Origin of the sequence: Nonomuraea sp. NPDC003560 (assembly GCF_042878785.1) — a bacterium.
In the GTDB taxonomy this organism is placed as follows: domain Bacteria; phylum Actinomycetota; class Actinomycetes; order Streptosporangiales; family Streptosporangiaceae; genus Nonomuraea.
Map to the genome: position 1 here is coordinate 338961 of NZ_JBIAOF010000006.1, position 53198 is coordinate 392158.

Below are 53198 nucleotides of genomic sequence, written 5' to 3' on the forward strand. Positions count from 1 at the left end.
GGACGGGCTGGAGCTGCCCGTTCTTCATGTGCGGCTTCCACCAGTCGGAGACCTGGCGGAAGAACGCGCGCCTGGCCTCGGCCACCTCGGCGCCGCCCGGCTCGTGCTTGCGCGGCGGGCGCTCGCTGACCAGGATCCTGGCCCGCTCGGGGTGCTCGCCGGCCCAGCGCATGTGGAAGGCGACGACGGCCTCGATGCCGGCGCGGGCGTCGTCGTGCCGGACCAGCTCGGCGAGGAACTCCTGCTGGTAGGCGTCGAGGATCTCGGCGTACAGGACGCCGTAGACGTGCTCTTTGCTGGCGAAGTGGTGGTAGAAGCTGCCGACGCTTACACCGCTCTCCTCGCGCAGACTGGCCAGCGTGGTGGCCGAGACACCGTCCTGGCTGAAGCGGCGGAGGGCGCCCTCGATGATGCGGGTGCGGCCGTCGCGTCCGTTCTTGACACTCTTCACACTGTCAATGGTGTGCTACCAGAACGTTGTTCCGCAAATACTCCGGCCAGATCGATCATAGCGGTCACCTCGACCGTGCCGGACTCGACCTTCATCTCGGCGTCCGGCCACAGCCTGCGGACCAGCCTGAGCACCCGCCGGTTCTCGCCCAGCACGTCCATCCCGACCGTGCGCGCCCCCCGCACGGCGGCCCTGAGCAGCAAGGTGTCGACGAGCCGCGGACCGAGCCCGTTGCCCTGCCAGCGGTCGGCCACGACGACGGCCACCTCGACGTCGGCGCAGCCGCCCCGGTAGCTCATGGCGTGCCCGACGATCTCGTCCCCGGCGGTGACGACGAGCGCGTCGCGGCGTTCGTCCAGGGTCAGCAGAGTGCGCACGAGGTGGGCGGCCGGGACGGTCACGCCGGTGAAGAAGCGCAGCGTCTGGGTGTGCAGCGACAACCCCGCCAGGAAGCGTCTGATCCGTTCCTCGTCGTCCGGGCGGACCGGGCGGATCTGGGTTCCTTGCATAGACTCAGCCTGCTCCTCGGAGCTGAGTCTGTCAATTGAACTCAGATATAATGCCGAGATGAACGTGCCGTTCCGATTGGGCTTCCGGGTGGACAACTGCTCGATCGAGCGCACCCTGGACATCGTCGGGGAGAAGTGGACCTTCCTGGTGCTGCGCGAGGCGTTCAGCGGCGTGCGCAGGTTCGCCGACATGCAGGCGGTCACCGGCGCGCCCCGCCAGGTGCTCAGCGCGCGCCTGGCCCGGCTGGTCGACGAGGGCCTGCTGCGCAAGGAGCCCTACCGCGAGCCCGGCCAGCGCCAGCGCGACGAATACCGGCTGACCGACAAGGGCCGCGACCTCTATCCGCTGCTCGTCGCGCTCATGCACTGGGGTGACAAATACCTGGCCGACGAGGAGGGCCCGCCGGTGCTGCTCACCCACCGCGACTGCGGCGCCCCCATCGAGCTGCACTTCCGCTGCGCCGAGGGCCACGAGGTGGCCGGGCCGCGCGAGGTCACGCCGGTCCCCGGCCCGGGCCCCGGGGTGCGGAGCGTCTAGCGGGCGAGCCGCGTGAGGGAGCACCCGCCCCGGTGCCTAACCTTGAAGGCGTGTACCGGTTCCTGCTGACGCCCCGGTGGCTGGCGCTCCACGTCGTGGTGCTGCTGGTCATCCCCGCCTTCGTGTTCCTGGGCAGGTGGCAGTTCGGGCGTTTCGAGGAGCGGTCCGACAACAAGGACAGAGTGACCGCCAACATCGAGGCCGCCGCCGTCCCGCTCGACCGGCTCGCGGCTCCCGGCCGGCAGGTCGGCGAGGGCGACCGTTACCGCACGGTCGTCGCGTCCGGCACGTACGACACCTCCCATGGCCTGCTCGTCCGCCGCCGCCCGCAGGAGGGCCGCAACGGCTTCTACGTCCTGACCCCGCTCGTCACCGGCGACGGCAGCGCCGTCATCGTCAACCGCGGCTGGATCCCGGCCGCCGCCAGCGCCGACGCGGCTCCCGAGGTACCCCCTCCGCCCACCGGACAGGTAACTGTCACCGGGCGTCTACGTCAGAGCGAGACCGAAGACTCCACCGGCATCCGCGAGCGGTCCGGGCTGCCGGACGGCCAGGTGCTGCTGATCGACGTGGCCAAGATCGGGCAGCGCATGCCGTACCGGCTGGTGGGCGGCTATGTCGAGCTCACCGGGCAGCAACCGCAGGCCGCCGCCGCGCCCGCTCTGGTGCCCGCCCCCGACGTCGGCTCCGGCGGCGGCCTCAACCTGGCCTACGGGGTCCAGTGGTGGCTGTTCATCGGCATCGCGATCGGCGGCTGGATCCTGCTGATCCGGCGCGAGGTGGCCGAGCAGAAGTCCGGGAAACCCACCGGTGAGACGGTGACGACCCAGGAAGCGGAAACCGCCGCCAACTAAGGTGTGAAGGGTGATCCGCCACATTGAGTTCACCAATCTCCGCAACTTTCGTGACGTAGGTGGATATGCCACCGAGGACGGGCGCATCGTCCGGTGGCAGCGGCTCTACCGGGCCGACTCCCTGGGCTGGCTGGCCGGCGACGACCTGCGGGCCTTCCACGCGCTGCGCGTGCGCACCGTGATCGACCTGAGGCATCCCGCCGAGGTCGAACGGGCCGGACGGGTGCCGGAGACCGAGGGGCTGCGCTACCGCAACCTGCCGATCGAGGGCCGTCCCTGGGACATCGCCCAGTTCAGCGAGGAGATCGGCGTCGAGCGCTACCTCGCCGACCGCTACCTGGAGGTGACCGAGGACGGCGTGGAGAACCTGCGCGCCGCCGTGGAGACGGTCGCCGTCGCGGACAACGCACCGGTCGTCATCCACTGCGCGGTGGGCAAGGACCGCACCGGCCTGCTCACCGCGCTGATCCTCTCGCTCGTCGGCGTCGCCGAGGACGACATCGTCGCCGACTACGCCCTGACCGGCCTGGCGACCGAGCGCTTCATCGCCGACCAGCGCACCAGGCACCCGGACGCCCTGCTGTGGCCGGGGTTCGGCCGGGCCCCCGCCCAGGCCATGCGCCTGTTCCTGGACGACCTGATCGACCGGCACGGCTCCGTCGAGGGCTACGTCACCGGCGTGCTCCAGGTCGACCGGGCCACCATCGCCGAACTTCGCGAAAATCTCCTGACTGATTCGATCTCCCGCGGGTAGAAGGCGCCGGGGTCCGCAAGGGGCAGCATCCTCAAGGACCCCACAAGCCCGGGATCGCCCCCATCCCCCTCCAGGCGGTCCCGGGTACGAATGCATGGATACCCAACGGATACGTCGCAGCTTGTTCGACGTTATGCCGCCGTCGTACGGTTACCTGCGTGACTACGCCGCTGCTCCCCGACCCTGACCCCCGGCGGCGCGACTATGTGATCATCTCTGCCGACGATCACCTGATCGAGCCTCCTGACCTCTTCGAGGACAGGCTCCCGGAGAAATACGCCGACGTCGCGCCCAAGGTCGTGGAGACGGACGCCGGTCACCAGGTCTGGCGCTACGGCGGGGCCACGTACCCGTGCGCGGGCATCGACGTGGGCGCCGGGCTGCCGCGCGAGCAGTGGACCCTGGATCCGGTCAGGTTCGAGCAGATGCGTCCCGGCTGCCACGACATCGAGGCCCGCGTCCAGGACATGGACGTCGCCGGCATCTGGGCCGCGCTGTGCTTCCCCGGCATGCTGGCCGGCCAGGCGGGCATGCCGTTCGCCCGCACCCGCGACCAGGAGCTCGGCCTCGCCCTGGTCAAGGCGTGGAACGACTGGCACATCGACGTCTGGGCCGGCACCTACCCCGAGCGGATCATCGGCCTGCAACTGCCCTGGCTGCCCGATCCCGACATCGCCGCCAAGGAGATCAGGGCCAACGCCGCCCGCGGTTTCAAGGCCGTGGTCTTCCCCGAGTTCCCGACCAGGCTCAGGCTGCCGTCGATCCACACCGGCCACTGGGACCCGTTCTTCGCCGCCTGCGAGGAGACCGGCACGGTCGTGGCCCTGCACACCGGCGACTCCTCCTGGTCGCCCGTGCCCTCCCCCGACACGCCCATCGAGGCCATCACCACGCTGATGCCCACCAGCGCCATGTTCGCCTGCGCCGACTGGCTCTGGTCGGGCCTGCCGCTGCGTTTCCCCGGGCTGCGCATCCTCATCGTCGAGGGCGGCGTCGGCTGGCTGCCGATGCTGGCCGAGCGCGCCGACTACGCGCTCGACCACCCGGTCGCGGGCGAGGCCGCCTGGGACGGCGGCCTCAAGCCCAGCGAGGTGCTGCGCCGCAACTTCTTCTTCGGCACGCTCGACGACCACGCGCTGTCCGGCGTGCGGCTCGCGGTCGGCCTCGACCACGTGCTCCAGGAGAGCGGTTACCCGCACTCCGACTCGACCTGGCCCGACACCCAGAAGGCCGTGGCCGCGAACCTCGGCGCGCTGCCGCCCGCCGACATCGCCAGGGTCGCCTACGGCAACGCCGCCCGCCTGTTCGGGCACCCGCTGCCCTCGCGCGCCTGGTTGCGGATGGAGGAGATCTAACCCTCGTCCTCGACCAGCCTGGCCTGGATGACCTTGCGCTCGTGCTCGACGTAGCGACCGCTCTCGCCGAGCAGCGAGGCGATCAGCCACAGGAACACGCCGAAGTCGTCGGCCACCCCGACGAGCACCAGGAAGTCGGGGATGACGTCTACCGGCGACAGGATGTAGACCACGCCGAGCGCCATCAGGGCGAGCTTGCCCTTGCCCATGCCGTCGTAGCGGCCGCGGGTGACCGCGCCGATCATGCGCGGGATCGCCCGCACCCTGGCCAACATCCCCGGCGTGCCAGGCTTGGTCACCTCACGGTACGTCCGCCACGCCGCCGCTGCCCGTGCTGCCTTCGCCATCATGAGGATCCTCCTACCCCCGGCTTCTCACGACATAACGCGTCAGCCGGGTGAGGGGTTCCTGACGATCAGCGCATGGCGGCGTGCTCGAACGGCCTGACCTGCTCGATCTGCGCGGCCACCCGGATCAGCAGATCCTCCCGTCCGGCCGCCGCCACGAGCTGCACGCCGACCGGCATGCCCGCCGCGTCCCTGTGCAGCGGCAGCGAGACGGCGGGCTGGCCGGTCGCGTTGATCGGCGAGGTGTAGGCCACCACCTGCGCGGTCCTGCCGAAGGCGGTGCTGAGATCGGCGGGCGGGATCCAGCCGAGCCGGAACGGCGCCGCCCCCGACGACGGCATCAGCAGCAGGTCGTTGCCCCCCGCCCACCAGGAGGCCATGCGGCGGCGGAAGCCGTCCACCCACTGGGTGGCCAGGATGTGGTCGGCCGCGCTGTTGGCACGGGCGGCGGTGACCATGGCCGCGTTGCGCGGTTCGAGCTCGTGCAGCTCCACCGGCCTGCCACGGGCCGCGCCCAGGCTCACGACGTGCGCGGCGAGGTTGTTGGCGACGATGGCGCCGAAGTGCCGGGCGAACTCCGGCTCGGCGAGCGCCGGCGGGCCGCCGGGGGTCACGTCGTGACCGAGGCTCTCCAGCAGCGCCGCCGCCCGGGTGACGGCCTCGGCCAGGCCGGGGTCGGCGGGCACGTCCGGCCGCGGGTGGGTGGTCAGGAAGCCGATGCGCAGCCGTCCCGGGTCGGCGTGCAGTTCGGCGGTCAGGGGGCCGGGCAGCGCCGGCGCGTCGTAGGGGTCGCCCGGCTCGTAGCCGGAGACCGCGTCGAGCGCGGCCGCCGTGTCGCGCACGGTCCTGCTCACGAAGCCGGGGCAGGAGAAGCCGCTCCAGCCCTCGCCCATGGACGGGCCCATGCTCAGCCGCCCGCGCGTCGGCTTGAGCCCCACCAGGCCGCACAACGAGGCCGGGACGCGGATCGAGCCGCCGCCGTCGCTCGCCGTGGCCAGCGCGACCATGCCCGCGGCCACCGCCGCCGCCGAACCGCCGCTCGACCCGCCCGCCGAGTACGCCGGGTCGTAGGGGTTGCGGGTGGGGCCGTACGCCACCGGCTCGGTCGTGACCGTGCTGCCGAACTCGGGGGTGTTCGTCCGGCCCAGCAGCACGAAACCGGCCCGGCGCAGGCGCACGACGCCGTGACCGTCCTCGGCGGTGTCCAGGTCGTCGCGCACGCGCGAGCCCGCGGCGTACGGCTCGCCGGCCTGCCGCCAGCCCAGGTCCTTCAGCAGGATCGGCACGCCGCGGAAGGGCGCGTCCGCCGGGAGGCCGTCGATCTCGGCCAGCGCCCGCTCGAACCGCCGGTGCACGACGGCGTTGAGCTCGCCGTCGTGCGCCTCGACGGCGGCGATGGCGGCCTCGGCCAGCTCGCGGGCCGACACCTGCCCGTCCCTGACCGCCTGGGCCTGGCCGACGGCGTCGAGCCGCAGCACGTCGTCCATCAGCCCTCCCGGACCGGGGCCAGGTCGCGCACGGCCTGCTCGATCGGCACCTCGCCGCCGGGGATGGGCGCGAGCACCGGCGTGTCGAGCCCGTTGTCGACGTACTGGCGGATCCTGGCCCGGCAGGTGGCGGCGTCGCCGTACACGACGAGGGCGTCGACCACCTCGTCGGGGATGGCCTTGAGCGCGGCCTGGCGGTCGCCCGCCGCCCACGCCTCGTGCATGGGACGCAGCACCTCGCCCCGGCCCAGCCAGTCGTGGAAGGCGGCGTAGGCGGGCACGGTCAGGTAGCCCGCCAGCATCCACCTGGCCATCTCGCGCACCTTGTCGGCGTCCTCGCTCACGCAGACGAACAGGCGGGCGATCAGCTCGGTGTCCGGGCCGATCTCGGCGCGCACCTTGGGCACGTCCTCGGGGGCGAGCCAGTTGGTGATCGCGCCGTCGGCCTCCTCGGCGGCCAGGCGCAACATCCGGGGCCGCAGGGCGGCCAGCACGATCTTGGGGGCGGTCTTCGGCGCCCGTTCCAGCTTGAAGCCCTTGATCTCGAACGTCTCGTACCGCTCGGAGACCTTCTCCCCCGCCAGCGCCCTCCGCAGGAAGCGCAGCGTGTCACGGGTGCGGGCGTACGGCTTGGCGAACTCCACGGCGTTCCACCGCTCGACGATCGCCGGCGAGGAGGAGCCGATGCCGAGCACGAACCGGCCGGGGGCCAGGTCGGCCAGGGTGGCCGCGGACATGGCCAGCAGCCCCGGCCCCCGCGTGGAGACCGGGACGATCGCGCTCCCGAGCCGCATCCCCGGCGCCCACTGCGTGGCCATCGCCAGCGGGACGAACCCGTCGTTCCCGTTGACCTCGGCCGACCAGGCGTCGGTGTAGCCGAGGCCCGGCAGCTCCGCGATCAGCTCCTGCGACCTGGCCAGGGAACGGTCGTAGAAGGGGATGGTCATGCCCCAGTTCGGCGTCATTCATGGCCTCCGGTTCGGCGACGGTGAGCCGACCATACCAAGCGGTATGTCACCGCAAGGAGCCCCCTAGGCCCGCAATTCGTGCACCGCGGCGATGAAGTCCTTCGTGATCCCCTGCAACCCGGGCAGATGCGACAGCCCCACCAGCCGGTCCACCAGCGGCACCGTGACCTCGATCAGCCGGTACGTCCGCGCGCACCCCGGCGAGGTGTCGTGCACCCAGAACAGCACCATGCCCATCGACAACAACCACAGCAGCTCCGGCAGCTCCGCCCGCAGCTCGGCGTTCATCCGGTCCTTCGACCCCTCGACCACCTCGCGGTAGATCCCGATGGACGCCTCCCGCGCCGGCGACGACTGCGCGCTGAACGGGCTCAGCGGGTTCGTCGGCTCGGCCGCGTGCTTGAAGAACTTCACCGCGAACTCGTGGTACGGCTCCGACACGCGCACCCACTCGCGCAGCACCCCGCTCAGCCGCGCGGCGAACGACCTCTCCGTGGCCAGGAACTCCCGGCAGGCCTGCTCGTGCTCGGCCTGCGCACGGTCGTAGTAGGCCTGGATCAGCGCCTCCTTGCTCTCGAAGTAGTAGTAGGCGTTGCCCACTGACACCCCTGCCTCGGCGGCGATGGCGCGCATGGTCGTCGCGTCGAAGCCACGCTCACGGAACAGTCGCAAGGCCGTCTCGACGATGACCTCTCGGGTGCTCTCCGATCCTCTGTTTCGGGCTTCGGACACGTTCGTCACTTTACGTCTTGAAAGCGCGGTGGGTCATGGAGTGGCACGGTGATCGCCGCCACAGGGCAAAGATGACTATGAGACATGAGTTATCTCCTGGGAATGGTGGGATTGTCGTTTCAGGCGGAAGGGCTCTTTTCCGCGAAAAGGCATCGACATGTGGATACGTGGAACAGCGCGCACCTTCGTGGTGGCGCTCCTCGGCATTCAGATCACCATAATCGCGCTGGCGTCGGCCGCTTCCGCCGCCTCCCACCCATCAGGTGGAGAGCGGGTTCAGGCGCCAACACCGTTCAACCGTCCTGACGAGACCGGGGGGATGCTCGACCTGTCCCTGTGGTTCCCGGAGGGGATCGACGGACCGTGGACGAACATCCGGCAGGCCGCCGTCGAGGCGGCCGTGGCGGAGACATACCAGGTCGAGCAGCACCAGGCGGACCCCGCGTCCGCCAAGTCACAGCTGTCGAAGGAGGACTCCGAGGAGACGGAGGACGCCTGGGCCGAGGCCGAGGACGCGTTCGCCGCGCAGTCGGACATGCAGGACCGCGCCGAGCGCTCAGAAGCCGTCACGAGGCCCGCGAGCGTCGAGGAGGCGGTGGCGCCTCAGAGCCGGCCACAGAGGTCGCAGAAGCGATCTCAGCTTGATCTGGCGCGTGTGCTGCCCAGGCAGGCCGCCATGCACATGACCCACGCCCTGGCCGCCCGCTGGCTCAAGAGCTCGGGCCTGCGCACGAAGTCGTCGGGCCACTGTACGAGCCGCCACATGCACCACTGCACCTCGCTCGACTCCGTAAGGGCCGGCACGATCGCCCGGATCATCGACCTCAAGCATGACAGCGGCTGCCCGGTCATGGTGACCGGCGGCACCGAGGCGGGTCACGCGCCCGGCCAGTACAGCCACGGAAACGGCTACAAGCTCGACATCACGCACAACGCGTGCATCGACCGCTACATCACCAGGCACCACCGCAAGACGGGGGTCCGCGGCGACGGCGCCGCGCTCTACCGCTCCGCCACCGGAACCGTCTTCGCCAACGAGAGCAGCCACTGGGACATCCTCTTCCGGTGACAGGCCCCGCCCGCGGGAGAACACGCCCCGCCGGGAAAGCACGAATCGCCGGAAGACGCGACCCCTCGGAGAAGGCGACAGAACCCTCCGGGAAAACGCGAAGGACGCCGCACACCCGCACGGCGTCCCCACGGAGTCGGGCCGGGCTACAGCTCGGAGGCCACCAGCTCGGCGATCTCAGCCGCGTTGAGCGCGGCGCCCTTGCGCAGGTTGTCGCCGCAGACGAACAGGTCGAGCGTGTTCGGGAAGTCGATCGCCTGGCGGACGCGGCCCACGTAGGTCGGGTCGTTGCCGACCACTTCGAGCGGCGTCGGGAAGACGCCGTTGGCCGGGTCGTCCATCAGCACCACCGTCGGCGCCGCCGAGAGCACGCGGTGGGCGTCCTCGACCGTGATCTCACGCTCGAAGCGGGCGTGCACGGCCAGCGAGTGGGTGGTGATCACCGGCACGCGGACGCAGGTCGCCGAGACCTTCAGGTCGGGGATGCCGAGGATCTTGCGCGACTCGTTGCGCAGCTTGAGCTCCTCGGACGCCCAGCCGCCGTCCTTGTACGAGCCCGCCCACGGCACCACGTTGAACGCGATCGGCGCCGGGAACGGCGACTCGTCGGGCAGCTTGCCGGCCAGCGCCTTACGCACGTCGCCGGCCGTCTGGCCGAGCGAACGGTCGCCGGCCAGGGCCTCGACCTCGTCGTAGAGCCGGGCCGAGCCGGCCACGCCCGCGCCCGACACCGCCTGGTAGGAGGCGACGACGAGCTCCTTGAGCACGTACTCGGCGTGCAGCGCGCCCATGGCCGCCATCATCGACAGCGTGGTGCAGTTGGGGGTCGAGATGATGTTCCTGGGCCGCTGCCGCGCGTCGAGCGGGTTGACCTCGGGCACCACCAGCGGCACGTCGGGCTCCATGCGGAACGTGCCGGACTTGTCGATCGCGATCGCGCCGCGCTCGGCCGCGATCGGCACCCACACGGCCGACACCTCGTCGGGCACGTCGAAGATGGCGATGTCGATGCCGTCGAAGACCTCGGGCGCGAGCGCCTGGACCACGACGTCCTCGCCGCGCACGCTCAGCACCTTGCCCGCCGAGCGCGGGGAGGCGACGAGACGGATCTCGCCCCAGATGTCCTGCCGGCTGGACACGATGTCCCGCATGACGGTGCCCACGGCGCCGGTGGCGCCGATCAGGGCGAGATTGGGCCTGCTCATCGTCCGCTACCTCCGTAAACCACAGCTTCGACCTGGTCGGCGTCGAGATCGAAGGCACGGTGGGCGGCCGCCACGGCCGCGTCGACACCGTCCTGCTCGACGATCACCGAGATGCGGATCTCCGAGGTGGAGATCATCTCGATGTTGACCCCCGCGTCGGCGAGGGCCGCGAAGAACGTCGCCGTGACGCCGGGGTGCGAGCGCATGCCCGCGCCGATCAGCGACACCTTCCCGATCTGGTCGTCGAAGAGCAGCGACTCGTAGCCGATGCGGCCCTGGATCTTCTTCAGCGCGGTCAGCGCCACCTGGCTGTCGGCCGTGGGCAGCGTGAAGGAGATGTCCGTGCGGCCCGTGGCCGCGGCCGAGACGTTCTGGACGATCATGTCGATGTTGATCTCGGCGTCGGCCAGCGTTTTGAAGATCGAGGCAGCCTCGCCGACCTTGTCGGGGACCCCGACAACAGTGATCTTGGCCTCGCTCCGGTCGTGCGCGACGCCGGAGATGATCGGCTGCTCCATCTCGGTTCCTTCGGTGTAAGGGTCGGAGACGACCCACGTGCCTTCCGTGGTGCTGAACGAACTGCGTACGTGGATCGGCAGGTCGAACCGCCGAGCGTACTCGACGCAGCGCAGATGCAGGATCTTCGCGCCGCAGGCCGCCATCTCCATCATCTCGTCGTACGAGATCTTGGGGATCTTGCGGGCGACGGGCACGATGCGGGGGTCGGCCGTGAAGATGCCGTCGACGTCGGTGTAGATCTCGCAGACGTCGGCCTCCAGGGCCGCCGCGAGCGCGACCGCGGTGGTGTCGGAGCCGCCGCGGCCCAGCGTGGTGATGTCCTTGGTGTCCTGCGAGACGCCCTGGAACCCGGCCACGATCGCGATGTGGCCCTGGTCGAGCGCCTCACGGATGCGGCCCGGCGTCACGTCGATGATGCGCGCCTTGCCGTGGGTGGAGTCGGTGATCACGCCGGCCTGCGAGCCGGTGAACGAGCGCGCCTCGTGACCGAGGTTGGCGATCGCCATGGCCAGCAGAGCCATCGAGATGCGCTCTCCGGAGGTCAGCAACATGTCGAGCTCGCGGCCCGGAGGCAGCGGCGACACCTGCTCGGCCAGGTCGAGCAGCTCATCCGTCGTGTCGCCCATCGCGGAGACGATCACGACCACGTCGTTGCCGGTTTTTTTCGTCGCGACGATCCGCTGCGCGACCCGCTTGATGCAGGACGCGTCGGCGACGGACGAACCACCGTACTTTTGCACAACGAGCGCCACGAGAGTCTCCCGGTCTGGACTGTGAACTGCCAGTCTACTGGGGGCCTCTTATGGGCCTGATGGTTCATACCACTATGTGGATGATCATCACACGGTGGTGGCTTCCTCCGCCACGTCGAGCCGCGAGTGCGCGGCGAGGGCCTGCAGCGCGCGCATCGCCGCGCCCGCGTGGTTGCCCCAGGTGTTGAAGTAGGAGTACTGCCACCACCACAGCGCCTCGTGCGGACGGCCCGCGTGGAAGTGACGCAGCCCGTGGATGAGGTCGGCGGCCACCGCGGTCAGGTCGTCCGACAGCCGGTACGGCGTGACCGACGTGTCCTTGTACGGGTCGAACACCTCGGCGTAGTCGTCGACCGCCTCCAGCCGCTCGGCCAGCGCCGTGCGCACGCCGTCGATGTCGGGGTCCTCGCTCATCGGCGGCTCGTAGTTGCCCGACAGGATCACGTCGCGGTTGGCGCCGAGCTTGGCGCCGGCCAGGCTCACCTGCGCGACCTCCACCAGGAGCAGCGACCAGATCGCGTCGCCGCCCTCGCCGCCGGCGACCCTGGTCAGGCCGTCGACGTAGTTCTGCGCGTGCGCGGCGATCTCTTCGGCCAGCACATCCCACATATCAGACATCCAGGAGCCTCCGTCCTTCGAAAGCACGGCCCAGGGTCACCTCGTCGGCGTACTCGAGGTCACCGCCCACCGGCAGGCCGCTGGCGAGTCGTGTCACTTTGATGCCCATCGGCTTGACCAGACGGGCGAGGTAGGTAGCGGTCGCCTCGCCTTCGAGGTTGGGGTCGGTGGCGAGGATGAGCTCGGTGACCCGCCCGTCGGCCAGGCGCGTCATGAGCTCGCGGATGCGCAGGTCGTCGGGGCCGATGCCGTCGATCGGGCTGATCGCGCCGCCGAGCACGTGGTACGTGCCGCGGTACTCGCGCGTCTTCTCGATCGCCACGACGTCCTTCGACTCCTCGACCACGCAGATGACGTGCGTGTCGCGCCGCGGGTCGCGGCAGATGCGGCACTCCTCCTCGGAGGCCACGTTGCCGCACACCCGGCAGAAGCGCACCTTGTCCTTGACTTCGAGCAGCGCGTGCGCCAGCCGCTTGACGTCGGCCGGGTCGGCCGCCAGCAGGTGGAACGCGATGCGCTGCGCGCTCTTGGGACCGACCCCGGGCAGCATGCCGAGCTCGTCGATCAGGTTCTGGACGACCCCTTCGTACATGCCTAGAACCCTGGCAGCTGTCCGAGTCCGCCGCCGCCCAGACCTTGGGCGAGCGGGCCGAGCTTCTCCTGCTGCAGGTCGGCGGCGGCGCGCACCGCGTCGCGGACGGCCGCGATCACCAGGTCGGCGATCGTGTCGGCGGTGTCCTGCGGGTCGGCCGCGTCGATCACGCTCGGGTCGATCTTGAGTTCGAGCAGCTCACCTGAGCCGTTGACGACGGCAGTGACCATGCCGCCGCCCGACGAGCCCTCGATCTGCGCGTCGTTGAGCTCCTGCTGGGCGCTCACAAGCTGCTGCTGCATGAGCTGAGCCTGCTCCAGCAGCTGCTGCAGGTTGACATCCCCTGGGTTCACCGTCGTGCGCTCCTCGTGGCTCCGGTTCTTGACTGCCACGAGCCTACGGTGTTTGGGCGGCGTCATGTACTGGGAGGGCTCCCCATGTTTCCCTCCAGGCCATTCGTCACGGACCTTTGTCATGGCCGGATCTCGGCCCCCCTCCAGTGTCCGAGACCCGGCCATCACGTCGGACGGAGCGGCCGCACCACGCCGACGCGTGTTTCGGAACGGTAGTGCGCCCAACGTTGCACACACGTTGCGTTCATTCAATCACCCTACGCAATCCCCCTGAACAGCTTGCGCATATCGCCGCCAGGACGGATGCTCGTTGTTGACTACTTGGAGTGACCGATGAGTTACGGCCATCTCGATGCGTACTCCCGTCTTCTACGCGGAGCACACGAAGCGGCGGCTACCGGGCAGAGCTCGCCCGATTCGCCCCGCACCCTGATCACGGCCTCGTGGCGGCGATCGCTCGCGGCGGGGATCGACCCGGATGGCCGGAGCGCCCCTTTGGTCTGCGAGTCCTCCGACGTCGTCGAGATCCGCGAGGCTCATCCGCTGCGGCCGCTGCTGCCCCTGCTCGCCCAGACGCTCGCCGGCCTGGCCGACGAGGCCGAGCACGTCATGATCGTCACAGACCGTGACGGGCGAGTGCTCTGGCGTGAGGGCAAAGGCGGCATCCTGCGCGATGCGGACCAGGTGGGCCTGGCCGACGGCCATCACTGGGGCGAGTGCATGGCCGGCACCAACGGCATCGGCACCGCGCTCGCCACCGGCCGGCCGGTGCACGTCTACTCCGAGGAACACCTGATGCGGGTGCTGCACGTCTGGTCGTGCAGCGCGGCGCCGATCAGCGATCCGGAGTCGGGGGACGTCATCGGCTGCGTCGACGTCAGCGGCATCGCTCGGTCCCTGCATCCGGCGACGGTCGCCCTGGTCGGCGCGACGGCCAGGCTCGCCGAGTCGCAGCTCGCCGTACGGATGCACGAGCGCGACGAACGCCTGCGCCGCCGCTACGAGTCGCTGCGCAACCGCGGCGGCATCCTGCTGTCGCCCACGGGCCGGGTCATCTCGGGCGACCCCATGGGCCGCCTCGGCGCCCGCCTCCCCCTGTCCGGCCAGCGCATGATCCTGCGTGACGGCAGCGTCGCCTTCCTCGAACCCTTCTGCGACGGCTACCTCCTGCGCGACACGCCGTCCGCGACGCCGCCCACCCTGCGCCTGACCTGCCTGGGCGAGGGCACCCCGACGGCCGACCTGGGCGAGCGCCCGCGTCAGCTCTCGCTGCGCCACGCCGAGATCCTCGCCCTGCTCGCCCTGCACCCGCAGGGCCTGTCGGCCGACCAGCTCTCCTTCCACCTCTACGGCGACGACGGCAACCCGGTGACCATCCGGGCCGAGATCCACCGGCTGCGCGGCCAGCTCGGGGAGGTGCTGGCGGCGAAGCCGTACCGGCTGGTCTGCCCGGTCGAGGCGGACTTCCTCGGCGTGCGCCGGCTGCTCGACTCGGGCGACACCGCCGCGCTGGCCCGCGCCTACCCCGGGCCGCTCCTGCCGCGCTCGGAGTCGCCGGACATCCGGCGCGAACGCGAGGAGCTCGAAGCCCAGGTACGCGCGTGCCTTCTGCGCCACGGCTCGCCCGACGACCTGTGGACCTACGCCCAGACGCCCAACGGCCGCGACGACTACCAGATCCTGGAACGCCTGTCGGCCCTTCCGCCGACGGACCCCCGCTCGGCCGCCGCCCGCGCCCGCCTCTTCCCCTGACAGCCGTCCAGAGGGAGCTTGCGGTCAGGTGTGGTCGATCTCGCCGATGACCTGGGCGCCGAGCTCGCGTTGCAGCAGGGCCATGCCGGAGACGGCGTCGACGTCGGCGTCCGCGTCGTTCAGCGGGTCGACGTCGTCGGCGTCGGCGGCCTTGTCACGGCCCGGGATCGCGCTCGGCCACGCCGCCGTGCCACCCGCGCGGGACGCCGGGGTGCGCGGACCCGCCTGAGCGGCCGCCTTGGCGGCCGACCGCGCGGCGGCCAGCCCCGCTCCGACCGGCGCGGCGGCGGGCTGCCGGGCGGTCACGGTCTGGGTGGGGTCGGGGCTCGGCGGGGAACCGGGGCTGAGGTCGTCGGGCGCGTCGGGCCACGACTCGTCGGTGGTCGGGCGCGCGGACTCGGTGGTCGGGCGTGCTGACACGGCGGCCGGAGGTTGGCCCGGGTCCTGGGAGCCCTGGTCGTCCTGGGAACCGCCGTGCGAGCCGGACCGCCCCTGGGAGGTCGCCTGGACGCCCGTCCCGCCCTGCGGGCTGGTCGTCGCCTGGCTCGCGGCCGGGGCCGCCTGGGGAGCGGGGGCGCCGTGGCCGCCCGACGGCGGCTGCTGGCGTGCGGGGCCGCGGGTGGCCTGGGGCGCCGGAGAGCCGCCGACCACCGCCTCGACCCGCCAGGTGCCGCCGAGCACGTCGCCGAGCGCGGTCGCCACGACGGCGTCCTTGCCGCCGCCGGTGAAGTTCTTCATCGCGCCGACCTGGCTGAACCCGAGCGTGACCAGGTTGCCTTCGACGCCCACGACCTGGGCGTTCGTACTGACGTTGGCCCAGACCACGATGCTGCGCTGCTTGAGCGCGGCCAGCACGGCGGGCCACTGCTGCTGCATGCCGCCCGCCCCGCCCGCGACCGGGCCCGCCGCCGCGGGCGCCTGAGCGACAGGCGCCTGAGCGACGGGTGCGGGCGCGTCGGAGGCCGGAGCCGCCGCCGCCGAACCGGGACGTACGGGCTCGGGCCAGTCGTCGGCCCCGCCGCCCACCGGCCCCTGCCCACCGGCGGAACCGTTGCTCCCCGCGGGCGTCGCAGGCTCCGGAACCGCCGCGTCGCCGCCGACCGGCGCCGCCGTACCGACGGAGACAGCCGGGGGCGCGACGGGAACGTGCACGTCGTGGCCGCCGCCCGGGGCGGCCGGACGCGGGATCGTCACCGCGCCCGCCCTGGAGGCCATCTGGGCGACCGTGCCGCCGCGCTCCAGACGTTCGAGCCGGGCGAGCAGGGACGCCTCGCCCTGCGAGGCGCCCGGCAGCAGCACGCGCGCGCACATCAGTTCGAGCAGCAGCCGCGGCGAGGTGGCGCCGCGCATCTCGGTGAGCCCCGCGTTGAAGATCTCGGCCGCACGGGTGAGCTCGGCCGGCCCCATCGAGGACGCCTGCCCCACCAGCCGCTCCAGCTCGTCGGCGGGACGGTCGAGCAGCCCGCTGGACGCCGCCTCGGGCACGTTGGCCAGGATCACCAGGTCGCGGAAGCGCTCCAGCAGGTCGGAGGCGAAGCGGCGCGGGTCGTGGCCGCCCTCGATCACCCGGTTGACCGCCTGGAACACCTGGCCGCCGTCGCGCGCGGCGAACGCGTTGACGACCTCGTCGAGCAGGTCGCCGTCGGTGTAGCCGAGCAGGGAGACGGCCTTGGCGTAGGTGATGCCGTCGTCCTCGGCCCCGGCGAGGAGCTGGTCGAGGATGGAGAGCGAGTCACGGGCCGAGCCGGCGCCCGCGCGGACGACCAGCGGCAGGGCGGGCGGCTCGAAGGGCACGCTCTCGGAGGTGAGGATCTCCTCCATCAGCGTCTTGAGCGTCGCCGGCGGCATCAGCCTGAACGGGTAGTGGTGCGTACGCGACTTGATGGTGCCGATGACCTTTTCCGGCTCGGTCGTCGCGAAGATGAACTTCAGGTGCGGCGGAGGCTCCTCGACGAGCTTGAGCAGCGCGTTGAAACCCTCGCGGGTCACCATGTGCGCCTCGTCGATGATGTAGATCTTGTAGCGCGCCGACACGGGCGCGAAGAAGGCACGTTCGCGCAGGTCACGCGCGTCGTCGACGCCACCGTGGGAGGCCGCGTCGATCTCGATGACGTCGAGGTGGCCGGGGCCGGTCGGGGCGAGCGCCACACACGACTCGCAGGTGCCGCAGGGGTCGGGCGTCGGGCCCTGCTCGCAGTTGAGGGAGCGGGCGAGAATGCGCGCGCTGGAGGTCTTGCCACATCCGCGGGGGCCGCTGAACAGGTACGCGTGGTTGATGCGGCCCGTACGCAACGCCTGTCGCAGCGGATCTGTGACGTGTTCCTGACCCTTGACCTCGGCGAAGGTCCCGGGTCGGTACTTGCGGTAAAGCGCAAGGCTCATGCGACCATCCCGCCTGCGAGGGGGCTCTCAACGAAGAGACCCCCCGCACACCCGCCAGAGCCCGCTTATCCTTGCTGCCTTCCGGCCCTGGGGAGGTTCACAGGATGACGCCGCGCGAGGGGTCCCTGGACAGTCTAACCGGCCTCAGCAGTGCTCGCTCCACGGTTCGGGTTGAGCATGTCCTGAAAAAATCGCGGTCACCGCAGTGCCGGAAGTCCGGTAAGCTCGTCGGCGGAGGATTCGCCTAGTGGCCGAGGGCGCACGCTTGGAAAGCGTGTATAGGGCAACCTATCAGGGGTTCAAATCCCCTATCCTCCGCCAGTCCAGAAGGGTCATGCCAGGTCAACGGCATGGCCCTTCTGGCGTTGTGTCGTCCTTCGGACGCCTCGACCGGCCGGTCTTCTATGGTCCGGTTCATGGACGATGTGTTCGGCAGTGCCGCGCCGTACTACGCCAGGTACCGTCCAGGCCACGGGCAGGCGACGACTGAGCACCTGGCGAAGACGTTCGGCGCGGGCAGCCGGGTGCTGGATCTCGGCTGTGGCCCCGGGACGATCGCGATCCCCCTGGCGCGGCGGGTCGGGGCCGTGCTCGCCGTGGATCCGGCGCGGGAGATGCTGGCGGAGGGCAGGCGGCTGGCCGGGGACGTCGCGAACATCGTCTGGCTGCGTGGCGACTCGACCGGTCTGGGGGCGTTGCCGCCGTTCGATCACGTGGTGATGGGACGGTCGTTCCACTGGATGGACCGCCGGTCCGTGCTGGTGGAGCTGGACGCGCTGCTGCCGCCCGGCGGCGTGGTGGCACTGGTCGGCCCCGCGAGGCGGCGGGGTGAGCCGTGGCAGCCGGACGCGCAACCGTGGCAGCCGATCGAGAGACGGGTGTGTGAGGAGTTCGGCCTCGACATCCACACCGCCGCCAGTTCGTTCCACGCCACCGGCGAGCACCACAGCGGCGTGCTCGCCGCCTCGCCCTTCAGCAGCCTGGAGTCCCGGGTGTTCAGCCGACGGCTGACGTGGGACGTGGACGGACTGATCGGGCTCCAGCTCTCCTACTCCTACAGCTCACCCGCCAGGCTCGGCGACCGGCTGCCCGCCTTCGTGGAAGCACTGCGACGGGCGCTGCTCGCCGGCAATCCCGCGGGCCGGTGGGAGCAGCGGCTGACCACCGAGGTGCTGGTCGCCAGGCGCCCGGGGCGCTGAGCCGGTCGGGTCAGGCCGTCAGGGAGCCGTGCAGGGCGTCGAGGCCGTCACGGAAGATGGTGGTGAACAGGGCGACCGCCTCGCTCTCGCTCACCCCCACCGGGCTCGCGGCGCGCCGGCTGCCGCCGCTGGTGTCCGTGCTGATCCTGGACGTCATCCTCTTGGCGCTGGTCCTCGCCCTCACCCGGGTGCACCGCCAGGTGGCCGAGACGCTGAACCCCGATGACGGTGCCTGATGGCCGTCACGGGTGGCGGGAGCTGAAATCGTCAGGATATCTTGACGGTTATGACTCTGAGCACACCCGAGCTTCCCGGGCACGAGGGTTTCGTCGCGCCCGTCCTGCCCGACGGGGAGCTGGCCTCGTCGTCCAGCGCCTTCACCAGGACGTTCGTCGGGTATCAGGCCGCCTGTTCGTGCGGGTGGACCGATCGGCGGCGGTATCCGGCGACGCCGGAGGGGGCCAAGGAGGCGGAGTACCGGTGGTGGAGCAGGCACACGCCGCCGCTGCTCGCCGCCGCCCCGCCCAACTGGCTGGTGATCAAGTCGAACCTGCTGTGCGAGCAGGTCGTCAAGCTCGCGGCCGATCGGCCGCTGGCCGCGCTCACCCTGCTGTCGCAGGTGGAGAGCTGGCAGCGGACGCTGCTCGACCAGGCCGTCGCCGGAGCGCGGGACAACGGCGCCTCCTGGGCGGAGATCGGGGAGGCCATGGGGATCTCCAAGCAGGCCGCCCACGAGCGCTTCAGGGCCCAGGTGAGCCAGTAGAGCCCGGTCAGGCCGGCACGAGCGCCTTGGAGCGGTCGGCGACCATCCGTACGGCGAAGACGCCGAGCACGGTCCCCATCGCGTACCGCTGCACCCGCAGCCACACCGGATGCCGGGCCAGGAAGGCGGCGAGGCCGCCGGCCGAGATCGCGATCAGCGCGTTGACCAGCGTGCCGATCGCGATCTGCACCGAGCCGAGCGCGAGGCTCTGCAGCAGCACGGGCCCCATGGCGGGGTCGATGAACTGCGGCAGCAGCGACAGGTACAGGATCGCGATCTTGGGATTGAGCAGGCAGGTGAACAACCCCATGGCGAACAGTTTCCGCGGCCTCTCGACCGCCAGCTCGCGAGGCTGGAAGACCGAGGCGCCGCCCGGCCTGACCGCGTTCCAGGCCATCCAGAGCAGGTACGCGGCCCCGGCCAGCTTGAGCGCCGTGTAGGCCACCGGCACGTACGCGAACACGGCCGTCAGCCCGAGGCACGTCGCCGTCAGGTACGCCATGAACCCGAGCGCGACGCCGACGAGCGAGATCAGCCCGGCACGACGCCCCTGGCTGATCGAGCGGGAGACCAGATAGATCATGTTCGGTCCGGGCGTCAGAACCATGCCCAGGGACACCAGCGCGATCCCCACCAACCCACCCGTCATGGCGGCAGATTAGCTGACAAATGGCAGGAAATCACAGTCCCACACATTGCCTTGCGTAATCGACCGACTACGGGGGATGACACAGGGCATGCAGTTCGACGACGACGCGCCACTCGACCCCTCACAGGTCGAGGACGTCCGGGCCTCCGGCTCCCAGCCCGGCCGGGGTGGCGGCGGCTGGGGCGGGATGCCGGGCGGCGGCTGCATGTTGCCCATCGGCGGCCGTGGCGGCGGCTGCCTGCTGCTGGTCCTGGCGGTGGCCGGGCTGTTCCTGTTCAAGCTGGCCCCCACGCCGTTCAGCGGCGACGAGGGCGGCGAGCAGGGCGGCGCACGCTACCCGAGCGCCCCCGGCCAGCTCTCCCCCAGCGGCAACCTGGCCGAGCGCTGCCGTACGGGCGCCGACGCCGACCAGTCGGAGGACTGCCGGATCGTCGGCACGGTGAACAGCATCCAGTCCTACTGGCGGCAGGAGTTCAAGGAACGCGACCAGCAGTACACGCCGGCCAAGACCGTGCTGTTCTCGCGGGCGGTGAACACCGGCTGCGGCCCCGCCGACTCGGCCGTGGGCCCGTTCTACTGCCCGCGCGACCGCAAGGTCTACCTGGACCTGGCCTTCTTCGACACGCTCCAGCGCGACTTCGGCGCCGAGGGCGGCCCGTTCGCCCAGGCGTACGTGGTCGCCCACGAGTACGGCCACCACGTCCAGAACCTGCTCGGCACCATGGACAAGGTCGGCAACAACAGCCGGCCGGGCGCCGGCAGCGCGTCCGTGCGCCTGGAGCTGCAGGCCGACTGCTACGCCGGCGTCTGGGCGCACAACGCGGTCAAGACGGGCTTCTACCGCGAGCCGTTCTCGCAGGCCGACATCAACCAGGCCCTCGACGCCGCCGCGGCGGTCGGCGACGACAGCATCCAGCGCCGCTCGCAGGGCCGCGTCACGCCCGACGCGTTCACCCACGGCACCTCCCAGCAACGCGAGAAGTGGTTCAGCGTCGGATACGACAGCGGCCTCCCGGACAGATGTGACACCTTCTCGGATGGCATCTAGGCGCCCTCCCGGGGAAGCTCTCTAGCGGGCAGCACCCAGAAGGGACGTCAGATATGGATTTCAAGGACGACGTCAACCTCGACTCGTCGCAGGTCGAGGACGTCGGCGGTCGCGGTGGCGGCGGTTTCTCGGGCGGCGGCTTCCCCGGCGGCATGGTCCTCGGGGGCGGCGGCATCGTCGGCCTGATCGCCTTAGTGCTGGTGTTCGTGCTCAACAACCTCGGCGGCGGGGGCGGCGACGCCGAGCCGGCGCAGAAGCAACCCCCGGCCAAACTCGCCGAGGAGTGCAAGACGGGCAAGGACGCCGACCAGTCGGAGAAGTGCCGCGTCGTCGGCGTGGTCAACAGCATCCAGGACTACTGGAAGCAGGAGATCCCCGACTACCGGACGTCGAAGACGATCCTGTACTCCGGCAGCCTCCGCACCGGCTGCGGCGCGGCCAGTTCCGCCGTCGGGCCGTTCTACTGCCCGAGCGACCAGCGCGTCTACCTCGACCTGAGCTTCTTCGACCAGCTCCACAGCCAGTTCGGCGCCAAGGGCGGCCCCTTCGCCCAGGCGTACGTGATCGCCCACGAATACGGCCATCACGTCCAGGACCTGCGTGGGGCCCTCCAGTCGGACACCGGCAGCTCGGTCCCCGTCGAGCTCCAGGCCGACTGCTACGCGGGCGTGTGGGCGCACAACGCCGTCCGCACCGGCTTCTACGAAAAGGCCTTCACCCAGACGGAAATCGCCGAGGCACTGGACGCCGCGGCCGCCGTGGGCGACGACAGAATCCAGCAACGCACGAGCGGCAGAATCGATCCCGAATCGTTTACGCACGGCTCGTCCGAGCAACGCGTCAACGCCTTCCAGCGCGGCTACCAAAACGGCCGGCCGGGCGAGTGTGAACAGTCTGAGCTGGGCCGATAGCCCTGGACAACGCAGCAGGTCGAATTCTCTCCTAAAATGAGGTGGGTGATCTTCAAGCTCGTCGGCGACGGACGCCCTTATCCCGAACACGGTCTGACGAACCGAGAGTGGGCGCAGATCCCTCCCAGGCAGGTCCGGCTCGACTCGTTGATCACCACGAAGGCCATGCTGGACCTGCACTCGCTGCTCGCCGCGGACTCCACTTTCTACGGCGACCTGTTCCCGCACGTCGTGCAGTGGCAGGGCGAGCTCTACCTGGAGGACGGCCTCCACCGGGCCCTGCGCGCGGCCCTGCACCAACGGTCGATCCTGCACGCCAGGGTCCTCGATCTGCCCAACTGAAACGCGCCGGAAAAGGGAGCCGCCATTCGCGGCTCCCTTTTTCATGTGTCAACCTGATCGACGTGCCGTGTGTCACGTCCGCGTCTTTCAACATCATTCGGAGAATGCCGTGTCGTATCCACCGCCACACGGGTCGTGGCCGCCACCCGGATACGGCCCGCCGTCCTACTACTCGCAGCCGCCGGCGCACGAGTACGTCGAGGAGCCCGGGCCGCTCGACAATCGCAACCTGATCGTGCTGCTGGCCATCGGACTGCCGCTGCTGCTCCTGAGCGCCTGCGGCGCGCTGTTCTTCGTCCTGACCGACGACGGCCGTCCGGAGACCCGCGGCGGCGGGACGGTCCAGACGCAGGTCGTCGAGGACAGCCCGCCGGACGTCCAGCTCAACCTGAATCCGCCGGCCGACGGGCCCACCCAGCAGCCCTGAGGGCAAAAGAAAAGGGCCTCCGAGGTCGTCGGAGGCCCGCTGGCGGTGGTGGTGGGATTTGAACCCACGGATGAGTTGCCCCATCACACGCTTTCGAGGCGTGCGCCCTCGGCCACTAGGCGACACCACCGCGGACGAGCTTACCGGATTCTCCGAGTAGCGAAGAACGTCTTGAGGACGGCAGAGCATTCTTCGGCCAGGACGCCCATGACGACCTCGGGCCGATGGTTGAGCCTGCGGTCGCGTACGACGTCCCAGAGCGAGCCCACGGCGCCGGCCTTGGCGTCGACGGCGCCGTACACGATCCGGTCGACCCGGGCGAGCACGGACGCGCCCGCGCACATCGTGCACGGCTCCAGCGTGACCACCAGCGTGCAGCCGCTCAGCCGCCACTCCCCGCGCAGCGCGGCGGCCCGCCTGAGCGCCAGCACCTCGGCGTGCGCGGTGGGATCCGCGGCGGACTCGCGGTCGTTGCCGGCCGCGGCCAGCACCTCGCCCACCGGGCCGAGCACGACGGCGCCGACGGGGATCTCGCCCCTGCCGCCGGCCGCGACGGCCTCGGCCAGGGCCAGGCGCATCGCTTCCTCGTGGGTCAACGCAACCGGTCGAGCTCGTCGGCGAACGACAGCCGTTCGGCGATCACCGAGAGGACGTCGGCGGGCAGCAGCCCCTCCTCCATGCTCAGCTCCAGCAGCTCCTCGGCGCTCACGCCGAGGTCGCTGAGCAGCTCGAAGTCACCGGCGGGACGCACGCCGAGCCCGTTGCCCTCCTTGTCGGGGGCCACGCCGGCGAACTCGGCGAACAGCTCGCCCATGCTGTTGGAGGTGATCGCGTGCACGTCCGACAGGAACACCCGGGGCTCGTCCTCGCCGCGGTAGCGGGCGATGGCGAACCATTCGTCCTCGACCTCGACGCAGAGCAGGGCCAGCTCGTCGCCCGTCAGGCCCAGGGTCTCGATGACGGCGTCACCGAAGTCGTCGACGATCTCCGCGTGGCGCAGATCGACCTCTGCGCCGGTCCAGCCGTCGGAAGTCCTGACAAAAGCCGCAGAGAAGGTGTTGGACGCCATGCCCGCACTCCAGGGGGGTTCAGCCGAAGACCGATTCGATGGCACGCTCGAACGGCTCGGAGAAGCCGAGTCGCGCGGCGATGCTGGACAGCACATCTTCGGGGAGGAGATCGATGTCGCCGGAGAGGATGCCCAGCTCCATCTCGTCCAATCCGAGATCGGCGAAGATCGACAGATCTCCCGCCGGCAGCACGGTCTCCTCGTCCTGGAGGATCTCGTCGAGCTCCTCCTCGTCGGGGACCGGCACGTCGAGGTAGTGCAGCACCTGGCGGGCGAGCGGGAAGTCCCAGGAGGCGGCGATGTCGGACAGGAAGACGTCGACCCGCTCGCCGAGCACGCGCAGCGCCACGAAGAACTCGTCGCCGACGGCGATCAGGCCGATGGTGCCGCTCTCGCTCGGCTGCTGCCTGAGGGCCTGGATCAGGCCCTGGAGGTCGGACGTGAGCGTGACGGGCAACAGCTCAGCGTGCCACCGCTCGTCCTCGCGGTAAATCACTATGGCGAAGTCGAGCGCATCTTCGTCTGTCATCGCCATCCCCACCCGAGCCTCTGACACGACAGGTTCGCACCAGACCCCAATCGTTCCAGAACAGGCCACGCGGCGTGTGCTTCTCCGACCAAATTGTGATCAAAACCAAAGGCCCGGGATGCCACCACTCCGTCCACCGGATACCGTTGGGCGCTATGGAAACCCTCGTCGTCGACCATCCGCTCGTGGCCCACAAGCTCACCACGCTGCGCGATGTCCGCACCGACTCCCCGACCTTCCGCAGGCTCGCGGACGAGTTGGTGACGCTGCTGGCGTACGAGGCGACGCGCGACGTCCGGGTCACCGACGTCACCGTCCAGACCCCGGTCTCCCCCGCCCACGGTGTGCGCCTGGCCAAGCCCCAGCCGCTCGTCGTGCCCATCCTGCGCGCCGGGCTCGGCATGCTCGACGGCATGACCCGGCTGCTGCCCACCGCCGAGGTCGGCTTCCTCGGCATGATCCGCAACGAGTCCACCCTCCAGGCCGAGACGTACGCCACCCGCCTGCCCGACGACCTGTCCGGGCGTCAGTGCTTCGTCGTCGACCCGATGCTCGCCACCGGCGGCACGCTCGCCGCGGCCGTGCAGTTCCTGTTCGACCGGGGCGCGGTCGACGTCACGGCCATCTGCCTGCTGGCCGCCCCCGAGGGCCTGGCGTACATGGACAAGGCGTTCGCCGGCTCCGGCAAGCCCATCCGCGTGGTCACCGCCGCCCTCGACGAGCGGCTCAACGAGAACGGCTACATCGTCCCCGGCCTCGGCGACGCCGGCGACCGCCTCTACGGCGTGGTCTGACCCTTCCATCGGCTCCCCTTCTCCTTACGCTGGGTCGTCACTTCGTTACATACTGTGGTTGGGTGGGTACGAAGAGACAGGAAGGGAACTTCCGCATGCGCGTGGGGGAAGCACGATGAGCGACATGCCCGGTGTCGAGGAGTCCTCGTGAACGAGCGACCGACCGGCAACAGCAGTGCCCCGTCTCATGCGACCAGCACAGGAGGGCGCATGAGCGAGCACACCGAGGCCGACCCGACCCCGTACGCGGAGGTCGAGGCCGCGCTGCGCGACGAGTTCGCCGGCGTGCATTCCTCCACCACCGTAACCCGCTGTGTGGAAGCAGCGCACTACGGCGCGCTGGAGGTCACCGGCTATGCGCATCCGAGCCTTGTGGAGCGCATCGCCCGGAAGCACCTTCACGTCCTGGCGCTGGTCGCCAGCGAACGTGGCTAAGCAAGATCAAAACTAACCCGCCAAGTTACCTTTACCCCGGCTACCGGGTGGGTAATGTATACGGCGGGTGGAGTGGGTTAGTGGCACGGAGGCGACAGTGCAGGTCAAAAAAGTCCTCACATACAGTGGGATCGCATTTGTGGCGTACTACCTGTTCGCACGACCAGCTGATGCCGCAGACGCGGTGAAGGGGGCGTTCGACACGGTGTTCAACGCGGCCGACTCTCTGGCCCAATTTGTGAACAACCTCGCATGAGACTGGTGACCCACGGGGACTCTGCTCCGTCGTCGGTCAACCGCTACCTCCTCCCCAACGAACAACAGGTCATCATGGTGCGGCGTCATCCCGCCGTGCTGCTGCGCCCGGTCGCCGAGGTCTTCGGCGGCCTGGTCATCGCCGGGCTCCTCAGCAAGTTCTTCGGTGGAGGGGAGTCCGGCGGCACGGCGCTCGTCGTGGTGTGGTGGCTGTGGCTGCTGCTGCTCGTGCGTTTCGTGTGGAAAGTCGCGGAGTGGTCGGTCGATTACTTTGTGGTGACGTCCAAGCGGATGTTGCTCACCACCGGGTTGATCACGCGCAAGGTCGCGATGATGCCGCTCGGCAAGGTCACCGACATGAGCTTCCAGCGATCTCTCCTGGGCCGCATGCTCGGTTACGGCGAGTTCATCCTCGAGTCCGCTGGTCAGGACCAGGCTCTGTCAACGGTCGAGTACATTCCGTATCCGGAGACCCTCTACCTGGAGGTCTGCCAGATGCTTTTCCCCAGCAAGGACGACAGCGACGATTAATCTCCGCGCGGCAAATTCTTCACGCGGGGATACCAGATTCGGCTACTTCATGCAATCATTGCGTGTTGTTGACCCTTCCCCGCCTTGAGAGATGAGATGCCGAGTCAGGGAACCATCGGTGACCGCGTCCGTGGACTGCGGCTGAACAGGCGGATGTCTCAGGCCCAGCTGGCCGGACCCGACCTGTCTGACAGTTATGTCTCGCTCATCGAGTCGGGCAAGCGTACGCCGACTCCTGTCGTGGCCCGCCTCCTCGCCGAGCGGCTGGGATGCACCACCGAGTTCCTCCTGCACGGCATCGAGCCGCGGCAGCGCATCGACACCGAGCTGGGTCTTCGCCATGCCGAGCTGGAGCTTCAGCACGGCGACCCCGCGGTGGCGGCCGACCGCTTCACGGAGATCGTGAAGGCGGCCGACGAGGAGAACGCCATGCTCACCGCGCACGCCCGCTTCGGCCGGGCCCGTGCGCTGGAGGTCCAGGGGCGTCTCGGCCAGGCCGTCGAGGCGTTCGAACGGCTGCGCAGGGAGGCCGCCGCGCATCCCGAGCGGCTGGCCGACCTGCCGCTCACGATCGCGCTGAGCCGCTGCTACCAGCGGGCCGGCGACCGGCTGAGGGCCCGCGACCTGGCCGCGGCCGCGCTGGAGCAGGCCGAGCGGCTGTCCATCTCGCAGGGCGAGATCGCGGTCGACCTGGCCACCGCTCTGGTCGAGGCGCGCAGCGAGCGTCAGGGCGACTCCCCCGAGCTCGAGTACGTCAAGCGGGTGCTGGACAACAGCGGCGTTCCTGAAGTTATGGACCGTTCCGAGGAGATCCACGCCCTGTGGCAGGCGAGCTCCGCCGCCGCCGCCGGTGAGGACTCCGCGCTGGCCGTGCGCCTGGCCGACGACGCCATCATGGCCGGTCGTCAGTCCCGGCTCGCGCTGCAGCTCGCGCGGGCGGCCATGCACTGGTCCAGGCTGGTCACCGCGCCGCTCGACGAGGCCGAGCGACTGGCCGCCGCCGCGTCGCGGGCGTTCGCGTCCTCCCCCGGCAGTGTCCGCGAGCACGGCGAGAGCCTGGTCGCGCACGCTCGGGTGCGGCTGCGGGCGGGCGACCAGGCGGGTGCCGCCGAGCTGGCCACCACGGCGCTGGGGCTGGCCCACGACGGTTCGGGCACCACGCCGGCCGAGGCGAACCTCGTGCTCGCCACCGTCGCGCTCGACCTCGACGGCAGTGCCACGACGCAGCTCCGTACCGCGCACGAACTGCTCGACTCGCTCGACCGCCCGGTGTTCGGGTCCGACAGGCAGGCCGCCCGCTGCTGGCGCGAGCTGGGCGACCTTTACGGGAGGGTCGGGGCAAGAGCACAGCAGACCGCCGCATATCGTAAAGCCCTTGAAGCTGCCGGAGTTCGCTCCGCGTTGGCAGGGGTGACGGTCGAGGCCACGGTCGCGCACTGAACCTCCGGGAGCTCCAGATTTGGACTTTTGAGTCTGGAATAATTAGGGTCGACCAGTCATTGACTCATAGGATGATTGGTTTCCCCGGAGGAGGCGGACTGTGAGTCTGCGTACGGCGCAGCGGGCTTCGCTCGTCGACCAGGTGATCGATCAGCTCAAGGAGCAGATCACCTCAGGGTCGTGGCAGATGAACGGCAAGATCCCCACCGAGACCGTGCTCGCCGAGCAGCTCGGAGTGGGACGCAACACCGTTCGCGAGGCCGTGCGCGCGTTGACGCACGCCGGGCTGCTCGAGTGCCGTCAGGGGGACGGCACTTACGTCCGGGCGACCAGTGAGCTGTCCGGGGCGATGCTGCGCCGGCTGCGCCAGGCCGAGCAGCTGGAGATCCTTGAGGTGCGGCGCGCGCTGGAGGTCGAGTCCGCCCGGCTGGCCGCGACCCGCCGCACCGACGAGGACATCCGCCGCATCGAGGCCGCGCTGGCCGAACGCGACCGCGCCTGGGAGCTGGACGACCCCGACTTCTTCGTCGAGGCCGACCTCGCCTTCCACATGGCGGTCGCGCACGCCACCCACAATCTCGTGCTCATCGACCTCTACGAGGACTTCTCGGCGGCTCTGCGGGCCAGCATCACGGCCGCGGGCACGTCGTTCAACAAGAGCTACATCCCGCACGACGCCATCGCCCGCGCCATCGCCGCCGGCGACGCCACCGCGGCCGAGCGGGCCGGGCACGCGTGCATGGAGCACATCCTCATCGCCCTCACCGACTCCTGACCGGCCCTCATGCGGCGGGGCGCAGCTCGGCCGCATGGTCCTTGGCGAACTCGGTGAAGCTGCGGCCCGGGCGGCCGGTCACGTCGGTGAAGGCCGTCGTCGTGAGGTCGCCCCAGTTCGCGGCGTACGCCGTGAGGTATTCCCTGGTGACGGCCGCGTCCCATTCGCGCAGGCCGGCGTCGAGCATCGAGCGGTAGGCGTCGTCGGGTGCGACGGGCTGGTAGGCGATCGGCGTGCCGTAGACCTCGGTCAGGGCGGTGGCCGCCTCCCCCATCGAGATGCTGGCCGGGCCCGTGAGGGTGTAGGTGCGGCCCTTGTGCGGCGCCGGGTCGCGCAGCACCGCGGCGGCGAAGTCACCGATGTCGCGGACGTCGATCAGCCCGATCCGGCCTTCGCCCGTGCCGCCGTAGAGGGTGTCGCCGGCCACCGAGCCGAGCAGGTTCTGCATGAAGAAGGCCGGGCGGATGACGGTCCAGTCGAGGCCCGAGGCGGCCAGCTCGACGTCGGAGAGCGCGTGCAGGCGGCCGTTGCGCGTGGGGGCGTCGTGCGCGGCTCCGATGGCCGACAGGCGCACGACGTGACGCACCCCCGCCTTCCGGGCCGCCCAGAGGGCGTTCATGCTCGCATGGGGCGCCTGGGGGCCCATGGCGGTCAACAGCCACAGGGTGTCGATCCCCTCGAAGGCGGCGTCGAGCGTGGCAGGCTGGTCGAGGTCGCCGACGGCCACCTCGACGCCCTCGGGGGCCTTGGCCGCGTCACGCACCAGGACGCGCACGTCGCTCAGGTCGCCCAGCGACTTCAGCACGGCCCCGGAGACGGTGCCGGTGGCACCGGTGATCAGGATGGTCATCGCAATGTCCCCTCTTCTGCAGAGATCAACTCGTCGATCAGGTCGAAGAACTGCTGGATGCCGGGCAGGTTCGCGCCCTTGGCACGGGAGGCGGCGAAGTCGTCGCCCGAGCGCCAGTCGACGATGTCCAGCCACTCGTCGTCGGACAGGCGGACCAGCCGGGCGCCGAGGAATCCGGCGCGGTCGGCCGCGAAGTCGGCGAGCATGCCCGGACGGGCCGCCAGCAACTGGCCGGCGCGTTCCGGGGACACTCTGAATCTGGTGAGTTCCACCGTCGTGGTCATGGCATGACGATATAGTAAGAATCAGTGACAGTCAAAATCAGTGACTAATTGGAGGGCCGCACGTGCGCAGGAGTCATCGCAAGCAGGACGAACCAGATCTCGGGGTCCTGGCGGGGCGCACGCTCTTCGCCCTGCAGCGCGACCTGTTCGCCAAGCTGGCCGAGCAGGGCCATCCGGGGCTGCGGCCGCGGCACGGCGCCGTGCTGGCCTACCTGGACGAGGAGGGCAGCAGGGCGACCGACCTGGCCGCGCAGTCGGGGCAGCACAAGCAGGTGATCGGCACGCTGGTGGACGAGCTGGTCGCGCTCGGCTACGTGGAGCGGCAGCCCGACCCGGCCGACCGGCGGGCCAAGCTGATCGTGCCGACGGACAAGGCGCTGGACCACATGGTGAAGTCGGACGCGATCATCGCCGAGATGGAGGCCGCGCACGCACGGGCCGTGGGCGAGCAGGCGTACGCGGAGTTCAAGAGGGTCTTCAAGCTGGTCGCCGAGCGGCAGACGCGCGCGGCGGAGTGACGGCCGCTCAGGTCAGGCGCAACGACATGACGAGGTAGCGGAAGGCGGGCTGGGCGTCGCCCGGCACGTCCTGGATGAGGGCGGGCCTGGTGGGCGACTCCATGTTGATCCTGGCCAGCTCGCCCTCGATGCCGGTCAGGCCGTCGAGCAGGAACTGCGACTGGAAGGCGATCTGGATGTCGTCGCCGCGCAGCTCGCAGGGGACCACCTCGGTGCCGCGCCCGATGTCGCCGCCGCCCGCCTGGATCAGCACCTGGCCCTGCGTGAACGACAGCCGGATCGCGGTGTTGCGCTCGGCGACCAGGGCCACCCGCTTGATCGCGTTGACGAACGGAGTCACCGCGACGTCGGCCCTGATCGACCAGTCGGAGGTCAGCCTGGCCCGGTAGTCGATGAACTGCTCGTCGAGCAGGCGCACGGTGGTGCTGCGGCCGACGCTCTCGAACCCGGCCACGCCGTCGCCCATCGCGACCGACACCTCGCCGCCGCGCAGCGACTTGGCCACCTCGACCAGCACCTTCGCCGGCACCATGGCCGAGACGGCGACGTCGGGCGTGGCCGGACGCCAGGTGAAGTCGCGGGCGGCGATGCGGTAGCGGTCGGTGGAGGCCATCGCCACGGACTCGCCCTCGATGTCGACCCGGATGCCGGTGAGCATCGGCAGCGTGTCGTCGCGGCTGGCGGCGGGCGCGACCTGGTTCACCGCGGAGGCGAACACGCCGCCGCCGATCGCGCCGATGCTCGGGGGCATCGTCGGCAGGGCCGGGAAGTCCTCGACCGGCATCGTGATCAGCCCGAACTCGGCGCTTCCGCAGGTCAGCACGGCCTCGGCGCCTTCGGTGACGATCTCGACGTCTTCGGCCGGCAGGCTGCGGCTGATCTCGGCGAGCAGCCGGCCGGGGATGAGCACGCTCCCGGACTCGACGATGTCGGCGTCGACCAGGGCGCGCGCGGAGACGTCGTAGTCGAAGGCGGACAGGCTCAGCTCGTCGCCCGCCTCCAGCAGCAACCCGGAGAGCACGGGCACCACCGGGCGGCTGGGCAGGACTCTGGCGGCCCATGCCACCGCATCTGCCAGTACATCGCGGTTAACCCGGATCTTCACGAGGATCCACCCTTTCGTCGCGCCGTGCCTCTATGAAAATAGCCGCTCCCACCGACAACTCCGGCTGTGTCCGGGCACGGCTGGGCGCCCTGTGCACAATGGGCCTGGTGGGACCGGAAGGGCGTCAGGCGCGGCTGTTCAGGTAGGCGAGCACGGCGAGGACGCGGCGGTTGTCGTCGTCGGAGGGGGCCAGGCCGAGCTTGGCGAAGATGCCGGCCGTGTGCTTGGCGACGGCGCTCTCGCTGAGGAAGAGCCGCTGGGAGATCGCGGCGTTGGAGCGGCCCTCCGCCATGGCCTCCAGCACCTCGCGCTCGCGGGGCGTGAGCGCGGCCAGCGGCTCGTTCCTGGCGTTGCTGGCCAGCAGCTTGGCGATCACCTCGGGGTCCATCGCGGTGCCGCCTTCGGCCACCCTGCGCACGGCGTCGACGAACTGCTCCGCGTTGAACACCCGGTCCTTCAGCAGGTAGCCGATGCCGCCCGAGCCGTCGGCCAGCAGCTCGCGGGCGTAGAGCTGCTCGACGTGCTGCGACAGCACCAGAACGGGCAGCCCTGGAATCTGCGCGCGGGCGGCCAGCGCGGCCTGCAGGCCCTCGTCGGTGAACGTGGGCGGCAGCCGTACGTCGACGACCGAGACGTCGGGACGCAGCTCCAGCAGGCCCTTCAGCAGCTCCGGCCCGCTCTCGACGGCGGCGACGACCGTGAAGCCGTGCGCCTGCAGCAGGTGGACCAGGCCGTCTCTGAGCAGGTACAGGTCTTCAGCGACGAGCACCCGCTTCATCAGCAGGGCCCCAGACCGCCGACGCGGCCGAGTACGAGGCTTCTGTTGTGGACGAGCCGGATGCGCATGGCCGCAATGTACATGAGCGTGCCGAGGGCGATGTTGGCCACGATCACCGGCCACTGCAGGGCCTCGGGCAGGTAGAGGGCCAGGAACCAGCTCCGCTCGTCGATGTGGAACGCCTTGAAGACGGCCGTGACGAGGCCCTGGGGGAAGAGCGGGCACCAGGCCGTGCCGTACAGGACGGCGATGGTGGCGGCCTTCTTGGGAGGCAGCTTCGCCTGGTCGGCCTGCTCGGGCAGGACGTGCGGGATGTCCAGGGTGACGGTGGTGGGGCCGCCCGGCGGGCTGTGCAGGGCCAGCACGCCGTCGAAGGCGGCCAGGCGGCGTTCGATGCCGGTCAGGCCGCTGCCCTTGGCCGGGTCGGCGCCGCCCATGCCGTCGTCGCTGACGGTGACGCGCAGGGCCGCGCCGTTGACGCTGATGTCGATGGCCACCGACTCGGCGCCGCTGTGCCGGGCCGCGTTGGCGAGCAGTTCGCTGATCGCGAAGTAGGCCGCCGCCTCCACCGGGGGTTCCAGGCGGTGGGGCAGCTCGACGTCCACCTTGACGCGCAGCGGGCTGTCCATGGCCAGGGCGCGTACGGCGTCGGCGAGGCCGCGTTCGGCCAGCACCGGCGGGTGGATGCCGCGGATGACGGTGCGCAGCTCGGTCAGGGTCTCGGCGGAGGCGTCCCTGGTCTTGGCCAGCAGGGCCTTGGCGGCGGCCGGGTTGTCGTCGATGAGCTGCTCGACCGCGCCCAGCGTCATGCCGATGGCCACCAGGCGGGCCTGGGTGCCGTCGTGCAGGTCGCGTTCGATCCTGCGCATCTCGGCGGCCTGGGAGTCGGCGGCGAGGTTGCGCACCTGCCGCAGATGGGTGACCTGGACGGCCAGGCGGCTGGCGGAGGTGGCGCCGAGCAGCAGGCGGACGGTGAGGGCGTACAGACGCAGGCCGCGCGCCGGGAGCAGGACGAACAGCGGCAGCAGGCCGATCTTGACGATCGGGTCGAGCGTCAGCCAGAGCGTGTCGCGCCAGGTCGCCGGGTCGGTGAGCAGCCACTTGAACCGGTCGTTCCAGGCCGGCATGCGCGGCGACTTGTACAGCGTGCGGTCGACGCGGTAGAGGCCGTCGGCCATGGGGACCGGCGGCGGCGGCTCGGGCAGGTAGGGCGCCTCGATCTCGACGCCGGTCCAGGCGCGCAGCAGGCGCCGGTGCTGCTCGGCCGCCCGCCTGACCAGCCTGGCCTGCCACGGGAAGAAGAAGACCATCCCCAGCGCGAACGACAGCATGATCATGGCGCCGGCCAAGGGGATCAGCGCCACCTCGACCAGCAGCAGCGCGAACAAGACCGCGACCTGCCCGATCCGTTGAAGCATGCCCCCAGTCTGCGCCACCATCGCCGCTGGGGACATTGCACCTAGATACACCCTTGCTCGGCATCTACCGAGATTCCCCAGAAAACCCGCAGCTCCTAGCGTCGATGCCATGAAGGTGATCGAAGTGCGGAACCTGCGCAAGCAGTATCCGAACCACCTCGCGGTGGACGACGTGTCTTTCGAGGTCGCCGAGGGCGAGATCTTCGGCATCCTGGGTCCCAACGGCGCCGGCAAGACCACGACCGTGGAGTGCGTGGCGGGCATGCGCCCGGCGGACGGCGGCACCGTACGCGTGGCGGGCCTGGACCCGCGGCGCGACCGGGACGAGCTGCGCCAGGTGCTCGGCATGCAGTTGCAGAGCGCCGCGCTGCCGGAGAAGATCAAGGTGTGGGAGGCCCTGGACCTTTACGCCTCCTTCTACCCCGACCCGGCCGACTGGCGGGAACTGCTCGAACACGTCGGCCTGGCGCACAAGCGGGACGCCGCCTTCAAGAGCCTCTCCGGCGGCCAGCGGCAGCGGCTGTCGGTCGCGCTGGCGCTGGTGGGCCGGCCGCGGGTGGCGGTGCTCGACGAGCTGACCACCGGCCTCGACCCGCAGGCCCGCAGGGACACCTGGGAGCTGATCGAGCAGGTGCGCGACTCGGGCGTGACGATCGTGCTGGTCACCCACTTCATGGAGGAGGCCGAGCGGCTCTGCGACCGGCTCGCGCTCATCGACGCGGGCAAGGTGGTGGCCACCGACACGCCCGCGGGCCTGATCGCCCAGGTCGGGGCCGAGCAGCACGTACGGTTCCGCCCCTCCGGCCCGCTGGACGACGCCGTGCTGCTGGCGCTGCCCGAGGTGCGCGAGGTCGTCCGGCACGGCGGTCAGGTCTCGGTGTCCGGCACCGGCAACCTCGCCCACGTGGTCACGCTGGCCCTGGCGCAGCACCAGATCATCCCGGCCGACCTGCGCATCGAGCAGGCGACCCTGGACGACGCGTTCCTCGCGCTCACCGGAAGGAAGTTGTCATGAGGAAGATCCTGCTCGTGGAGGCCAAGCTGCACCTGCGCGACTGGCCGTTCATGATCTTCACCATCGGGTTGCCGGTCGGCCTGCTGCTGGTGCTGGGGCTCAGCGTGCCGGACATGACCAAGCCCGACGCCTCCGGTCTGCGGTCGGTGGACGCGCACATGCCGGCCATGATGACCCTGCTCGCGCTGCTGACGCTGGCCTGCAGCGTGCTGCCCACCGTGCTGGCCGGCTACCGGGAGCAGGGCGTGCTCAGGCGCATGTCCACCACGCCGGTGCATCCAGGACGGCTGCTGACCGTCCAGCTCCTGGTCAACCTGACCGTCGGGGCCGTGTCCACGGTCGTGCTGATCGTGGCCGGGATGGCGGCGTTCGGCACGTCGGCGCCCAGGCAGTGGCTCGGGTTCGTGCTGGTCTTCCTGCTCGGCACCGCCGCGCTGATGGCCATCGGCCTGGTGATCGCGGCGCTGGCGCCCAACGGGAAGGCGGCCTCGGGGATCGGGTCGGCGGTGATGTTCCCGCTCATGTTCGTCGGCGGCATGTGGCTGCCGCGCGAGATGATGCCGGACGCCCTGCGCAAGGTCAGCGACTTCTCCGTGGCCGGGCCGTTCGCCCAGGCGCTCAAGGACACCTGGGCGGGACAGAGCCCCCAGCTCCTGCACCTGGTGGTGATGGCCGCGGGGCTGGCGGTGTTCGGGGGCCTGGCCGTGCGGCTGTTCCGGTGGGAGTAGGGACGTCAGCGGCGGGCCCAGACCGGGCGGGCGCCGGTGACGTTGGTCATCAGGGAGTAGAGCGAAGAGGAGGAGGCGATGAACAGCCGATTCCTCTTCAGCCCGCCGAACACCAGGTTCGCCGTGAACTCCGGCAGCCTGAGCCGGCCGATCAGGGTGCCGTCGGGGTCGTGGCAGAGCAGCGCCTTGCCGGCCGCGGCCCAGACGCGGCCGGTGTCGTCGAGGCGCATGCCGTCGAAGTTGTCGGCCTGGGTGCCCTCGGCGAAGACCCGGCCGCCCGACAGCGTGCCGTCCTCGCGCACCTCGAAGACGCGCAGGTGCCTGGCCCTGGTGTCGGCGACGTACAGGAGCTTCTCGTCGAGGGAGAAGGCCAGGCCGTTGGGGCGGACGAAGTCGTCGGCCACCACCCGCACCTCGCCGGTCACCGGGTCGGCGCGGTAGACGTGGCAGCCGTCGATCTCCTGCTCGGCCACGACGCCCTCGTAGTTGCTGGTGATGCCGTACGGGGGGTCGGTGAACCAGACCGAGCCGTCGGAGCGCACGACCGCGTCGTTGGGGCTGTTGAGGCGCTTGCCCTGCCAGCGGTCGGCGATGACGGTGATCGAGCCGTCGGGCTCGGTGCGGGTGACGCGGCGGTTGCCCTGCTCGCACGAGATCAACCGGCCCTCGCGGTCGAGGGTGTTGCCGTTGGTGTAGCCGGACGGCTGCCGGAACGGGCCGACGGCGCCGGTCATCTCGTCCCAGCGCAGCATGCGCTCGTTGGGGATGTCGCTCCAGACCAGGAAGCGGCCGGCCGGGAAGTAGACCGGGCCCTCGGCCCAACGGGTGCCGGTGTAAAGGCGTTCGATCCGGTCGTCGCCGCCGATCGTGGCGAAACGCTCGTCCAGAACCTCGAACTCGGTGGGGATCGTGTCCATGGCGGCCACCATACGGCATTCGACTATCGGCACATTTCACCGGATACCATTCGGTCATGGATGAGATCGACAGGACACTGATCGGGCTGCTACTGGAGGACGCCACGCAGTCGTACGCCGCGCTCGGCAAGGCGGTGGGGCTGTCCAGCGGGGCCGCGCACGAACGCGTACGCAAGCTGCGCGAGCGCGGCGTGATCAGGCGCACCACGATCGAGGTGGACCAGGACGCCCTCGGCCGCACGGTGACCGCCTACGTGCTGGTGGACGGCGCGAGCTGGATGGGCGACAGCGCCGGCCTGCTGGCGCGGATCCCCGCCGTCGAGGAGGCCCACGTCATCGCCGGGCCCGCGTCGCTGCTGCTCAAGGTGCGCACGTCCAGCACCAAGGAGCTCCAGGACGTCCTGCGCCAGATCTTCGAGGTGGACGGCGTGACCGGCACCCAGACCGTCGTCGTGCTGGAGACGTTCTTCGAACGAACCCTCAAGTAAGCTTCAGGTATGGTCGCCTGGAACAGCAGAGAACTGACGGTCGGACAGCTCGCCGAGCGCAGCGGCGTGGCCGTCTCCGCGCTGCACTTCTACGAGACCAAGGGGCTCATCGCCAGCCGCCGCACGGCCGGCAACCAGCGCCGCTACCACCGCGACACGCTGCGCAGAGTAGCCTTCATCCGGCTCTCCCAACGCCTCGGCATCCCCCTCGCCACCATCAAGGACGCGCTGTCCGAGCTGCCCGACGGGCGCACCCCCGACCGGGAGGACTGGGCCAGGCTGTCGGCCGCCTGGCGCGGCGAGCTCGACGACCGCATCGAACAGCTTCAGCGGCTGCGCGACGACCTGACCGACTGCATCGGCTGCGGCTGCCTGTCGCTCGACCGGTGCCCGGTGGCCAACCCCCGCGACCGGCTCGGCGAGGAGGGACCGGGCGCCCGTCGCATGGACACCCGGCTGTCCCCGCCCAAGGTCTGCTGCGTCACGCCTTCGGCTGCGCAACCGGCGGAACGATGAGCGTCGGCCGGTGGGCGTGGTGCAGCACATGGTTGGACACGCTGCCGAGCAGCACCGACCTGACCCCCGCCAGGCCACGCGAACCGGTCACGATGAGCGAGGCGTCGAGCTCGTCGGCCACGTCGACGATCGTCTTCCAGATCGACTCGTTGTCGGCGACCGCGCGGTAGCTCACCTCGGGCAGCCCGGCGGCGGTGGCCAGCTCGGCGCCTTCCTTGGCGTAGTACTCGGCCTGGGCCTGCCCCTCGGTCTCGGTCTCGGGGGAGATCGCCCCCGCCGCCAGCGGGTGCTTCCTGAGCTGCACGAGCAGCGGTTCCCACACGGTGACGACGACGGTCGGCTGGGCGGCCAGGTGCTTGGCGGCGAACTCGATGGCGCTGCGCGAGTCGGCCGAGCCGTCGTAGGCGATCAGGATGGTCATGGCGTTCTCCCCTTTGCTTCAGTCATCGGGTAAAGCGCCCCGATGATCGATCGCCATCCCTTCCGCGCTGTCTGGTTTGTCACACCTTGACCGGGCTTTCACGTCTCAGTGCTGGGCCATGTCCACGAAACGGCTGTAGTGACCCTGGAAGGCCACGGTCACCGTGGCGGTGGGGCCGTTACGGTGCTTGGCCACGATCAGGTCGGCCTCACCGGCCCGGGGGGACTCCCGCTCGTAGGCGTCCTCGCGGTGCAACAGGATGACCATGTCGGCGTCCTGTTCGATGCTGTTGTGCACCGCGATGCCGTTGGCGACGAAGTTGTGGGTGCCGAGGACCGTGGCGTCGAACACCGGCTGATCGCCCAGGCTCTCGATCGATGCGACCTCGTCCCAGAACACGTCGTTCGTCGCCAGCATCTCCATGTCGGCGTCGTCGAGGATCGAAGCCACCTTGCCCAGACGTTCCCGGCTCGGCGCGTGCTTCCACAACGTGCTGCCGCAGAACTGGGTGCCGAGCCGGGCGGAGAACTCCCGGTGAGTCATGCCGCGCTCCGACAGCACGCCGCGCACGCGGTCCCAGATCTCGCGGGGAACCGTGTCCAGATTGGTGTTGCCCTTGATCTCCCGCAGCCGGCCCGCGGACGCGTCCGCCTGCGCCGACCGCTCGCCGTGCACGCCCACCTCGTCCAGGAACCGCAGCTGGTTCTCGGCACCGTAGACGACCAACTGGTATCCAGGCCTGTGGCCGTCCTTCCGCACCTCCTTCACGCGGGTCATCACGTTGAACCGGAGGAGCAGCCGAGCCACGTCGTCGACCAGCCTGCGGCTCGTCGAGGCGTAGTAGATCCTCGACTGACCGCTCTTCGCGTCCCACCACACACAGCCATCGGTGGCCCACAGGTGCCGCAGGAACAGCGCGATCTGCTTCTTGGGCAGGGAGAAGACTCCATCAGGGACGAACTTCTCATGGCTCCGCAACCCGAAGAGCCCCAAGCCGTCCAGCCAGGCGGCGACGGGGTTGCGCCTGCCGTGAGTCAGCCGGTGGGGAGCCGGCAACCTCAAGGTGGTGACCCGTGCGGCGGCGTACTCATCGCGGACGGCACTGATCCCGAAGTGCTCGGCCGCCCGCGTCACCGCCGTCAGGCAGGCCTCGTCCGTGCTCGCGTAGCGGATCGGCTGACGCTTGACGAAGGAGCCGTCGCCGATCATGTGCGCGAGCAGCACGATCTCCGCCTCCGGCCACTCCTGAAGGCCCTGCGGGGCCGGAACGTGGCGTGGGACCCCCAGCCGGGACCCGGTGGTCAGCTCACCCAGCGGCCGCCAGCCGTCGTAGGTCAGGAAGGGGTGGTTCGCGGTGGCCTCGATCTCACGGCCGGAGCGCAGACGCAGGCGGAAGACCTCCTTGATCCCGCTCGGGAAGGCGTGTGTCATCGTGCGCGGCACGAGCCGCAGCCGTTCGTCGAGCGACCACACCGGGATGTCGCGCGCGCCGCTCTCCAGCAGTTCGCCGATCGAGACCTCGGCGCCGGTGTCGGCGCGCATGATGCGGGTGGCGGCGGTCAGGCAGCCCGACTCGCGAAGGTCGCTGACCGCGGGGCGCTTGTCCGTGCGCTGCTCGGGGCCTCGGTTGAGCTGGGAGATCGCGATGACCGGCACCTCCAGCTCCTTGGCCAGCAGCTTGATCGCACGGGAGATCTCCGAGACCTCGTTCTGGCGGCTCTCGGTCTTCTTCGGCGAGCTCATGAGCTGGAGGTAGTCGATGACCACGAACCGCAGGTCGTTGCGCTGTTTGAGGCGCCGGCACTTGGCCCGGATCTCCATCATCGACATGTTGGGCGAGTCGTCGATGAACAGCGGCGCCTCGGCCACCTCGCTCATCCTGCGCGCGAGGCGCGTCCAGTCGTCGTCGCCCATCATGCCCGAGCGCATGGCGTGCAGGGCGACCCTGGCCTCGGCGGACAGCAGACGCATGGTGATCTCGTTACGGGACATCTCCAGCGAGAAGATGACGGTGGTCATCCCATGCTTGATCGCCGCAGAACGTGCGAAATCTAGACCAAGGGTACTTTTGCCGATGGCCGGGCGGGCGGCCACGACGATCATCTGGCCTGGGTGGAGGCCGTTGGTGAGCTGGTCGAGGTCCTGGAAGCCGGTCGGGACGCCGACCATCTGGCCGCCGCGGCTGCCGATGGCCTCCAGTTCGTCGAGGGCGCCCGGCATGATGTCGGCCAGCGGCGCGTAGTCCTCCGACGTGCGGCGCTCGGTGACCTTGTAGATCTCCGCCTGGGCGCGGTCGACGAGGTCGTCGACCTCCTCGTTCTGGCCGCCGTAGCCGAAGGAGACGATGCGGGTGCCGGCCTCGATGAGGCGGCGCAGGATCGCCTGCTCGCGCACGATCTTGGCGTAGTAGCCGGCGTTGGCGGCCGTGGGGACGACCGCCGTGAGCGTGTGCAGGTAGGCTGCGCCGCCCACCCGGGCCATCTCGCCGCGTTTCTGCAGCTCGTCGAAGACGGTGACGGCGTCGGCGGGCTCGCCGCGGCCGTAGAGGTCGGTGATGACGTCGTAGACCATCTGGTGGGCAGGCCGGTAGAAGTCGTCGGACCGCAGGATCTCGACGACGTCGGCGATGGCGTCCTTCGACAGCAGCATGCCGCCGAGCACCGACTGCTCCGCCTCGATGTTGTGCGGCGGGGTGCGCTCGAAACCGGGGCCTCCGCCGCCCTCTTCGTCAATGCTCACCGCGCCCCCTCGAACAACCTCGCAGGCGGTCGCCACCCCCACTTGTAGCCGACCGGTGTGACAGTTTCGCTCGTTCGGCGCGTGAGGGCAACGCGGCCTGTGGACAACGCTGTGGGTGAGCTGTGCACTATCGCGCCCAGGGTGTGAAAGCTCTGTGGACGAGCCTGGGGATAACTCTTTCGGATATGCACCGATCATCGTCTGACCTGGGCAAACAGTGTCCACCGACTGTGGAGGAAAGAAAGTTGGCCCGACACGCCGTGTAATGGCCATAATAGACAAATGCCCATTACACCCCGGGACCGGGAGATTCTGCGGCTCGCGCTGCCCGCGTTCGGCGCGCTGGTCGCCGAGCCGCTCTTCCTGCTCGCCGACTACGCCATCGTCGGCCACGGCCTCGGCACCACGGCGGTGGGCGCGCTGGGCGTGGCGGGGGCCGTCCTGGCGACGCTGGTGAACCTCTGCGTCTTCCTGGCGTACGGCACGACGGCGTCCGTGGCGCGGCAGAGCGGCGCCGGCAACCACGGGCGGGCCATGCGCAACGGCGTGGACGGCATCTGGCTCGCCCTGGCCATCGGCGTCGCGCTCATCGCCCTGGGCTGGCCGCTCGCGCCGGCCATGGTGGACCTGTTCGGCGCCGGTCCCGACCAGGCCGCGCTGGCCGTGACGTACCTGCGGATCAGCCTGCTCGGCGCGCCCGGCATGCTGGTCGTGCTGGCCGGCACCGGGGTGCTGCGCGGCCTTCAGGACACCGTCACGCCGCTGGTGGTGGCCGTGGGCTCGTTCGCGCTGAACGCGGCGCTGAACGCCTGGTTCGTGCTCGGGCTGGATTGGGGCATCGCCGGGTCCGCCTGGGGCACCACGCTGGCCCAGACTCTGGGCGCGGCCGTCTACCTGGTCGTGGTGGTCCGGGGCGCGCGACGGCTCGGCACGCCGCTCCTGCCCGACCTGGCGGGCGTCCGGCAGGCCGGTACGGCCGGTTTCGCCCTGCTCATCCGTACGGTGTGCCTGCGGATCGTGCTCATCGTGGGCACGGTGGTCGCCACCAGGATGGGCCAGGCCGAACTGGCCGCGTACGCCATCGCCGGCCAGGTGTGGAACCTGATGGCCTTCGCCCTGGACGCGATCGCGATCGCCGGCCAGGCCATCACCGGACGCTCGCTGGGCGCCGGTGACACGGTCGCCACCAGGGCCGCGACCAGGCGGATGATGCAGTGGGGCCTGTGGTCGGGGCTGGCGCTCGGCGTGGTGGTCGTGGCGGCCAGGCCGCTGCTGCCCGGCCTGTTCGGCGCCGACCCGGCCGTGACCGGCGAGCTGCTGGCCGTGTTGTGGCCGGTCGCGCTGTTCCAGCCGATCTGCGGCGTGGTGTTCGTGCTCGACGGCGTGCTCATCGGCGCGGGCGACCAGCGCTACCTGGCCTGGGCCGGGGTGTGGACGACGCTGGCGTACCTGCCGGCGGCGTTCCTGGCCGCCGGGTTCGGCGTGGTCGCGCTCTGGTGCGCGCTCGGGGTGTGGATGATCGCCCGGTTGATCACCCTCGGGCGGCGGGCGGCCGGCACGGCCTGGCTGGTGACCGGCGCGTAGCCGATCCGACCGGCCGCATTACCGCTTCGGACGCCCGGACGCCGGGTCACCGTAATCGTCCTGTGCTTGCCGTTGTCCAAGTGGTGAGACAGAGTGGGCGAGTTCCCTGAGCGGGGTGTTCCGTGTCCACGATTCTTCGACGACTGCCACCGTCAGAGGCGACCGGGTTACGCACCGGCGCCCGGCACAGCCTGTCCGAGGTCTACCGCCCGGCCGACCTCGTCGTTCTCGGTCTCGGTGTGATCATCGGCGCCGGCATCTTCAGCATTGCCGGCGAGCAGGCCCACACCATGGCCGGTCCCGGCGTGATCCTCTCGTTCATGATCGCCGGTATCGCGTGCCTGCTCGCCTGCCTGTGCTACGCCGAGCTGTCGTCCACGATGCCGACGTCGGGCAGCGCCTACACCTTCACGTACGTCATCTTCGGCGAGGTCTGGGCCTGGATCATCGGCTGGGCGCTGATCCTGGAGCTGCAGTTCGCCGCCGCGGTGGTGGCCAGGGCGTGGGCGTCCATCGCGGTCAAGGCGGTCGCCGACTTCGGCGTACGGGTGCCGCAAGGCGTGGACGACGTGCTCGTCCTGGTCATCCTGGTGCTGCTGACGGGCATCGTGGCCCTCGGCGCGCGGGTGGGGCTCCGGGCACTGTGGATCATGGTGTCGGCCAAGCTGCTGGCCATCGGGGCGGTCATCGTCGTGGGCCTGACCCACATCGACGTGGCCAACTACGGCGACTTCTACGTCGAGCCCAAGGCCCTGCCCGTCCGCCCGCAGACCGTCATCGAGGTCTTCGCCGGGCACGGCATGGCCTTCGGCTGGTTCGGCGTCTTCGCCGCGGCCTCGGCGATCGCGTTCGCCTACATCGGCTTCGACATCGTCGCGACCTCGGCCGAGGAGAGCGTCAACGCGCCGAAGTCCGTGCCCAAGGGCATGATCCGCAGCCTGGTGATCGCCACGGTCATCTATCTGGCGGTCGCGCTGGTCATGGTGGGCATGGTGTCGTACACGAAGATCAGCGGGGACGCGCCGCTGTCCAGCGCGTTCCAGGCCGTGGGCGTGGACTGGATGGTGCACGTCATCGACGCGGGGGCGGTGCTCGGGCTGACGACCGTGATCCTGGTGCTGATCGTGGGTCAGACGCGGGTGCTGTTCTCGATGGCCCGCGACGGGCTGATCCCGCGCGGCCTGGCCACGGTCAGCCGCAAGTACCACACGCCGTCGCGGGTGACGCTGGTGATCGGGTTCATCGCGATCGTGCTGGCCGAGTTCGTCCCGGTGCTCACCATGCAGGAACTGGTCGTCATCGGGACGTTGTTCGCGTTCCTGTTCGTGGCGGCGGGCGTGATCGTGATGCGGCGGCGCATGCCGCACCTGGAACGCGGCTTCCGCGTGCCGCTCTCGCCGCTGCTGCCCGCGCTCTCGCTGGTCGCCACGCTGTGGCTGATGCTCAACCTGCGCCTGCTCACCTGGGCGTGGTTCGTCCTGTGGATGGCCTTCGGCCTGCTGGTCTACCTCCTGTACGGCCGCCGCAACAGCCTGCTGGCCGCCCCGCGGGAGGCCCCGGCCGAACCCGGCCGGGGCCGCCACCGCCGCTAGAGGCGTCCGGATTCGAGCACGCTGCGCAGGAACTCCCTGGTCCGCGGCTGCTCCGGCGCGGCGAAGATCTTCTCCGGCGGGCCCTTCTCCACCAGCACCCCGCCGTCGAGGAAGCACACGGTGTCGGAGATGTCGCGGCAGAAGCTCATCTCGTGGGTCGTGAGGATCATCGTCATCCCCGACTCCTTGAGCTCCCTGACGATCCCCAGCACCTCCACCACCAGCTGGGGGTCGAGCGCCGAGGTGACCTCGTCGAGCAGCATCAGCCTGGGCTGCATGGCCAGCGCCCGGATGACCGCCACCCGCTGCTGCTGCCCGCCCGAGAGCTGGTCGGGGTACGCGCCGGCCTTGGCCGCCAGCCCGAACCTGGCCAGCAGCTCGTGCGCCTGCTCCTCGGCCTGTTCCTTGGACGTCCTGAGCACCCGCCGGGGCGCGAGCGTGATGTTGTCGAGCACGCTCATGTGCGGGAACAGGTTGAACGCCTGGAAGACGATGCCGAGCCGCTTGCGCACGTCGTCGACGTCCACGCGGGGGTCGGTGATCTCCTGGCCGTCGAGGTGGATGGCGCCGTCGTCCACGGTCTCCAGCAGGTTCACGCAGCGCAGGAGGGTGGACTTGCCCGACCCGGACGCGCCGATCAGGCTGACGACCTCGTGCGGCTGCACCTCAAGGTCGATCCCGCGCAGCACGCTGTGGCCGTGGAAGTTCTTCCACACCCCTTCGATGGTCAGCAGGCTCATGCGCCACGCCTCCTGCGCGTACGGGCGGCCAGATGGTCGGTGAACCTGGCCATCGGGATCGTGAGCAGGATGAACACCAGCGAGGCGACCAGGTAGGGGGTGTAGTTGAACTTGCTGGTGGCGATGATCTGGGCCTGCCTGAGCGCCTCCAGCGGCCCGATGGTGGCCACCAGCGCGGTGTCCTTCTGCAGCGAGACGAAGTCGTTGAGCAGCGGCGGCACGACCCGGCGGGTGGCCTGCGGAAGCACCACGAACCGCATGGCCTTGAAGTGGCTCAGGCCCAGGGAGCGGGCGGCGGCGATCTGGCTCGGATGCACCGACTCGATGCCGGAGCGGAACACCTCGGCCACGTACGCGCCGTACGACAGCGTCAGCGCGATCACGCCCAGCGTCGCCAGGTCGGTCGGGATGCCCTGCAACCGCAGCGCGGGCAGCCCGAACCCGACGAGGTAGATGACCAGGATCGTCGGCACGCCGCGGAAGACGTCGGTGTAGAGCGTGGCCAGGGCTCTGATCGGGAAGAACGCGGGCGCGGTGATGCCCCTGGCCAGCGCCACCAGCAGCCCGACGATCAGGATCAGCGGCTCGGCGATCAGGAACATCTTGATGTTGAGCAGGAACCCTTCCAGCACCTTGGGCAGCGCGGCGACGAACCACTCGGGCGCGAAGAACGCCTCCTGGACCCGCGGCCAGCCGGGCGAGTTCGTGACCAGGACGGCGACCAGGACGATGAACACGATCGTCGAGGCCGTCGCGATCGACGCCGAGCGGCGCGCCCGCGACCTGCGGACGCGCTCGCGCTCAAGCTGACGTTGCGAGGGGACGTGCTCGCTCACGGGCTTACTGGTCGGGCTCACGACAGTTCGGGCGCGCCCGCCGCCGAGCCCAGCCACTCCTGCTCGATCTTCGCCAGCTCACCCTTCGACTTCAGCGAGTCGACGGCCTTGTCGACGCAGGGCTTGAGCGCGCTGCCCTTCTCCATGACCAGCCCGAACTCCTCCGGCGTGCCGCCGGTCGAGCTGAACTGGCCGACGATCTTGGAGTTCTCCACCTGGGCGGCCGTCACGTAGAACGCGGTGGGCAGGTCGACGACGATCGCGTCCACCTGCTTGTTCTTCAGCGCGTTCACGGCGTCGACCTGGTCGTTGTAGACGTTGGGCTCGGCGGACGGCTTGATCACGTCCTTGACGCCGGCCAGCGACGTGGTGCCCACCTGGACGCCGAACTTGGCGTCCTTGAGCTCGGCCACGCTCTTGGCCTCGGCGAACTTGCTGCCCTTGATCGCCACGACGGCCTGCTTGACCGTGTAGTAGCCCTTGCTGAAGTCGACCGCCTTGGCGCGGTCGGGGTTGATCGAGACCTGGTTGACGTCGAAGTCGAACTGCTTGGCCCCGGGCGCGAACGCGGAGTCGAACTTGACCGTGCTCCACTCCACCTCGGTCCGGTCGAAGCCGAGCTCACCGGCCACCGCGAACGCCACCGCGCTCTCGAACCCCTGGCCGTTGCTGGGGTCGTCGTCCTTGAACCACGGCTCGTAGGCCGGCTTGTCGGTGCCGACGGTCAGCTTGCCGCCGTTGACGAGCTTGAGCTGGTCCTTGGCGCAGGCGTCGGCCACCGCGGAGCCGGTCGGGGCGGAACCGGTCGACGTGGCGGCCGGTTGGTCGGCCGGGGCACATGCGACGGCCCCTACCGCGAGCACACCGATCGCAAGCAGCATCGTGGAACGGGCCATGGCAGAGCCTCCAGGGGGAAACACACACAAAGAACGCAGGCATTCTACGCGGCCCCCATGGGAATGAAGTGCGCAGTTCACCAGGCCAGCCGGTCCCCCAGGGGAACGCGCCACCGTGGCAGCCGGCCCCCCGGAACGCGAAAAAGCCCCCCTCCTGACGGAGAGGGGCTTGATCAGCAGTCGTCAGCCGGCCACGACGTCGACGTCGACGGACGCCGACACCTCGGGGTGGAGCTTGACGGTGATCTTGTGCGACCCGACGCTCTTGATCGGGTTGCGGATCTCGATGCGACGGCGGTCGAGGATCGGGCCACCGGCCGCCTTGACGGCGTCGGCGATGTCGCCCGTGGTGATCGAGCCGAACAGCCGGCCCGACTCGCCCGCGCGGGTGGACAGCCGCACGCGCAGGGCGCCGAGCTGGCCGGCGACCTCCTTGGCGGTGCCGAGGTCGCGGATCTCGCGAGCGTCGCGAGCCTTCTTGATGGTCTCGATCTGGCGCTCGGCGCCACGCGTCCAGCGCATGGCGTAGCCGCGCGGGATGAGGTAGTTACGGCCGTAGCCGTCCTTGACCTCGACGACGTCGCCAGGGGCGCCGAGGCCGGAGACCTCGTTGGTGAGGATGAGCTTCATGTCGACAGACCTCCTTAGCGCGCGGTGCTCGTGTAAGGCAGCAGAGCCACCTCACGGGCGTTCTTGATCGCGGTCGCCACGTCGCGCTGGTGCTGGGTGCAGTTGCCCGTCACCCGGCGCGCACGGATCTTGCCGCGGTCGGAGATGAACTTCCGCAGCAGCGCCGTGTCCTTGTAGTCGACGTATGAGATCTTGTCGTGGCAGAACAGGCAAACCTTCTTCTTGGGCTTGCGCAGTGCCGGCTTAGCCATCGTGGTGCTCCTCTCAGAGCCCCGCCTTTCGGGCGGGAATGGACTCGGGCTTGTGGACAGGTGTTAGAAAGGCGGTTCGTCGCTGAAGTCGTTGCCGCCGCCGAAGCCGCCGCCCTGGTTGCCGCCACCGCCGCCGCCGAAGCCGCCGCCACCGCCCTGATAGCCGCCGCCCTGGGGCGGGGCGGGCGAGGCAGAGGCCCACGGGTCGTCGGCGGGACCGCCGCCGAAGCCGCCGCCACCGCCGCCACCCTGGCGGGTGGTGCGGTTGACCTTGGCCGTGGCGTTGCGCAGGGACGGGCCGACCTCGTCGACCTCGACCTCATAGACCGTGCGCTTCTCGCCTTCCTTGGTCTCGTAAGACCGTTGCTTGAGCCGCCCCTGCACGATGACCCGCATGCCGCGCTGGAGGCTCTCGGCGGCGTTCTCCGCCGCCTGCCGCCACACGTTGCAGGTCAGGAAGAGGCTTTCGCCATCCTTCCACTCGTTGGTCTGGCGATCCATGAACCGCGGAGTGGACGCGATGCGGAATCGAGCCACCGCTTGACCCGTCGGGGTGAAGCGCAGCTCCGGGTCGTCGACAAGATTGCCGACGATGGTGATTACGGTGTCGCCTGCTGCCATGGCTAGCGCTCGCCTTCCTGCACGCCTTCGCTTGGATTACGGCTCAGAGTACGGGTGCTCTCCGACAAAAAGCCGGTGGTCGTCAACAAGAAACCCGCTCGTTGAGCCGCCTCCCGGAGGGACGGCCCGCTTCGCGGCTTTCCTGTGGCTAGTGCACGTCCGGGCGCAGGACCTTGGTACGCAGAATGCCCTCGTTGAGGTTCATCTGGCGGTCGAGCTCCTTGACCGTCGCGGGCTCCGCGGACAGGTCGATGACGGCGTAGATGCCTTCCGACTTCTTGTCGATGTCGTAGGCGAGACGGCGACGGCCCCAGACGTCGACCTTCTCCACGGTGCCGCCGTCGTTGCGGACCACGGTGAGGAACTGGTCGAGGGACGGCGCGACAGTGCGCTCATCGAGCGAAGGGTCCAGAATGACCATTACTTCGTAACGACGCATGCGGGACTCCAACCTCCTCTGGACTTTTGCGGTCACGACACTCTGCCGTGACAGGAGGACGCTGACGTCAGGCCGCGGCGCCCCATTTCGGCGCCCCGGGGCGATGGGTCACCCATCACAACGCAGCGCTGCCCAGGTTACCAGCCACGAGTAGGTGGGAAGGCCTGTAGGAAACCAAGGGGGTGGCGGCTGTGCCACATGTGCTTCATCCCTCAGAGAGGGAGCGGTTCAGGCTCACGCTCAACACCGACGGACGCTCTCACCCGGTGGAGAACGGCCTGGCGATCGCGACACTGGTGTGCGGGCTCGTGGCGTTCGTCGCCGCGTTCTTCCCCGCCGCCCACGTGATCTCGTCCTGGATCGGCACGCTCGGTTTCGGGACCGGGCTCTACTCGCAGTACATCTCGGTGACCACGCCGCAGCGCTCGGTCAACATCGTCGGCCTGGTGGCCTCGTTCGTGGGGGCCGTGCTCGGCATCGCCCACGGCGGCTTCCTGCCGCATCCTTGACGGGCCTCTCGCCCGGCCTACGGCCCCGGTGACCCCGGGGCCGTCGGGTATATGTGACTCACCTGCCGATGTGCAGGTCGATGCCGAGCAGTACCAGGAACCAGAGGAACACCGCGAGCAGAGCCTCGGCGACGTCCCGGAGGAGACCCGGGGTGATGTAGTCGTAGATCCAGGCGACGTAGATTCCGACGATCACGTAGACCAATAAGATCAGCGCCCGCAGCCGCCAGCGTGTCATGTGCGCTCTCCTCGGGGGTAGGGGGTGCCGGGCGTCTTCCCGGAGGCGGTTCCGCCAAACGGATAAGCTCCTTGACATGGTGCGTATCGGAGCTCACGTCGACCAGGACGATCCCGCCGCTCACGCCGAACGGGTCGGGGCGGAGGTCGTGCAGTTCTTCCTCGGCGACCCGCAGGGCTACGCCAAGCCGGTGCTGCCGGACAAGCCGGTCGAGGGCGTCGACGTCTACATCCACGCCCCCTACCTGATCAACGTCGCCACGACGAACAACCGCATCAGGATCCCCAGCCGCAAGCTGCTCGAACAGCACCTCAAGGCGGCCGCGGGGCTCGGCGCCAAGGGCCTGGTCGTGCACGGCGGCCACGTCAACAAGAGCGACGACCCGCAGGTGGGCTTCGACAACTGGCGCAAGGTGTTCGAGCGCATGGAGTGCCCGATCCCCGTGCTCATCGAGAACACCGCGGGCGGCGGCAACGCCATGGCCCGCAAGCTGGAGCGCATCGCCCGTCTGTGGGACGCGCTCGACGGCTTCGACGTGGGCTTCTGCCTCGACACCTGTCACGCGCACGCGGGCGGCGAGGAGCTGGTCGACCTGGTCGAGCGGGTCAAGGCGATCACCGGCCGGATCGACCTCGTCCACTGCAACGACTCGCGCGACGACTTCGACTCCGGCGCCGACCGGCACGCGAACCTGGGCCAGGGGAAGATCGACCCGGAGCTGATCCTGGCGGTCTGCCGCGCGGCGGGCGCCCCGGTCGTGGTGGAGACGCCGGGCGAGGGCCAGGCCGACGACATCGCGTTCCTGCGCAAGAACCTCTGAACGGCTCCCGGCCGAAAACACACAGCCTGTGGATAACTTCCCTGGATTACCGAGGCGAAGAAACGGGTAGAGACTTCAGCCCGCCCAGGCGCCCGTGAGGAAGCGGGCCGCGTTCAGGTACATGAGCGGCCCGCAGATCACCGCGTACAGCACGATCACCCAGGGCTTCCTGGTCGCGACCTTGGCGACCAGGACCCACAGCGGGAACCACAGCAGCAGCGAGCGCGGGATCGACAGGTAGTAGGCCGAGGTCATCAGCGCCGCCGCCTGCAACCCGCAGTAGACGGCCTCGCTCCACCTGCGCAGCGCCAGCAGCCACACCAGCACGCCCACCGCCAGCACGGCCCCGGCGATCTCCATGCGGAAGGCCACCGCGAAGTCGTCGGCGCCCATGGCCGAGTTCCACGTCGTGCGCCACGCCTGCCAGGGCCAGACGAAGTCGCGTCCCCAGCCGGCCTCCTGCGCGTGCTTCCACGCCAGCCAGTCGCCCGAGCGCCGGTAGTGGTAGAAGGAGTACGCCGCCAGCGGAAGGAACGGCACCGCCAGCCAGCCGGCCCGCCGCCACGACTCCCTGCTCCTGACGAATTCCGCCGCCAGCGCGACCGCCAGGAACAGGCCGGTGATCCGCACGCACGACGCCCCCGCCGCCAGCAGGACGGCCTGCGGCCAGCGTCCGAGCCGGGCGGCCAGCCACGCGGGGATCGCGAAGGCCAGGAACAGCGACTCGCTGTAGCCCGCCGCCAGGAACACGGCCATCGGGAACAGCAGCAGCGCCAGCACCGCCATCCAGCCGGTCGCGCCCTCGAACTCGGCCAGCCGGGCCAGGGCGACCATGGCCACCGCCCCGGCGACCAGCGAGATCAGCAGCCCGCAGATCGCCCAGTCGGGCACCACGAGATGCACCGCGCGCAGCACGACCGGCAGGCCGGGGAAGAACGCGGGCAGGCCGTCGTCGGGTGGTTTGCCCGGTTCGCCGTCGTACCCGTACTGGGCGATGGTGACGAACAGGCCGGCGTCCCATTGGCGCCACTTGCCGGCGTACTCGGCCAGGGTCAGGCCGAGCAGCGTGGACAGCAGGAGCCCGGCCCGCGATCCGAGCCACAGCAGCAGCGCGTCCCGAGCGGCCGAGCGGGTGATCATCGTGTCTTCAGCACGAACCGGTCGGGGGCGTCGTCGAACACCCCGCCCGCCTGGTCGTCGACGCCGTCCTGGCGCACCACGTCCCGGTCCGGACGCAGGATGTCACGGACGACGAACGCCATCATGATCCCGATGGTGATGACCCGTCCCCAGACGGCGGTGAAGTACGTGTTGTCCCCGATGCCCAGGTCGTCCCTGCTGAGCGGGGGCTGGGCGAGCAGGTAGAGCCAGATCGCCGCGAAGTACCAGACCTCGGCGAGCTGCCACAACGCCAGCGGCTTCCACCTGGGCCTGGCCAGCACCGCGAACGGCACCAGCCACAACACGAACTGCGGCGACCACACCTTGTTCGTCATCATGAAAGCGGCCAGGGCGAGGAAGCAGAGCTGCGCCAGCCGGGGCCGGCGCGGCGCGGTGAGCGCGAGCACGGCGATGCCCAGGCAGAGCGCGGCCAGCGTCACCATGCCGAGGGTGCTGACGTCGGCCTCGCCCAGGACCCCCCAGCCCTTGCGCTGGAAGAACAGCCACGGAGAGCCCCAGTCGATCCCGCGTTCCTGGGAGAAGACGTAGAACCGGCGCCAGCCGTCCCAGGCGAAGACCATGAAGGGCACGTTCACCACGAGCCAGGCCCCCGCGGCCGACCCCAGCGTCACCAGGAACGGCCGCCAGCGCGCGGTCCGCAGCGTGAGCAGGAACAGCGCGCCGAGGAACATCAGCGGGTAGAACTTGGTCGCGATCGCCAGCCCGAGCAGCACGCCCGCGAGCACCTGCCGCCTGCGCGCCCAGGCCAGCAGCATGCCCATCGACAGCGCGCCGGCGACCAGGTCCCAGTTGATGTACGCGGCCAGGATCACGGCGGGCGAGATCGCGTACCACAACGCGTCCCACCGGCGGGTGGGCCCGGCCACCGCCGCCATCAGCAGGACGCCGGCCACCAGGCAGACGCCGAGCAGCAGGACCGTGAGGTCGTAGAAGCGGACGGCCTGCGCGACCTGGTCGAGCTCCAGCTTCCGCGAGATCCAGGCGATGGCCTGCATCACCTCGCCGAGCACCACGGGGTACTCGACCTGCTTGTCGAACGGCACGTCGGCGAAGTACGGGTTCTGGGTCGCGAGCTGCCGGTCGAAGTACAGCGGGTAGATGTCGGTGTAACAGAAGTTCGTGTACGTCTGGACCTGGTCGTTCCACCCACCGGTCCGGCACGGCAGCCGCACGACGTAGCCGAGGACGGCCCCCAGGGCGGCGATCAGCCCCAGGGGCAGGTACGGCACGGCACGCGCCGCCAGCGGGACGCGTGCCTCGGTCGTGGTCACCACTCCTCGTGTCGGGCGCTCATCTGCGAGGTTCCCGTCGGCCGGGAGTCGGGCACCTTGCCGCCTCCGCCGCCGCTCAGGATGCCGTGGTCGTCGGCCTCGGGGATGCCGGTGTCCTGGGAGTCGTCGGTGACGTCACCGCTGTCGTCGTTGCACGGCGCGACCAGGCAGTTCTGGTCGCTGCCGTCGTCGAAGGGGTTGTCCGAGCCGTCGTCGAACGGGTTCGTGGCGGTCGGGGTCGGCGTCGGCACCGGGCGCTCCACGATGTTCTCCGGCAGGCCGATGTCGGCCTTCTGCGGGAACTGCTCGATCGGCTTGCCCTCGTGGGCGGCGAGCATGAACCGCCGCCAGGTCGCGGTGGGCGGGCCGGCGCCCTCGAAGCCGAGCGGGGCTTCCACGGCCGTGGTGTACGGGTTGTTCGGGCCGTACTTCTTGCTCGGCTTCTTCTCGTTGGGGACGACGGGACAGTTCGAGTGCCGGGGCTGAACGGTCTTGCCCGTCTTGGTCACGCACTGCTCGCGGTAGAACCCCACAGCAGCGGAGATCTGCGGCGTGTAACCGACGAACCAGGCTTCCTTCTCGTTGTTGTTGGTGCCGGTCTTGCCGGCCGCGGGCCGGTTGCCGAGGCCCTGGCCGGCGGCGGTGCCGCTCCTCAGCACCTCCTGCATGGCCGTCGTCGCGTCGGCGGCCACCTCCGCGTCGATGACCCTGGTCGAGGTCCGCTGCTCGGGGTAGACGACCTGGCCGTTCAGCTTGACGTCCTGGACCACGTGGTACTTGGTGTACTTGCCACCGTTGGCGAAGATCGAGTATCCGGCGGCCTGCTCGACCGGCGTCACCAGGGCGCTGCCGATGGCGAACTGGAACTGGTGGTCCTTGACGTCCCGGTCCATGCGCCCCTTGTCGAACCCGGCGTTCTCCACGAGCTCCTTCACCTCGTCGAGCTTCCTGGGCAGCTTGTACGCCATCGACACGTACGCGGTGTTGACGGACTGAGCTGTGGCCTTGACCACGTCGACGGCCTGGCCGACGTTGTGGCTGTTGCGGAAGCCGCCGTCCTGCTGGCCGGGGATGACCTTCGGCACGGTCTGGTTGCCCGGCACGTAGCTCTTGAGCGAGTAACCGGCCTGCAGCCAGGCCGCCAGCACGTACGGCTTGAACGCCGACGCGGCCTGCTTCTGGGCGTCGAAGGGCTCGTTGAACGGGTCGGTGATGAAGTTCGAGCCGCCGTAGAAGGCCAGGACCCGGCCGTTCCTCGGGTCGACGGCGGCCAGACCGGCGTGGAACTCCTTCGACATGTTCGCCGTCGTGGCCTCGACGGCCGTCTTGGCGGCCTTCATGAGCTTCTCGTCGAAGGTCGAGGTGATCTGGTAGCCGCCGCTCCTGACCATGTCGGGGGTGAGCTTGC

62 protein-coding genes, 2 tRNA genes and 1 other RNA gene (2 of these 65 cut by a window edge) are annotated in these 53198 nt (G+C 69.9%); 28 read left to right on the forward strand and 37 right to left on the reverse strand.

What is annotated here, in order from left to right:
• On the reverse strand, nucleotides 1-451 hold the 5' portion of the coding sequence (locus ACFYUV_RS25150; protein WP_352318387.1) for a TetR/AcrR family transcriptional regulator. 149 nt of this gene lie to the left of the window's left edge; only the first 451 of its 600 coding nucleotides appear in the window; its start codon is at nucleotides 449-451; its stop codon lies off the left edge, out of view.
• A complete protein-coding gene (locus ACFYUV_RS25155; protein WP_387671707.1) occupies nucleotides 448-960 on the reverse strand; it encodes a GNAT family N-acetyltransferase in 513 nt (170 codons plus the stop codon). The genes ACFYUV_RS25150 and ACFYUV_RS25155 overlap by 4 nt, the downstream gene beginning before the upstream one ends.
• 58 nt (nucleotides 961-1018) lie before the next feature.
• Here ACFYUV_RS25155 and ACFYUV_RS25160 point away from each other — a divergent pair, with 58 nt between their 5' ends.
• The 4 genes from ACFYUV_RS25160 (at nucleotide 1019) to ACFYUV_RS25175 (ending at nucleotide 4461) form a co-directional block, all read left to right on the forward strand.
• The gene (locus ACFYUV_RS25160) at nucleotides 1019-1498 is read left to right on the forward strand and encodes a winged helix-turn-helix transcriptional regulator (protein ID WP_387671709.1); all 480 of its coding nucleotides are present in this window, start codon (nucleotides 1019-1021) and stop codon (nucleotides 1496-1498) included.
• Nucleotides 1499-1530: 32 nt separating this feature from the next.
• Nucleotides 1531-2352 carry an SURF1 family protein gene (locus ACFYUV_RS25165; protein ID WP_387671711.1) on the forward strand — a complete coding sequence of 274 codons (822 nt, stop codon included), beginning with the start codon at nucleotides 1531-1533 and terminating at the stop codon, nucleotides 2350-2352.
• 10 nt (nucleotides 2353-2362) lie between these two features.
• On the forward strand, nucleotides 2363-3106 hold the full coding sequence (locus ACFYUV_RS25170) for a tyrosine-protein phosphatase (RefSeq protein ID WP_387671712.1): 744 nt from the start codon (nucleotides 2363-2365) through the stop codon (nucleotides 3104-3106).
• 158 nt (nucleotides 3107-3264) lie between these two features.
• Nucleotides 3265-4461 (forward strand): amidohydrolase family protein, encoded by a 1197-nt coding sequence (locus ACFYUV_RS25175; protein ID WP_352362172.1) that lies wholly within the window; start codon nucleotides 3265-3267, stop codon nucleotides 4459-4461.
• Here the strand turns inward: ACFYUV_RS25175 and ACFYUV_RS25180 are convergent.
• The 4 genes from ACFYUV_RS25180 to ACFYUV_RS25195 form a co-directional block, all read right to left on the reverse strand.
• Nucleotides 4458-4811 (reverse strand): YkvA family protein, encoded by a 354-nt coding sequence (locus ACFYUV_RS25180; RefSeq protein WP_387671714.1) that lies wholly within the window; start codon nucleotides 4809-4811, stop codon nucleotides 4458-4460. The two genes, ACFYUV_RS25175 and ACFYUV_RS25180, sit on opposite strands and share 4 nt — an antisense overlap.
• Before the next feature lie 65 nt (nucleotides 4812-4876).
• A complete protein-coding gene (locus ACFYUV_RS25185) occupies nucleotides 4877-6295 on the reverse strand; it encodes an amidase (RefSeq protein ID WP_387671716.1) in 1419 nt (472 codons plus the stop codon).
• Entirely contained in the window at nucleotides 6295-7260 is a 966-nt protein-coding gene (locus ACFYUV_RS25190; RefSeq protein WP_387671717.1) for an LLM class F420-dependent oxidoreductase, read from the reverse strand. The genes ACFYUV_RS25185 and ACFYUV_RS25190 overlap by 1 nt, the downstream gene beginning before the upstream one ends.
• A 66-nt stretch (nucleotides 7261-7326) precedes the next feature.
• A complete protein-coding gene (locus tag ACFYUV_RS25195) occupies nucleotides 7327-7995 on the reverse strand; it encodes a TetR family transcriptional regulator (protein WP_357973867.1) in 669 nt (222 codons plus the stop codon).
• Nucleotides 7996-8314: 319 nt separating this feature from the next.
• On the opposite strand from ACFYUV_RS25195, the gene ACFYUV_RS25200 reads away from it, so the two are divergent.
• Complete coding sequence (locus tag ACFYUV_RS25200; protein WP_387671719.1) at nucleotides 8315-9064, forward strand: hypothetical protein; 750 nt, start codon at nucleotides 8315-8317, stop codon at nucleotides 9062-9064.
• A gap of 146 nt (nucleotides 9065-9210) precedes the next feature.
• On the opposite strand, the gene ACFYUV_RS25205 is transcribed toward ACFYUV_RS25200, so the two are convergent.
• The 5 genes from ACFYUV_RS25205 to ACFYUV_RS25225 all read right to left on the reverse strand — a co-directional run bounded on the left by ACFYUV_RS25205 (nucleotide 9211) and on the right by ACFYUV_RS25225 (nucleotide 13103).
• Entirely contained in the window at nucleotides 9211-10269 is a 1059-nt protein-coding gene (locus ACFYUV_RS25205) for an aspartate-semialdehyde dehydrogenase (protein WP_387671721.1), read from the reverse strand.
• Nucleotides 10266-11540: an aspartate kinase gene (locus tag ACFYUV_RS25210; protein ID WP_352318411.1), complete on the reverse strand. Its 1275-nt coding sequence runs from the start codon at nucleotides 11538-11540 to the stop codon at nucleotides 10266-10268. Before ACFYUV_RS25210 ends, ACFYUV_RS25205 begins: the two co-directional genes overlap by 4 nt.
• 87 nt (nucleotides 11541-11627) lie before the next feature.
• Nucleotides 11628-12158, reverse strand: a complete 531-nt coding sequence (locus ACFYUV_RS25215) for a DUF5063 domain-containing protein (RefSeq protein WP_352362187.1) — start codon at nucleotides 12156-12158, stop codon at nucleotides 11628-11630.
• Nucleotides 12151-12750, reverse strand: a complete 600-nt coding sequence (recR, locus tag ACFYUV_RS25220) for a recombination mediator RecR (RefSeq protein WP_125640516.1) — start codon at nucleotides 12748-12750, stop codon at nucleotides 12151-12153. The genes ACFYUV_RS25215 and recR overlap by 8 nt, the downstream gene beginning before the upstream one ends.
• A gap of 2 nt (nucleotides 12751-12752) precedes the next feature.
• Nucleotides 12753-13103 carry a YbaB/EbfC family nucleoid-associated protein gene (locus ACFYUV_RS25225; protein ID WP_125640519.1) on the reverse strand — a complete coding sequence of 117 codons (351 nt, stop codon included), beginning with the start codon at nucleotides 13101-13103 and terminating at the stop codon, nucleotides 12753-12755.
• A 495-nt stretch (nucleotides 13104-13598) separates the two neighbouring features.
• Here ACFYUV_RS25225 and ACFYUV_RS25230 point away from each other — a divergent pair, with 495 nt between their 5' ends.
• The gene (locus ACFYUV_RS25230; RefSeq protein WP_387671723.1) at nucleotides 13599-14855 is read left to right on the forward strand and encodes a GAF domain-containing protein; all 1257 of its coding nucleotides are present in this window, start codon (nucleotides 13599-13601) and stop codon (nucleotides 14853-14855) included.
• A gap of 24 nt (nucleotides 14856-14879) precedes the next feature.
• Here ACFYUV_RS25230 and ACFYUV_RS25235 read toward each other — a convergent pair whose 3' ends face one another.
• Nucleotides 14880-17237 carry a DNA polymerase III subunit gamma and tau gene (locus ACFYUV_RS25235; protein WP_387671725.1) on the reverse strand — a complete coding sequence of 786 codons (2358 nt, stop codon included), beginning with the start codon at nucleotides 17235-17237 and terminating at the stop codon, nucleotides 14880-14882.
• 31 nt (nucleotides 17238-17268) lie between these two features.
• Nucleotides 17269-17364, reverse strand: an RNA gene (ffs, locus tag ACFYUV_RS25240) — signal recognition particle sRNA small type.
• Nucleotides 17365-17470: 106 nt separating this feature from the next.
• On the opposite strand from ffs, the gene ACFYUV_RS25245 reads away from it, so the two are divergent.
• The 4 genes from ACFYUV_RS25245 to ACFYUV_RS25260 all read left to right on the forward strand — a co-directional run bounded on the left by ACFYUV_RS25245 (nucleotide 17471) and on the right by ACFYUV_RS25260 (nucleotide 19199).
• Nucleotides 17471-17558: transfer RNA gene (locus tag ACFYUV_RS25245), tRNA-Ser, on the forward strand.
• A gap of 95 nt (nucleotides 17559-17653) precedes the next feature.
• Nucleotides 17654-18436, forward strand: a complete 783-nt coding sequence (locus tag ACFYUV_RS25250) for a class I SAM-dependent methyltransferase (RefSeq protein WP_387671727.1) — start codon at nucleotides 17654-17656, stop codon at nucleotides 18434-18436.
• A gap of 62 nt (nucleotides 18437-18498) precedes the next feature.
• Nucleotides 18499-18672, forward strand: a complete 174-nt coding sequence (locus ACFYUV_RS25255; RefSeq protein WP_387671728.1) for a hypothetical protein — start codon at nucleotides 18499-18501, stop codon at nucleotides 18670-18672.
• A gap of 50 nt (nucleotides 18673-18722) precedes the next feature.
• Nucleotides 18723-19199: a hypothetical protein gene (locus tag ACFYUV_RS25260; RefSeq protein WP_387671730.1), complete on the forward strand. Its 477-nt coding sequence runs from the start codon at nucleotides 18723-18725 to the stop codon at nucleotides 19197-19199.
• Nucleotides 19200-19206: 7 nt separating this feature from the next.
• On the opposite strand, the gene ACFYUV_RS25265 is transcribed toward ACFYUV_RS25260, so the two are convergent.
• Nucleotides 19207-19848, reverse strand: a complete 642-nt coding sequence (locus ACFYUV_RS25265) for a LysE family translocator (protein ID WP_387671732.1) — start codon at nucleotides 19846-19848, stop codon at nucleotides 19207-19209.
• 88 nt (nucleotides 19849-19936) lie between these two features.
• Between ACFYUV_RS25265 and ACFYUV_RS25270 the strand changes: the two genes are divergently transcribed.
• The 4 genes from ACFYUV_RS25270 (at nucleotide 19937) to ACFYUV_RS25285 (ending at nucleotide 22576) form a co-directional block, all read left to right on the forward strand.
• Nucleotides 19937-20896, forward strand: a complete 960-nt coding sequence (locus ACFYUV_RS25270) for a neutral zinc metallopeptidase (protein WP_387671734.1) — start codon at nucleotides 19937-19939, stop codon at nucleotides 20894-20896.
• 53 nt (nucleotides 20897-20949) lie between these two features.
• Nucleotides 20950-21807: a neutral zinc metallopeptidase gene (locus ACFYUV_RS25275; protein WP_358291277.1), complete on the forward strand. Its 858-nt coding sequence runs from the start codon at nucleotides 20950-20952 to the stop codon at nucleotides 21805-21807.
• A gap of 45 nt (nucleotides 21808-21852) precedes the next feature.
• Nucleotides 21853-22149: a type II toxin-antitoxin system VapB family antitoxin gene (locus ACFYUV_RS25280; RefSeq protein ID WP_352318431.1), complete on the forward strand. Its 297-nt coding sequence runs from the start codon at nucleotides 21853-21855 to the stop codon at nucleotides 22147-22149.
• A 109-nt stretch (nucleotides 22150-22258) separates the two neighbouring features.
• Nucleotides 22259-22576, forward strand: coding sequence for a hypothetical protein (locus ACFYUV_RS25285; protein ID WP_364332982.1), 318 nt, complete (start codon nucleotides 22259-22261; stop codon nucleotides 22574-22576).
• 40 nt (nucleotides 22577-22616) lie between these two features.
• Here the strand turns inward: ACFYUV_RS25285 and ACFYUV_RS25290 are convergent.
• From ACFYUV_RS25290 to ACFYUV_RS25305, 4 genes are all read right to left on the reverse strand, one after another.
• Nucleotides 22617-22706 (reverse strand) — tRNA-Ser (locus ACFYUV_RS25290).
• Nucleotides 22707-22716: 10 nt separating this feature from the next.
• Nucleotides 22717-23154: a tRNA adenosine(34) deaminase TadA gene (gene tadA / locus ACFYUV_RS25295; RefSeq protein WP_387672201.1), complete on the reverse strand. Its 438-nt coding sequence runs from the start codon at nucleotides 23152-23154 to the stop codon at nucleotides 22717-22719.
• 14 nt (nucleotides 23155-23168) lie between these two features.
• Nucleotides 23169-23645, reverse strand: a complete 477-nt coding sequence (locus ACFYUV_RS25300) for a tRNA adenosine deaminase-associated protein (RefSeq protein ID WP_387671735.1) — start codon at nucleotides 23643-23645, stop codon at nucleotides 23169-23171.
• 19 nt (nucleotides 23646-23664) lie between these two features.
• Complete coding sequence (locus ACFYUV_RS25305; protein WP_387671736.1) at nucleotides 23665-24180, reverse strand: tRNA adenosine deaminase-associated protein; 516 nt, start codon at nucleotides 24178-24180, stop codon at nucleotides 23665-23667.
• Nucleotides 24181-24329: 149 nt separating this feature from the next.
• Between ACFYUV_RS25305 and upp the strand changes: the two genes are divergently transcribed.
• The 5 genes from upp to ACFYUV_RS25330 all read left to right on the forward strand — a co-directional run bounded on the left by upp (nucleotide 24330) and on the right by ACFYUV_RS25330 (nucleotide 28404).
• Nucleotides 24330-24968 (forward strand): uracil phosphoribosyltransferase, encoded by a 639-nt coding sequence (upp, locus tag ACFYUV_RS25310; RefSeq protein ID WP_387671738.1) that lies wholly within the window; start codon nucleotides 24330-24332, stop codon nucleotides 24966-24968.
• Nucleotides 24969-25178: 210 nt separating this feature from the next.
• A complete protein-coding gene (locus ACFYUV_RS25315; protein ID WP_352318442.1) occupies nucleotides 25179-25403 on the forward strand; it encodes a hypothetical protein in 225 nt (74 codons plus the stop codon).
• Between the two features lie 252 nt (nucleotides 25404-25655).
• Nucleotides 25656-26189 (forward strand): PH domain-containing protein, encoded by a 534-nt coding sequence (locus ACFYUV_RS25320; protein ID WP_352318446.1) that lies wholly within the window; start codon nucleotides 25656-25658, stop codon nucleotides 26187-26189.
• 96 nt (nucleotides 26190-26285) lie between these two features.
• Entirely contained in the window at nucleotides 26286-27629 is a 1344-nt protein-coding gene (locus ACFYUV_RS25325) for a helix-turn-helix domain-containing protein (protein ID WP_387671740.1), read from the forward strand.
• Between the two features lie 100 nt (nucleotides 27630-27729).
• Complete coding sequence (locus tag ACFYUV_RS25330; protein WP_352318450.1) at nucleotides 27730-28404, forward strand: FadR/GntR family transcriptional regulator; 675 nt, start codon at nucleotides 27730-27732, stop codon at nucleotides 28402-28404.
• Between the two features lie 7 nt (nucleotides 28405-28411).
• On the opposite strand, the gene ACFYUV_RS25335 is transcribed toward ACFYUV_RS25330, so the two are convergent.
• Nucleotides 28412-29254 carry an SDR family oxidoreductase gene (locus tag ACFYUV_RS25335; RefSeq protein WP_387671741.1) on the reverse strand — a complete coding sequence of 281 codons (843 nt, stop codon included), beginning with the start codon at nucleotides 29252-29254 and terminating at the stop codon, nucleotides 28412-28414.
• The gene (locus tag ACFYUV_RS25340; protein WP_387671743.1) at nucleotides 29251-29538 is read right to left on the reverse strand and encodes an antibiotic biosynthesis monooxygenase; all 288 of its coding nucleotides are present in this window, start codon (nucleotides 29536-29538) and stop codon (nucleotides 29251-29253) included. Before ACFYUV_RS25340 ends, ACFYUV_RS25335 begins: the two co-directional genes overlap by 4 nt.
• 62 nt (nucleotides 29539-29600) lie before the next feature.
• Between ACFYUV_RS25340 and ACFYUV_RS25345 the strand changes: the two genes are divergently transcribed.
• Complete coding sequence (locus ACFYUV_RS25345; RefSeq protein ID WP_387671745.1) at nucleotides 29601-30056, forward strand: MarR family winged helix-turn-helix transcriptional regulator; 456 nt, start codon at nucleotides 29601-29603, stop codon at nucleotides 30054-30056.
• A gap of 7 nt (nucleotides 30057-30063) precedes the next feature.
• On the opposite strand, the gene dnaN is transcribed toward ACFYUV_RS25345, so the two are convergent.
• The 3 genes from dnaN to ACFYUV_RS25360 all read right to left on the reverse strand — a co-directional run bounded on the left by dnaN (nucleotide 30064) and on the right by ACFYUV_RS25360 (nucleotide 33357).
• Nucleotides 30064-31161, reverse strand: coding sequence for a DNA polymerase III subunit beta (gene dnaN / locus ACFYUV_RS25350; protein WP_387671747.1), 1098 nt, complete (start codon nucleotides 31159-31161; stop codon nucleotides 30064-30066).
• A 124-nt stretch (nucleotides 31162-31285) separates the two neighbouring features.
• Nucleotides 31286-31939: a response regulator transcription factor gene (locus ACFYUV_RS25355; RefSeq protein WP_352362228.1), complete on the reverse strand. Its 654-nt coding sequence runs from the start codon at nucleotides 31937-31939 to the stop codon at nucleotides 31286-31288.
• Nucleotides 31939-33357 (reverse strand): sensor histidine kinase, encoded by a 1419-nt coding sequence (locus tag ACFYUV_RS25360; protein ID WP_387671749.1) that lies wholly within the window; start codon nucleotides 33355-33357, stop codon nucleotides 31939-31941. The genes ACFYUV_RS25355 and ACFYUV_RS25360 overlap by 1 nt, the downstream gene beginning before the upstream one ends.
• 109 nt (nucleotides 33358-33466) lie before the next feature.
• On the opposite strand from ACFYUV_RS25360, the gene ACFYUV_RS25365 reads away from it, so the two are divergent.
• Together ACFYUV_RS25365 and ACFYUV_RS25370 are read left to right on the forward strand one after the other, a co-directional pair.
• A complete protein-coding gene (locus ACFYUV_RS25365; protein ID WP_352362232.1) occupies nucleotides 33467-34372 on the forward strand; it encodes an ABC transporter ATP-binding protein in 906 nt (301 codons plus the stop codon).
• Entirely contained in the window at nucleotides 34369-35100 is a 732-nt protein-coding gene (locus ACFYUV_RS25370) for an ABC transporter permease (RefSeq protein WP_358291255.1), read from the forward strand. The genes ACFYUV_RS25365 and ACFYUV_RS25370 overlap by 4 nt, the downstream gene beginning before the upstream one ends.
• Nucleotides 35101-35105: 5 nt before the next feature.
• Here the strand turns inward: ACFYUV_RS25370 and ACFYUV_RS25375 are convergent, their stop codons facing one another.
• Nucleotides 35106-36017, reverse strand: coding sequence for an SMP-30/gluconolactonase/LRE family protein (locus ACFYUV_RS25375; RefSeq protein ID WP_387671752.1), 912 nt, complete (start codon nucleotides 36015-36017; stop codon nucleotides 35106-35108).
• Between the two features lie 56 nt (nucleotides 36018-36073).
• Here ACFYUV_RS25375 and ACFYUV_RS25380 point away from each other — a divergent pair, with 56 nt between their 5' ends.
• A complete protein-coding gene (locus tag ACFYUV_RS25380; protein ID WP_352362236.1) occupies nucleotides 36074-36505 on the forward strand; it encodes an Lrp/AsnC family transcriptional regulator in 432 nt (143 codons plus the stop codon).
• A gap of 9 nt (nucleotides 36506-36514) precedes the next feature.
• A complete protein-coding gene (gene soxR, locus ACFYUV_RS25385; protein ID WP_387671754.1) occupies nucleotides 36515-37021 on the forward strand; it encodes a redox-sensitive transcriptional activator SoxR in 507 nt (168 codons plus the stop codon).
• Here soxR and ACFYUV_RS25390 read toward each other — a convergent pair.
• Entirely contained in the window at nucleotides 36987-37442 is a 456-nt protein-coding gene (locus ACFYUV_RS25390; protein WP_387671756.1) for a universal stress protein, read from the reverse strand. The genes soxR and ACFYUV_RS25390 overlap by 35 nt on opposite strands.
• 105 nt (nucleotides 37443-37547) lie before the next feature.
• Entirely contained in the window at nucleotides 37548-40454 is a 2907-nt protein-coding gene (locus ACFYUV_RS25395) for a replicative DNA helicase (RefSeq protein ID WP_387672204.1), read from the reverse strand.
• A gap of 9 nt (nucleotides 40455-40463) precedes the next feature.
• On the opposite strand from ACFYUV_RS25395, the gene ACFYUV_RS25400 reads away from it, so the two are divergent.
• Both ACFYUV_RS25400 and ACFYUV_RS25405 read left to right on the forward strand, forming a co-directional pair.
• Entirely contained in the window at nucleotides 40464-41765 is a 1302-nt protein-coding gene (locus ACFYUV_RS25400; protein WP_387671758.1) for an MATE family efflux transporter, read from the forward strand.
• 122 nt (nucleotides 41766-41887) lie between these two features.
• Nucleotides 41888-43357, forward strand: a complete 1470-nt coding sequence (locus ACFYUV_RS25405) for an APC family permease (RefSeq protein ID WP_387671760.1) — start codon at nucleotides 41888-41890, stop codon at nucleotides 43355-43357.
• Here ACFYUV_RS25405 and ACFYUV_RS25410 read toward each other — a convergent pair.
• The 7 genes from ACFYUV_RS25410 to rpsF all read right to left on the reverse strand — a co-directional run bounded on the left by ACFYUV_RS25410 (nucleotide 43354) and on the right by rpsF (nucleotide 47770).
• Complete coding sequence (locus tag ACFYUV_RS25410; RefSeq protein ID WP_364333025.1) at nucleotides 43354-44097, reverse strand: amino acid ABC transporter ATP-binding protein; 744 nt, start codon at nucleotides 44095-44097, stop codon at nucleotides 43354-43356. The genes ACFYUV_RS25405 and ACFYUV_RS25410 overlap by 4 nt on opposite strands.
• Nucleotides 44094-44933: an amino acid ABC transporter permease gene (locus ACFYUV_RS25415; RefSeq protein ID WP_387671762.1), complete on the reverse strand. Its 840-nt coding sequence runs from the start codon at nucleotides 44931-44933 to the stop codon at nucleotides 44094-44096. The genes ACFYUV_RS25410 and ACFYUV_RS25415 overlap by 4 nt, the downstream gene beginning before the upstream one ends.
• Before the next feature lie 17 nt (nucleotides 44934-44950).
• Complete coding sequence (locus tag ACFYUV_RS25420) at nucleotides 44951-45829, reverse strand: ABC transporter substrate-binding protein (RefSeq protein ID WP_387671764.1); 879 nt, start codon at nucleotides 45827-45829, stop codon at nucleotides 44951-44953.
• Between the two features lie 183 nt (nucleotides 45830-46012).
• Nucleotides 46013-46459 carry a 50S ribosomal protein L9 gene (gene rplI / locus ACFYUV_RS25425; protein WP_352322940.1) on the reverse strand — a complete coding sequence of 149 codons (447 nt, stop codon included), beginning with the start codon at nucleotides 46457-46459 and terminating at the stop codon, nucleotides 46013-46015.
• A gap of 14 nt (nucleotides 46460-46473) precedes the next feature.
• The gene (rpsR, locus tag ACFYUV_RS25430; protein ID WP_020543048.1) at nucleotides 46474-46710 is read right to left on the reverse strand and encodes a 30S ribosomal protein S18; all 237 of its coding nucleotides are present in this window, start codon (nucleotides 46708-46710) and stop codon (nucleotides 46474-46476) included.
• A 63-nt stretch (nucleotides 46711-46773) separates the two neighbouring features.
• Nucleotides 46774-47331, reverse strand: coding sequence for a single-stranded DNA-binding protein (locus tag ACFYUV_RS25435; RefSeq protein ID WP_352322941.1), 558 nt, complete (start codon nucleotides 47329-47331; stop codon nucleotides 46774-46776).
• 148 nt (nucleotides 47332-47479) lie between these two features.
• Nucleotides 47480-47770 (reverse strand): 30S ribosomal protein S6, encoded by a 291-nt coding sequence (rpsF, locus tag ACFYUV_RS25440; protein WP_026214314.1) that lies wholly within the window; start codon nucleotides 47768-47770, stop codon nucleotides 47480-47482.
• A gap of 266 nt (nucleotides 47771-48036) precedes the next feature.
• On the opposite strand from rpsF, the gene ACFYUV_RS25445 reads away from it, so the two are divergent.
• Nucleotides 48037-48279, forward strand: a complete 243-nt coding sequence (locus ACFYUV_RS25445) for a hypothetical protein (protein ID WP_358291234.1) — start codon at nucleotides 48037-48039, stop codon at nucleotides 48277-48279.
• Nucleotides 48280-48337: 58 nt separating this feature from the next.
• Here ACFYUV_RS25445 and ACFYUV_RS25450 read toward each other — a convergent pair whose 3' ends face one another.
• A complete protein-coding gene (locus ACFYUV_RS25450; protein WP_357973985.1) occupies nucleotides 48338-48517 on the reverse strand; it encodes a hypothetical protein in 180 nt (59 codons plus the stop codon).
• A 76-nt stretch (nucleotides 48518-48593) separates the two neighbouring features.
• Between ACFYUV_RS25450 and ACFYUV_RS25455 the strand changes: the two genes are divergently transcribed.
• On the forward strand, nucleotides 48594-49337 hold the full coding sequence (locus ACFYUV_RS25455; RefSeq protein WP_357973988.1) for a deoxyribonuclease IV: 744 nt from the start codon (nucleotides 48594-48596) through the stop codon (nucleotides 49335-49337).
• A 75-nt stretch (nucleotides 49338-49412) separates the two neighbouring features.
• Here the strand turns inward: ACFYUV_RS25455 and ACFYUV_RS25460 are convergent, their stop codons facing one another.
• The 3 genes in view from ACFYUV_RS25460 to ACFYUV_RS25470 are tightly spaced (each overlapping or abutting the next) and all read right to left on the reverse strand, a layout consistent with a single transcriptional unit that may run on beyond the window.
• A complete protein-coding gene (locus ACFYUV_RS25460) occupies nucleotides 49413-50477 on the reverse strand; it encodes a mannosyltransferase family protein (protein ID WP_387671766.1) in 1065 nt (354 codons plus the stop codon).
• Complete coding sequence (locus ACFYUV_RS25465) at nucleotides 50474-51790, reverse strand: glycosyltransferase family 87 protein (protein ID WP_387671768.1); 1317 nt, start codon at nucleotides 51788-51790, stop codon at nucleotides 50474-50476. The genes ACFYUV_RS25460 and ACFYUV_RS25465 overlap by 4 nt, the downstream gene beginning before the upstream one ends.
• Nucleotides 51787-53198 carry the 3' portion of a transglycosylase domain-containing protein gene (locus ACFYUV_RS25470; RefSeq protein WP_387671769.1) on the reverse strand. 1054 nt of this gene lie beyond the right edge of the window, so the window shows 1412 of its 2466 coding nt (coding positions 1055-2466); its start codon lies beyond the right edge, outside the window — the gene reads right to left on this strand; the stop codon is at nucleotides 51787-51789. The genes ACFYUV_RS25465 and ACFYUV_RS25470 overlap by 4 nt, the downstream gene beginning before the upstream one ends.

Coding starts and splice junctions, on each gene's coding strand:
- ACFYUV_RS25410 (WP_364333025.1), bottom strand. CDS start 44,097: ATGAGCCTGCTGACCATCGAAGGGGTGTGGAAGAACTTCCACGGCCAC.
- ACFYUV_RS25390 (WP_387671756.1), bottom strand. CDS start 37,442: ATGACCATCCTGATCGCCTACGACGGCTCGGCCGACTCGCGCAGCGCC.
- ACFYUV_RS25320 (WP_352318446.1), top strand. CDS start 25,656: ATGAGACTGGTGACCCACGGGGACTCTGCTCCGTCGTCGGTCAACCGC.
- ACFYUV_RS25375 (WP_387671752.1), bottom strand. CDS start 36,017: ATGGACACGATCCCCACCGAGTTCGAGGTTCTGGACGAGCGTTTCGCC.
- ACFYUV_RS25365 (WP_352362232.1), top strand. CDS start 33,467: ATGAAGGTGATCGAAGTGCGGAACCTGCGCAAGCAGTATCCGAACCAC.
- recR (WP_125640516.1), bottom strand. CDS start 12,750: ATGTACGAAGGGGTCGTCCAGAACCTGATCGACGAGCTCGGCATGCTG.
- ACFYUV_RS25250 (WP_387671727.1), top strand. CDS start 17,654: ATGGACGATGTGTTCGGCAGTGCCGCGCCGTACTACGCCAGGTACCGT.
- ACFYUV_RS25325 (WP_387671740.1), top strand. CDS start 26,286: ATGCCGAGTCAGGGAACCATCGGTGACCGCGTCCGTGGACTGCGGCTG.
- ACFYUV_RS25190 (WP_387671717.1), bottom strand. CDS start 7,260: ATGACGCCGAACTGGGGCATGACCATCCCCTTCTACGACCGTTCCCTG.
- ACFYUV_RS25265 (WP_387671732.1), bottom strand. CDS start 19,848: ATGACGGGTGGGTTGGTGGGGATCGCGCTGGTGTCCCTGGGCATGGTT.
- ACFYUV_RS25355 (WP_352362228.1), bottom strand. CDS start 31,939: ATGAAGCGGGTGCTCGTCGCTGAAGACCTGTACCTGCTCAGAGACGGC.
- ACFYUV_RS25305 (WP_387671736.1), bottom strand. CDS start 24,180: ATGGCGATGACAGACGAAGATGCGCTCGACTTCGCCATAGTGATTTAC.
- ACFYUV_RS25450 (WP_357973985.1), bottom strand. CDS start 48,517: ATGACACGCTGGCGGCTGCGGGCGCTGATCTTATTGGTCTACGTGATC.
- ACFYUV_RS25205 (WP_387671721.1), bottom strand. CDS start 10,269: ATGAGCAGGCCCAATCTCGCCCTGATCGGCGCCACCGGCGCCGTGGGC.
- ACFYUV_RS25180 (WP_387671714.1), bottom strand. CDS start 4,811: ATGATGGCGAAGGCAGCACGGGCAGCGGCGGCGTGGCGGACGTACCGT.
- ACFYUV_RS25335 (WP_387671741.1), bottom strand. CDS start 29,254: ATGACCATCCTGATCACCGGTGCCACCGGCACCGTCTCCGGGGCCGTG.
- upp (WP_387671738.1), top strand. CDS start 24,330: ATGGAAACCCTCGTCGTCGACCATCCGCTCGTGGCCCACAAGCTCACC.
- rpsF (WP_026214314.1), bottom strand. CDS start 47,770: ATGCGTCGTTACGAAGTAATGGTCATTCTGGACCCTTCGCTCGATGAG.
- ACFYUV_RS25370 (WP_358291255.1), top strand. CDS start 34,369: ATGAGGAAGATCCTGCTCGTGGAGGCCAAGCTGCACCTGCGCGACTGG.
- ACFYUV_RS25160 (WP_387671709.1), top strand. CDS start 1,019: ATGAACGTGCCGTTCCGATTGGGCTTCCGGGTGGACAACTGCTCGATC.
- ACFYUV_RS25185 (WP_387671716.1), bottom strand. CDS start 6,295: ATGGACGACGTGCTGCGGCTCGACGCCGTCGGCCAGGCCCAGGCGGTC.
- ACFYUV_RS25340 (WP_387671743.1), bottom strand. CDS start 29,538: ATGACCACGACGGTGGAACTCACCAGATTCAGAGTGTCCCCGGAACGC.
- rpsR (WP_020543048.1), bottom strand. CDS start 46,710: ATGGCTAAGCCGGCACTGCGCAAGCCCAAGAAGAAGGTTTGCCTGTTC.
- ACFYUV_RS25455 (WP_357973988.1), top strand. CDS start 48,594: ATGGTGCGTATCGGAGCTCACGTCGACCAGGACGATCCCGCCGCTCAC.
- ACFYUV_RS25215 (WP_352362187.1), bottom strand. CDS start 12,158: ATGTCTGATATGTGGGATGTGCTGGCCGAAGAGATCGCCGCGCACGCG.
- tadA (WP_387672201.1), bottom strand. CDS start 23,154: ATGCGCCTGGCCCTGGCCGAGGCCGTCGCGGCCGGCGGCAGGGGCGAG.
- ACFYUV_RS25380 (WP_352362236.1), top strand. CDS start 36,074: ATGGATGAGATCGACAGGACACTGATCGGGCTGCTACTGGAGGACGCC.
- ACFYUV_RS25315 (WP_352318442.1), top strand. CDS start 25,179: ATGAGCGAGCACACCGAGGCCGACCCGACCCCGTACGCGGAGGTCGAG.
- ACFYUV_RS25155 (WP_387671707.1), bottom strand. CDS start 960: ATGCAAGGAACCCAGATCCGCCCGGTCCGCCCGGACGACGAGGAACGG.
- ACFYUV_RS25275 (WP_358291277.1), top strand. CDS start 20,950: ATGGATTTCAAGGACGACGTCAACCTCGACTCGTCGCAGGTCGAGGAC.
- ACFYUV_RS25200 (WP_387671719.1), top strand. CDS start 8,315: ATGCTCGACCTGTCCCTGTGGTTCCCGGAGGGGATCGACGGACCGTGG.
- ACFYUV_RS25460 (WP_387671766.1), bottom strand. CDS start 50,477: ATGATCACCCGCTCGGCCGCTCGGGACGCGCTGCTGCTGTGGCTCGGA.
- soxR (WP_387671754.1), top strand. CDS start 36,515: ATGGTCGCCTGGAACAGCAGAGAACTGACGGTCGGACAGCTCGCCGAG.
- ACFYUV_RS25360 (WP_387671749.1), bottom strand. CDS start 33,357: ATGCTTCAACGGATCGGGCAGGTCGCGGTCTTGTTCGCGCTGCTGCTG.
- rplI (WP_352322940.1), bottom strand. CDS start 46,459: ATGAAGCTCATCCTCACCAACGAGGTCTCCGGCCTCGGCGCCCCTGGC.
- ACFYUV_RS25400 (WP_387671758.1), top strand. CDS start 40,464: ATGCCCATTACACCCCGGGACCGGGAGATTCTGCGGCTCGCGCTGCCC.
- ACFYUV_RS25260 (WP_387671730.1), top strand. CDS start 18,723: ATGACTCTGAGCACACCCGAGCTTCCCGGGCACGAGGGTTTCGTCGCG.
- ACFYUV_RS25395 (WP_387672204.1), bottom strand. CDS start 40,454: ATGGCCATTACACGGCGTGTCGGGCCAACTTTCTTTCCTCCACAGTCG.
- ACFYUV_RS25435 (WP_352322941.1), bottom strand. CDS start 47,331: ATGGCAGCAGGCGACACCGTAATCACCATCGTCGGCAATCTTGTCGAC.
- ACFYUV_RS25270 (WP_387671734.1), top strand. CDS start 19,937: ATGCAGTTCGACGACGACGCGCCACTCGACCCCTCACAGGTCGAGGAC.
- ACFYUV_RS25300 (WP_387671735.1), bottom strand. CDS start 23,645: ATGGCGTCCAACACCTTCTCTGCGGCTTTTGTCAGGACTTCCGACGGC.
- ACFYUV_RS25420 (WP_387671764.1), bottom strand. CDS start 45,829: ATGGCCCGTTCCACGATGCTGCTTGCGATCGGTGTGCTCGCGGTAGGG.
- ACFYUV_RS25235 (WP_387671725.1), bottom strand. CDS start 17,237: ATGAGCCTTGCGCTTTACCGCAAGTACCGACCCGGGACCTTCGCCGAG.